Raw genomic sequence first — 45933 nt, forward strand, 5'->3', positions numbered from 1 at the left:
AATTAGAACTTTTATAAGTGGATTCACCAACAACAGTTGACGAAGAGCCAAATAAAGAAGATCATGTTTAAGCAAACTACACTTAAATGTGATCTTCTTCTATCTGAAAAATTTATGCTAAAAGGTATTTGAAAAGTAGATCTCTTAACGACACAAAACAATTTTCCCAATTGAACTATTAGTTTCAATCATAGCATGAGCCGCCTTTAAATTTTCGGCGTTGATTCCTTCAATAATTTGATTTGCTGTACTTTTGAGTCGACCTTGCTCTAATAAGGCGGCTATCTTTTCCAAGCTCGCATGCTGCGTTATCATTTCTGGCAGCTGATAGAAAGACTTGGTGTACACCCACTCCCACATAAACTCCGCACTTTTAGATTTTAAAAGTCCTAAATCAAGCGGGTGTTTATTCTGCGTAATTGATACGATCCGTCCGCCTGGTTTGATCATTGTTGCCATCTCTTCCCAATGACCATCGATATCGCTCAGACCTAAGATGTAATCAACATCTTGATACCCTAAGCCGTACAGTTGTTCACTCATATTTTGGCGGTGATTTATCGTTTGATCAGTACCGTGCTTTTTAGTCCAAGCACTAGTTTCAGGACGTGAAGCTGTTGCAATGACATGCAAGCCGGCTAAATGTGCTAACTGTGTTGCTACAGAGCCTACGCCACCAGCACCATTGATAATCAAAATCGTCTTTTTCTTATTAAGAAGAGGTTGATCAAAATCAATTTCTAACTTTTCAACCAAAGCTTCCCATGCAGTTAGCGAAGTCAATGCCATCGCAGCTATTTCAGGAATATCCATTCCTCTAGGGGCATGACCAACAAGCCTTTCATCAACTAATTGATACTCTGCATTACTCCCTGCACGCTTGAAATCGCCGGCATAGAAAACTAAGTCATGCTCTTTGAACAAGGTAACCTGATCTCCTGTTGCAACAACTGTTCCACAAGCATCCCAACCAAGTATTTTAGGATCGGTATATGTTTCAGAGCCGTTCAATCTAACACTTACGTCAATTGGGTTAACCGCAACTGCTTCAATCTTTACCAGCAGATCATGTCCACTAGCTTTAGGGATCGGCATTTCAAAATCAAAGAGACTCTCACTGTTTTCAAGGGACAAATGTTGCTTAAAACCTACCGCTTTCATTGTTGAAGTCATCTTTATCAGCTCCTCACATTTAAATTAGCTAAGTTAAGCTTACTAATACTTGCTGTTATATTTATTGTCACTCATTTTCTGTTTAAGCGCAACTATTCTCCGAAATATTGTCATGCAATTATTAGCTAAAATAGCCTTTTACTAATAATACCTAGTTTGGGGTTAACTACTGGAAAACGTCTATTAAGATAGAAAGATCTCAGTAGAGGGATATGTGGAATAATTAATACCGCTAATATTGTAAAAAGAAGGCGGTAGCAAATGACTGCACACACAACAAGTATCGGGGTAACGTGTATCATTGTTAATTCATTATAAATAAAACCGCTAATATGCAACAACGTAATATCAATCAAATGAAAACACATGACTATCAACGAAAGTTGCCCATAATTACGAAGTAACGATAATTTCCAATTGAATGAGATCATTGCTTGAGCTAATTTCATTAAGACGAAACTCCCACCAAGCGCACCCAAGATAGCTAAGACTGGTGCGTTTGCAAAAGCCGTATTTAGATAGAAAAACCCGCTGTGGACAGATACGCCCCAAAGAATAAGCCCACCTAGAAAATAAACTGGATTTTTATTCTCCATCAACTTTAAATATCTAATTAAATATCCGCCACAATAAAATATTTGGCTGACCAAAGCAGCATTAAACGACCACGGCAGTGCCAATCGTCGTGCTATAACGAAGCCTAATATAGATTCTAAAAGTGATAATACTAAAACAATAACTACTTGCTTATTAAAATACGTACCGATCTTTAAAGATGCATTAAATAGCATATTGCCACAGTACATGGTTACTAAGAACCAAATTACACCAATTGCAGGAATTTGTATTCCACCAAATAAACTTAGATGCACTGGTGTTCCTAAACCATAAAAGCTTGCAAGAATAGTATTCCGAGTAAGACCCATTGTTCCTAAGAGACGCTGTCTTGGAAAGTGAAATCCAATCTACGATAAAATTATAATAAGTAGGCAGGTCGCCATATAAGGCAGTAATAAATTGAGCTTGCCTTTATGAAATAAAACCTTCCACTTCTTTTGTGTAAATAAATAACCTGAAAGAACAAAAAAAACAGGAACATGTACCGCAAATAAGGTTCTCGCAAATGCTGAAAAAGTATATCCATATAAAGAATGCCCCACTACAATCATTACCATTGCAAGTCCTCTGACTACGTCAATCCACTCTACTCTCTTCAACTAATTATCCCCCTAATTACTTTGAATAATGCACAACATAAAACTTTTATATTCATTGTACATCATCTTACTTTGCTTAGGGACAATAAGCTAGTCTAAATAAAGCTCTCGTTTAGCCGGAACGGTCTTAGCAATAATTTTTCCAGCATGAATATTATATAAAACTTCCGCATGTTTATTTAAAACATTATAAAAATCCTGACCATTCAAAAGAATACAGTTTCCAGGTAAACCAACTGCTACTCCATAATGATCATCAATATGCAACGTCCGTGCTGCATTGTAAGTTACGTAGTTAAACGAATTTTGTAATTGTTTATACCCCATAAGCTGCGCAGCGTATACACCCATTTGCAGTGGATCTAACATATCTCCGTTTCCTAATGGATTCCATGGATCCTTAACGTCATCTTCACCGAAGGAAACGTTGATCCCAGCTTCAGATAATTCTTTGATACGCGTCAAACCTCTTCGTTTAGGGTATGTATCGAAACGACCACCCAAATGCATATTAACTAGTGGATTTGAAACAAAGTTAACCTGTGACAGTTTTAAAAGCCGAAATAGTTTGTAAGTATAAGCATCATTATATGACCCCATTGCCGTCGTATGGCTAGCTGTCACGCGCTCTTTCAAACCAGACTCATATGCTAGAGTAGCTAGCACTTCAAGATTACGTGTCGCTGGATCATCGATCTCATCGCAATGTACATCAACTAAAGTATTATATTTTTCTGCTAAACTGATAATATACTTTAGAGAATCAGCTCCATAAAAATGATTAAATTCATAGTGCGGAATCCCTCCCACTACATCTGCACCTTCTTTTAAGGCCTGTTCCAGTAATTCTTTCCCCTTTGGAAAAGAAAGAACTCCTTCTTGAGGGAAAGCTACCAGTTGTAGTTCAATAACATCTTTTAATTCTTCTTTCAGTTCTAGCAAAGCCTGCAGCGCTATCAATTGTGGATCCGTTGTATCAACATGGCTGCGGACAAATTGGATGCCATATCTTAATTGCTGATAAATTGTTTCTTTAGCTCTTGCTTTTACATCCACAATAGTCAGCTCTTTCTTTCTCTCTGACCAAATACGAATTCCATCAAAGAGCGTACCAGTTTGGTTCCATTCTGGTTGACCAGCTGTCAATGTCGCATCAAGATGAATGTGTGAATCAATAAAGGGGGGAAGTAAGACTTTCCCTGCCCCCTCAATAATTTGTTCATCCTTGAGCGGTTTTAATGTCTTCCCAATTTCACTAAACTTTCCTGCTGTAATTCTGACACTTTGTAAGTCTTCTTGATTATTAATGTGTACGTCTTTAATTAACATCTTTTTTAGAGCCTCCGTAGAATAGCTTCATCAAATAATAATAAACAACCCCGCTAATCAGCATTGTGATAAAAGTCGCACCCATTGTTTTTTCTAAAATAGAACTATGCTGCAAAATAAAGAAAATACCGGCACCACTTACCCAAGTTACGATTGCCACCCAATTAATTCCATTCGTATACCAGTAGCAACCGTTTCTTTTGGTTAATTCACTTAGACGATAAGAACCATGATTACGCAAGTAAAAATCAACAATAATAATACTAATAATCGGTCCTAAAACCATTCCAACGTAATCAAGGAAAACGATGAAAGCATCGAGGAAGCTTCCTAAAATCATCGGGATGAAGGTCACGAAGGTTGCTAAAACAGCAACGATCCACAAGGATGCTTTAAGCTTCAGCCGTGGGAAAATATTTGAGAGTGCCGAACCTGCTGCCATTAGATTTACCGCATTTGCAGTCATACTGGTTAAAATAATAACTAGTAGCGCTAAAACACCCAAACCTAACTTACTTGCGATCGTACTTGGATCAGAATTATTAGGATCATAGCTACCAGAAGCGATCGCGATGCTGATCGTTGCTACTAAACCAATAAAAGCAAACCAGACTACACCCAACAAAGCCCCAGCAAACGGCATAACTGTTGCCGCTGATTTTTTACGGGTAAAGCGTGTAAAATCAGCTCCAGCAGTTACCCATGCCAAGTTAAATGCAGCAACTGTATCAACAGCTGTTCCGGTATTCATTTTAAATTTTGCTGGAACATGCCATGACATAATTTCATGCAGTGAAACTGTCTGGAAAACAACGATCGATTCCCATAAAACAAAAATGAAAACAAGAATAATTCCAATTCTTTCAATAAGCTGAACCGAACGTGAACCACTTGCAATACTAATAATATGCAAGATACTCATTACTAATATGCCACAAATAATTCCTTTACTTCCGCCAGCTTGTCCATAAAGTGGCCACCCTGCAATATCGTGCATCAAGTAGCTGACTGAAGTAGCTGCGATATATGTATTAACAGCTGTCCAACCAATAAATTGAGTAACATTAATTGCTGAAGGAAGAAAGCTTCCTCTTAAACCAAAAGAAGCACGACTGATTCCCATCGTTGAAACACCTGTTTTGAAACCAATAAAACCAATCAGTGACAAAAAAACATAGGATAGTGCCGATGAAAATAATAAAACGCCCATAGCTGCTGCAAATCCACAAGCAGCTAAAACACCACCGATGTACCAAGTCCCGTTATTCGCATTTGCACCAACCCAAGTAGCGAACATATCCCACGAAGAAGTCCTTCGTTGTGCAGGTTTGATGCTTAACTCCTGTCCGTTATTATGACTCATAAAAAATCTTCCTCCCATATGCTTGTAATGCTCTAATCACTAAGATAAGAGTATTGATCGATTCCCTTATTTCTTTTAACAGTTAATATAATTAGCTATGTACAAAAATAATTCATGCAGCAACTACTTTGCCCGCAAGAATTATTTTGTGATCTAAGTTTAATTATCTGTTTATTAAAAAAACAGAACCTAAGCTTTATCTTACCTTATCTCCTCCCTAAAATGCTAGCTTACTTTATATATTCTTTCTTTAACTAAGAAAATGCGTGAGTTTAGTTTCAAAACCCACGCATTTTCTAAAAAGATAAGTCTTTTTTTACTACTTTAAATATTTAATTTCGAATGTTTTTTAGCATAAAAGAAATAAAGCAAGAGTCCGATCGCAAACCAGATAACAAAACGGACCCAAGTTTCCCAGTTTAGTCCAGCAATTAAAACAAGGCAAAAGGCAATTGCAATAAGTGGTGTAAATGGGACACCTGGAGCTTTAAAACCACGATGAATGCCAGGATTAGTTTTACGCATCCAGAGAACCCCAGCTGAAACTAAAATAAACGCGGTCAAAGTTCCAATATTAACAAGCTCTGATAAAATATTCAGGTTGATGAAACCACCAGCCAAGGCAGTAATAATTCCAAAAAACCACGTTCCTTTGAATGGAGTCTTGTATCTTGAACTAACTTCACCAAAGAATTTTGGAAAAAGACCATCACGGGACATTGAATAACAAATACGTGATTGCCCGTAAAGCTGTACGAGAATAACTGTTGTCATACCTAAGATAGCTCCTAAACTAACAATAATTGACAGCCAGGTTTGACCAGTTGCATGTAAAACCGCCAAAATAGGTGCATTTAGATATTTGGAAAATACAGTATATTTAACAACCCCAGTCATAATCAAAGTCATGATAATATACAAAATGGTTGAGATTAATAATGATAAGAGTATTCCTCGAGGTAAGGTTTTACTTGGATTAACGGTTTCCTCGGCACTTGATGCTACCGAATCAAAACCGATAAAAGAAAAGAAAACAATTGATGCAGCTGGAATAATTCCAGCTGTCGTTCCATGGTTAAATGAATAGAGACCATATGGCGAAAAAGGTGTCCAATGATGTGGTTTAATAAACCAGATAGTACATACAATAAATAAAATAATAACTGCTAGCTTAATGAAAACCATCGTGTCATTAACCCGTTTCGTTTGGTTGATCCCAATCGAAATAATCCATGTAATCAAGAGCACGACCAAAAAGGCAGGTAGATTAAATAATGTTGTCACTCCAGGTGTGGTCCCTGCGGCTGCTGTTAAAACTGTTGGAATATGAATGTCAATGTTATCTAATAGATTAACAAAATAGCCCGACCACCCGACAGAAACAGTTGCCGCACCTAAGGCATACTCTAAAATCAAATCCCAGCCAATAATAAATGCAATAATTTCACCGAAGGCCACATATGAGTACGTATAGGCTGATCCTGCTACAGGTGCCATTGAGGCAAATTCTGCATAACATAAACCAGCAAAGCCACAACAAACAGCTGCAATTAAAAAGGAAACTGATAATGCTGGCCCTGCCGTTAAAGCCCCTTTACCCGTTAGAACAAAGATCCCTGTTCCAATAATAGCCCCGATCCCTAAAAAGGTGAGATCCAGGGTATGTAGTGTTCGTCTTAAGGGTGTTGTTTCTTTAAGAAGATCAGCAACACGTTTTTTACGAAAAATATTAGCCATACAAGCATCCCCTTTATTTACTATGCTCATCATTTTATAATCAGTTTTTAATCTAGTCAAATGATTTTGCACAATATTGGTCATCTTTTATCACATAAGCTGTAAAAATAACTATTCTTAGTTTGTTTTACTAAGTCAATCTATTATTTTCAAAACATTTTAAAATACAAACCTTTCAATTGATTTCAAAACAAAGTAATTTCATTCCATAATTAATTATTTTGAAAAGGCATTAGCTCTTTATTAATATTGTGCTACTTAAAATATATTGATAAAAAAAGAACTAGTTCAAAAATAATTTGACTAGTTCTTTTTTAGCTAAGAGATTAATATAATCTAATTTGTTTTAGAAGAAAAAGAAACGTTTCTTTTTCTTCTCTATTCTAGAGTAACCGCGTGCCATAACTGGCAATCCATTCAGGAGATCTTCTGCGGTTTGTTCAAATTCATCAACCTTCTCTTGGCCCATCTTAGACTGAAGTTCTTCAAGAGCTTCATGTAATGCAAATTTCCGTCCTTTAAGTGAATGCGCATCAGAAGCAAATAACTGGACTAGCCCATGTTCAACTAGCTGATCCGAAACCTTTTTAACATTCTCCCCAAAACCACCGACATAACTTGTCGCAGTTAACTGCGATAATGCCCCATCAGAGATAAAGTCATACAAAATATTTAAATCATTTTGAATCTCATGATTACGCTCAGGGTGAACGATCACCGGTGTCGTTCCGGCTTTACGTAATTCAAAAAAGAGACGCTTAGCATACGCGGGGACACTCCCATGCGGGAACTCGATCAACATATACTTTTTTTCTTCGTCAATCCCAAGTAAATCATCATACCGTTCAATCAAATCACCATTAATATGCACTTCTTGACCAGGAAAAATCGTTAAGGGCATTTTCCTAATATCCAGCTCATGTTGAAAGGCTGCGACATGCCGCAGAACATCTGGTTTATGATTAACGTAATCTCCGTCAAGATGATGTGGAGTGGCTAAGATATGCGTTATTCCTTCTTTAATAGCGTCATTTGCCAATTTTAATGAATGTTCAAGATCAGGAGACCCGTCGTCAATTCCAGGTAGAAGGTGGCAATGCAAGTCAACTATCTTTCCACTTTTGGTTATTTTTCCCATATTACTTGTTCCTCCTCAATAATGACACACAGTTAAGCAGCTTTTCTAGTACTTATCTTCTAATACTTGGATAGTTAAAGATACCTAGTAACTTTTGAACCAAGCTTACTTTCTGCATTAATTCATTATCAAAATAATAATACCATGTGTAAGTATAGGCTAAAGATAGTATTATAGCAATTATGCTTAGTATTAAAGCTAAATCATCTAAGAAAAAAACAGTACTCCTGAAATTAATCCTCAGGAATACCGCTTTTTACTACTATTTAGTTTATAAGTTACCTTTTACCCTAAAAATTCTTTTTCTTTAGCCCAAACAACATTCCAATTCCACTGAGACCAGCAAATAACATTCCCCATATACTTAGGGATGAACTTTCAATATTTCCAGTTTGCGGCAAACGTTTCTGGAAGCCGACTGCCTTAACTGGATGGACAGCTTTGGGCTTATCTTTTACATCAACCATGTTCTTTTTAACAGCTGTCCGCACTGCTTGAGGATAGTAGTTAGTTGCACTGGAATCTTGCTGATTAAGCACAGCTAATTTCACGAACTGCTTTGATTTTGAGTGTTTGACTGTTTTGGATAGTTTCAAAGTATTGATGTAACTATCTTTTGACTGCTGCTCATTTACACTTAGAGTGGCATGATCTTGTTGCTCTATTGCTGCGATGGCTGGTTCAATCACTTTAACCTGCGCTACTTGTGAAACTGTCTTTCCTTGCTCATCGGTGTAAGTATAGCTGACATGATATATTCCAGCACGACTTAAATCAACCGCTCCTGTAACCCGTATATCATTGATAGTTAGTCCATATCCCCGCATATCTTTTCCGCTAACAAAATTAGCAGCAGGTGACCACTGAGCATCAGCAGCCGTCATAATCGTCGTATCCTTAGTTATAATTTCTGTTTGATTTTTTTGATACAAATAATCTACTATTTGATCTCGAGCTGTATATAAATTGGCTTGATTTTTATTTTGGGTGTTGTTCTTAACTAAGAAATAACCCTTAATTTTAGGTACAGTCGGTGTTTGATACTTATCACCAATCATACCTGTACATTGTTGTGAAGGTAGCAGTTGGTTTCCTCGATCATCAATATAGTTAAAGGTTACTTTAGCTTTATTCTCCCAAATACTGGTTAGTGGATTTAATTTTAGCCCAGTAATATGTGCTGTCCCAGCTTGTACATAAAGATAAAGTTGGTTAGTCGCCTGCTTTTCCGCCTTCTCCGGTCGCATGAAAAAATTCTGGGTAATTGATTTTTCACCATCATTCGCGAAAGCTTCGACACTTGTTTCATCTACATAGACAGTTAACTTAATCGTTCCATTAGCAGTATCAACAATGGCATTCATCTTATCTCGCGGAGCCTCCATTGCAGCTTCACCCGTGTTTAAACGTTGTACAAAGAATTTCTTCGTTGTTAGATCGTAACCAACAAGAACATAATACTTTCCATCGTCTGAAGCTCTTAGTTTAAAGCCGACTGAGGTAGGAGGATTCTTGGTGTCCCATGAAAAGTCAGCAGTCAACTTATACTGATTACCACTATATTCAATTTTTTGCTCTGTATCACGTGGTGTTATAGAGGAGTCATCAGGCGCGATCCTATCCGCTTGTTCATTATGTGTTATTTCAGAAATAACCGTGTTTTTTAATAAATAGCCATCAGTCGTGTTCGAACTCTTAACTAGCTTTAGTTCTCGCGGTAACGTCATATTACCGTACCAAGGAGATGTTTTAGCATCACCTGTATATGACCAATTGGATTGCCATGCAAGCATCACGTTACGATTATTACTCATATTAGCAAATGGAATTCCCGCATAAAAATCCTCGCCATAATCCATTGTCATCGGGTTAGCCATTGTTTGCGTACTTTCCGGAGTCCATTGACCATTATGATCAATATTGCCAACATAATACTCCATCCCGGATCCAGTTGCATGTGAACCTTGCTGGATACTAATTGCTAAAACCCACTTAGTAGTTTTTGTTCCTTCAACTGTTAATGGTATTAATGCGGGACATTCCCAAACACCTAGCCCAACGTTCTTTTCACGCTGAATACTTGAAGCATACTCCCAATGCAGCAGATCCACCGATTTATAAATCAATGCTTGTTGGTTAGAAACAACTGTTAATAAAAACTGTTTGTTTTGTTGATCATAAACCACATTTGGGTCTCTAAAATTAGCTGCATCTCCCCCTTTTGATGCTATTACAGGTATTAAAGGTTGTGGTTCAGCACTATTTTTATCTGCGGAGTATTGTTTAAAAGTCTTACCTCCATCGAGGCTATAAGCTAAATGCTGTTCTTGAATTTCATTTAAGCCTATCCAAGTCCCCCAACCGTTCTCCTTACCATCATTGATCCTAGTTGCTATTTGGTAGTCCGCTGTATAAAAAGCAAGGATTGCATTCTGACCCAAGCCGCTCACATTGTTTTTATCTACATAAATAGACCCACTGAAAATAGCTTTTTTACCATTAGCATCGCCCCAATTAGTTGTTGGTATACCCACATAGCGAACTTCTCCGTATTTTGCCAAGCTACCAGTGGTATTAGTGTATACAAAGTCTTCCCAGCCTTGATCTGCTAACATAGGAATTGCTAACGGCTCTTGACGCCAATTAATCATATCTTTACTGGTAGCATGACCCCACGACATATTTCCCCATTCATTTCCTTCAGGATTATACTGATAATATAAATGATATAAACCAGTTTGGTCATCATAAAATAAACCATTGGGGTCATTCATCCAATTCTTAGACGGTGAAAAATGAAATTGATTACGATATGGTTCACTATAGCTCTTTTCCGCTTTCGTTGCTGATGCTATTTTATCAGTGTTTGCCGCTACGGTTGTATTCGCTGGTTTACTTTCTTCAGAGCTTATATTGGCTTGTTTTTCATTTGTAGTTATTTTATTTTGCTCAGCATTTTCAGCTACTGCTGGTGACTTGCTCTCCGCTTTTGTAAATAACGCTGAATTTGTCTGTTGCGTAGCTGTCTCTGAACTATTAGTTGTCGAAGAATTTGTTGTTGCTGAACTTGTTGTTGAAGTTATTGTTGAAGAATCTGAAGCATCGGCTGGTAGTTCCTTTATTTTACTAGCTGAGCTTTGGTTAATAGTCGGCTGCTTATCTATTACCGTTTGCTGATCTGTTTTGCTGCTCACTGTTTCTACACTACTAGGCGTTGAAACGCTTTCAGCAGCTGTTGTTAAACTGCTCACATCCTTCTCACTACTACCCGCAGAAGAACTCAAGTTACTAGTTCCTGCCTGTAATCCTTGTTGTCGAGCATTAACAGTGCTATCTGCAGTTGCTACTTCTTTACTAATTGTACTATTTTGAGAATCAACCACAGCACTAGCATGAATTAAACTTGTTTGACTCAAACAAATTACTGCCCCACTAGTAAAGAGTAACGAAAAGACCCAAACTTTGCCTTTTTTGTACATCTTATAATGCTCTTTGACTCTAGCAGCTCCTTGATTTTGCATAAAACGACCCCCTAATGTCTTTCTATAAAGTTCCCACTAAAGTATTAGCAAGTTATGTGCCATATTAGAAAGCGCTTTTCAAAACCCTATTCTATCCAAAAAAAGAGCAATCTTGTTTTGTAAAATAAAACAAGTAGCTCTTTTTTTAAAACAGTCTTTCTTTTTATTAATACACATATCGTTTTTTTAAAACTAATTCGGAGGCCGAAGTTATTATGCTTAGCCCTTAAAAAGTTCTGTTGATAAATAGCGTTCACCGTTATCAGGTGCAACTGTCACTACAGATTTCCCATGACCAAGTTTTTTAGCCACTTGCAACGCGCCATAAATGTTTGCACCTGCAGAAATTCCAGGGAGAAAGCCCTCTTTTTGTCCCACTAGCCGCGCCGTCTTAAGTGCATTATCACTGGTAACTTCAATAATATCATCGATAACTGTTTTATCTAAAACGGCTGGAATAAAGCCTGCACCGATACCCTGGATTTTATGTTTACCACCTGTACCAGTTTTTAAAACAGGTGATTCAGCTGGTTCTAACGCATATATTTTAATTTTCTTATCAATTGCCTTTAAAACATGCCCAACCCCAGTTAGTGTTCCGCCTGTACCCACACCTGCAACAAATGCTGTTGGAAGTTTGGAACCGAATGCAGCAGCAATTTCCTTGCCCGTTGTCGTTTCATGAATCTGTGGATTAGCCGGATTATTAAATTGCATTGGCAAAAAATAATTATGTGCGTGTGCTAGTTCTTTTGCCTTTGCAATAGCTCCCTTCATTCCATCTTCACCAGGTGTCAAGATCAATTCTGCACCGTAAGCTTTCATTAACTTTCGACGTTCAATGCTCATCGTCTCTGGCATCGTAATAATTAAATGGTATCCCTTACTGGCAGCAACAGCAGCCAAACCTATTCCAGTGTTACCCGAAGTCGGTTCAATAATTGTTCCCCCCGCAGTTAATTGACCTTCATTTTCAGCTGCTATAATCATTGCTAAAGCGATCCTATCCTTAATCGAGCCAGCTGGATTAAAAAATTCAAGTTTAACATATACCTCGGCTGCACCTTTTGGAACTAGTTGATTTAACTTAACAATAGGTGTCTTTCCAATTAAATCCGTTATAGAACTGTATATTTTAGTCATTACCCTATAGCCTCTTTTCTTTTAAAAACAAGGTTTTCAATAATATTTAAATTACTGCAAGTATAACTTAATACATTGTTTTAGCCAAAAAAAGCACATCGGTTTGCTGAACTAAGATAAAAAAACACCAAATCAAATAGTTTCCTGATCTGGTATTTTTATCTTTATAATCAAATCTTAGTTAAAATAATTAGTACTACTATCTACTATGGTTAGATAGTCAGTTATCAAGCGTGACCGCAACAAATATTGAACTTGGTATTTTACTGCTAAATGTGCTAGAAAAGGCCCTAATCTATCTTTTTTTAATGATAACTGTGCTAACTCCTCTAGATAAAACTCTTTTTCTGCCATAGTCGCTTTCTTTTTGTAATAACCCCAAACATGCTGATACGTATTTCTAAGCGTAACAATCGTCGGTGTCATTTGCGTTGCCTCGGCAAGTAGGCTGCGGTAAGTTCGCTCTTTTTCATTCTCGGACTGGCCGCTGGTGGCTATTTTCTTGATCTTTTCATAGATGGACTGCGAGCGTGCCATTACCCAGTACTTATTCACAGTCCAAGATCGTTGCCATGGTTCCATACTAAATTCCTCTTATTTCGATATAATATTATTTTTCTTTTTTTTTGAGCTGGATCGCTGCCTTTTGTGCAGCAATATTAATAATATTCCATGGTCTGTCAAACCCTGGTTGGAAGAAGAAATCCGCGTAGGCTAAGTCTGTTACTTTTAGCTTCTGCTGAATTGCCAACGAGATAACATTGATATTAGCAGTCACATCTCGTTTAGATAAAATCTGCGCACCCAAGACACGCCCATCAGATGGTGCGTAAGTTAATTTGAACCAGACCTCAGCATTACCATCTTCTAAAGAAACAAAAGGAGGTTGCACGGTATCTTTGACTAAGACTGATTTTGTTTCAACACCAAGTTTGACACTTGTTCCAGTCTTAACACCCGTTGAAGCAAAATGGTACCGGAAAACAGATAGCGCTGATGAACCAGAAACAGTTGTCATTGGTTGAGCAGCTCCAAAGATATTTTTAGCAGCTATTCGCCCTTGACGGCGTGCATTAGTGGCTAGAGCTATTCGGTTATTTTGAGCAGTTGGTGCAAAAGGAACTAGTGTCGCGTCACCAACAGCGTAGATATCCTTATCAGATGTCTGCAAATAGTCATCGATTTTAATTAGACCGTGATCATCCAATTCGATAACATCTTTCAAAAAAGCCGTATTGGCCTTTATTCCTGCCGCCTGAATTACAAGATCTGCCGGATACTCCCCTTGGTCAGTAACAACGCTTTTAACCTTACCGTTTTGACCTACAAATCGTTTGACTGTTTGACCTGTAGCTGGATAAATATTGTTTTTTATCATCTCACTAGTTAAGAGCTCCGTGAATTCTTTATCTAAATACAAGTCCAATACTCGAGGCAAAACATCGATCAACGTAACTTTTTTACCGGCTTTTGCAAAAACTTCAGCAGCTTCGACCCCAATATAACCTGCACCGATAACGACAACATCCTTAACTTCTGGAGCAACAGTCTTAGCTTTAAGCTTAATTGCCCAGTCACGCCCACGCATTCCATAGACATTCTGTAAATCATGGCCTTCAACTGGTAAAGACGCTGGGAGTGCCCCAACACTCAAAACAAGTTTATCGTAATCTTCATCCCGTTCAGTACCAGCTGCATGATCGATAACATGAACTGTGTGTGCTGCTGGATCAACTTTAGTAATTTCTTGTTTAACGAAAACATGAACCCCGGCTGATCGCATTCCCGCAGGTGTTGCATAACTGACAGAATTAACGTCCTTAACAACGCCCTCCAGGTACAACTGCATTCCGCAAGAAAGAAAAGATAAAAAGTCTCCCTTTTCATACCATTGAATTTCAGTTTCTGGATGTTCAGCTAAAATTCCGCGAACGGTTTCAAAACCTCCGTGAGAAGATCCAACTACAATTACCTTCATATAAATAACCTCCTACCCTTCTATTCATCGTTCAATCTGATGTTAACATTTTAGAATATAGGTTAAAAGAAATTAGAACTGCAAGTAGAATTGGTTACTTTGTACACATCTACTTGCATTCGCAGCAGTTATGTTTTGAACTTATTTTACTGCTTCAAAAAAGCTGGATCAAAAATTAATTTCTGACCCAGCTTTCTTATCAAGCGTCTATATCGTGTTCCATAAACTTAATCATTAGGATCAACTTTATGATCGACTTAGAACACCCTGTATTTACTTAAGAGCAAGTCCCTCTTTGAGAGAAACTCTAAAAAGAGACCTTGCTCTTTTCGTTATGAAGCTGACATCTTCTGCAAATACCATAGATCACAATATCATGAGCTAATGCTTTAAAATCTGTCTGCCCAATAGCGATTGGAATGATTTCTTCAATTACGTGATTGATCGGGAACATTTTAAAGCAGCTGGTACAGATCATGAAATGCTGGTGTTCTTCTTTTTTTACATAGTAGTAAGCCGTATTTTTCATTAATGTCCTTGCTAAGAGCCCTAATTGTGCCAAGCGATCAACATTACGGTAAACAGTTGACAGATTCATCTTACCGTCGCCAATTTGGTTATAAATCATCTCAACGCTGAATGCATGTTCAGGGTTGGCAGCAAAATAATCACTAATTGCTTTTCGTTGTTTAGTTAAACGCATTATTAACCCCTTTTTTATTTATTATAAGTTAATTGCAAACTATTTGCAATTAACGATTGACAATAAACAATACCTCAACTATACTGTATTTATCTTATTGCAAATCATTTGCAATAAATTTAGGGGCTTTAATAAATCTAATACTTGAAATGAGGTTGTTAATATGCAAATTATCTATCCTCCCCTAGTTGAACAGGGTTTTGACTTTTTTAGACAAGAAAATCCTGCACTTACAAAAGCCGAAGTTTATAAAACATTAGTTGAAAATAAAATTCTAGACGAGACTGGTGCACCGACAAGCTTAGCGCTTGATCTCGGTTGGGTAAAGGAATTCACTGAAGATCAGGACTTAGATTTTACAGATTTTCTAGAAATATATCCTATTTTTGAGCATTACGACAGTACCCACTTCAAAAAAATTGAAGGTTTCTGGGAAGTTGACCGTGCTTTACGGCATAAAATAAAAGAACAATTAGATGCTGGCTTTTTCGATAGTGATGAAGAAGAACAACTTGAAGCCTTTTTTAATGCTCGGAAAGAAATTTATTAATTTTTGATCTATTACGTTATTTAAATCATTACTCAATATAAAGACCGTCCCAGTTCAGTTATTAAAAAGTTAAACTAAGAGTATTAACTTTTTAAAGCTCCTCAAAGCCGACGGTCTTTTTTTCTTCAGTTATTTAAATTTATACAAGATTACCTATTTTTTCTGAGCTATGTTGATGAATTAATTTTTCTTTTGAGAAAAGCTCTTTAATTTTACATTGGCTCAACAACTTGTTGGCTTTCAAAATTTCCTTAACTGAAATATTTTTAGCAATAGCCTCCTTAACTAGTCTAGTCGTTTTTTCATATCCTAAGTAAGGTGTCAGAACAGTTGCTGCTGCAATTGAATTTTCAATATCAGCAGCACATTTTTCCTCATTTGCTTTAAGTCCATTTAAACAGTTGCTCGTTAATGTTTTAATAGCTCCTGTTAGATGCTCTTCGCTTTCCAAAAGCCGTTTAAATATTATGGGTTCAAATGCATTGAGCTCTAATTGGCCTGCTTCCGCTGCAAGCGTGACCGTAACATCATTTCCCATCACTTCAAATGCAACCTGATTAACAACCTCTGGAATAACAGGGTTGATCTTACCTGGCATAATTGAAGAACCAGCTTGCTTCTTAGGTAAACTAATTTCATTAAAACCTGCTCTGGGTCCGCTAGCAAGCATCCGTAAATCATTACTTGTTTTTGATAGATCAACCGCGAGACTCTTTAGTGCCCCTGAAAATTCAACAAAGACATCACAGTTTTGTGTCGCATCGATTAGGTCAGGTGCGAGTTGCAGTTGTAGATCTGTTTCACGATTTAATAAGGGAACTATTTTTTGCTGATAAAGTTCACTTGCGTTTATTCCTGTCCCAATAGCTGTTCCACCAAGGTTTACATAGTTAAGTCCCTGGGCTGCGTGCTCTATTCTTTTAAGATCACGTTTAAATAACGCATAATATGCGTGGAAAGAACGACCTAAAGTTGTTGGAACCGCATCTTGTAATTGAGTTCTAGCAACCTTAAGAGTGTTACTAAACTCGAATGCTTTTTTCAACATCACTTCTATCATGTCCGTTAATGCTGACAGAAGCCCTGGAAGTAGCTTCAGCATTGCCATTTTACCAGCCGTTGGAAAAGTATCGTTGGTTGACTGCGCCTGGTTAACATCATCATTGGGATGTATCAGTTGTTTATGTGTCCTTTGATTCGCAAGATGCGCAATTACTTCATTAACACTCATATTAGAAGATGTACCAGCGCCACCTTGAATGGCTGGAACAATAAATGCTTCTGCGTTTTTTCCCTGCAACAATTCATAACAAGCTTCATTGATCGCTCTGGCTTTGACCGCTGATAAGGTTCCTGCAGCATAATTAGCCTGAGATGCAGCTTTCTTTATCTGGAGCAAGCTTTCTATAATTAATGTGTGTACCCTTTCAGCTGAAATAGGAAAGTTACTCACCGCTCTTTTACTGTGAATACCGTACAATACATTATCTTCAAGTTCTAACTTGCCAATACAGTCCTCTTCAATTCTCATTCTTTCAAACTCCCTCTGTGTTAGAATAACTATCATTGCCTTTAACTTATGTCCAAATATAAACTAAATAAAAGGTAAGTCAACGGATGTAGACCAATTAGAAGGAATATATAGTTACTGGGGTCTGGGACTAATGTTATCTAAAGAATAATTATATTATGTTTTCAGAAAAAGAAGTTATATTTTGTGGTTTAACTGCATTTAAGGACTCTATACATTACCTAGTTCCTTTATTTCATATACTATTCAGCTACCTCCAACCTATTTTTTAAAGTAGACCAGTTAAACTATAAAAAGCAAGTAATCTTATAACCTCAGATTACCTGCTTTTTTTATGTTACTTACAATAAACCAGCTATCGTCTTAAAACTAGCATACGCCATAAATAAGACAACGATCCATCCTGAATAGGTTAGCCATTTAGGATGCTTATAACTGCCGATTATTCGTTGGCTTTTACTTGCCAATAACAAAATGGTTAATGAGATCGGTAAGACAAAACCGTTAGCAGCACCCACAAATACTAGTACTTTTGCTGGATTACCCACAAAATAAAAAATCAATGTTGAAATTAAAATAAAACCAATAACAAGGTGTTTACGGTATTTCTCATAGGAATTAACTCCTTTACCCTTAACTGCATAATCCAAAAAAGAAGTTGAGGTAAAGGTGGAACCTAAGATCGAGGTCATCCCAGCTGTAAAAAGAAGAATTCCAAAGAACTTATAGCCGAAGTTTCCTGCCGCATATTTAAAAATAGACGCCGCTGGATTTGCTGGATCCAATTTGTAACCAGCAATAACTACTGACAGACCCGCTAAAAAGAGTAAAACACGTATTATAGAGGCGATTCCAATTCCTGTTAGAGCTCCTTCATTAACATACTTAATGTTTTCTTTTCCACGAACTCCACCTTCAATCAAACGATGACCACCAGAAAATGAGATATAACCACCGACAGTCCCACCAACAATCGTTACGATTGAATAAAAGTCGATCTTTGTTGGTGCAAAGGTGTGTTGAAGAGCTGTTTCATAAGGTACAGACATTACAAAAATAATATACACAAGGATAGCAACTTTAACAAATGCCAAAACCTGAACTGTTCGATCCATCACTACTAAAGCATTCTTGACAATAAAAATAATTAGGGCTAATGCTGCAGCAATAACTGCTCCATTTTCCGGTGAGATACCGAAAAGAACATTGAGCCCTAATCCGGCACCACCAACATTACCGATATTAAAGAAAAGGCCGCCAATTGCGACTAATGCCGATAAAACATAGCCCAATCCTGGGAAAACTTCATTTGCAATTGCTTGTGCTTTACGACCGCTGATGACGATTATACGCCAGACATTCATTTGGACAATAATATCAAAGATAATACAGATTAAGATTGCAAAACCAAAATTAGCGCCCATCTGTCCCGTAAAGGTTGCTGTTTGTGTGAGAAATCCTGGTCCTACAGCAGCCATAGCCATTAAAAAAGCTGCTCCCATAGCGGTACTACGCGGTGATCGACTCTTCTTAATTTTTATTTCTGAAGTGAGAGTGTTTTTCTTAGGCTGTTTAACCATCATTTTTCCTTCTTTCGTTTTAACTTACCATGTTTTAACCTGGATACCTTCTTTATTCAAAGCTGTTCGTAATTCTTTGACAATCGCCAATGCAGCTTGATTATCTCCATGAACACAAACCGAGTCAGGGGTCAGCGCCACTCTTTGACCATTAAGTGCTGTCACTGCCTGTTCTTCAACCATTTTAATAACACGTTGGGCGATCAATGTTGGATCAGTAATAACTGCATACGGCTTTGTCCGTGCTACAAGTGTCCCGTTAGGTTCATAATTACGATCGCCAAAAACCTCTTGCACATAAGGAAGACCAACTTCTTGAGCTGCACTAATCAATTCACTACCCGCTAATCCATACAGGGGTAGCTCCGAGTCAACACTTTTAATGCCGCGACAGATGGCTAATGCTAGGGCGTGATCCTGTGCTGCCGCGTTATAGAGTGCTCCGTGAGGTTTGACGTGATGCAATCTTTTTTCTTTAGTGAATGCTTCAAGTGCACCCACTTGATAAGTAATCATATGCTGCACCTCAGCTAGAGACATGTTCATTCGTCGCCTACCAAATCCTTGCAAGTCAGCATAACCCGGATGAGCTCCAATGCCTATCCCAGCTTTTTCAGCCTTTTGAACTGTTTTTGCCATTACATCAGGATCCCCCGCGTGAAAACCACAGGCAATATTGACGGAGGAGACGAGGTCAATAATTTCTGCGTCATTACCCAAGCTATATTGGCCAAAACTCTCACCTAGATCACTATTCAAATCAACTCTTAACACGATACCCTCTCCATTCATATAAATTAATACTTAAGTTCACTATTCTTGATATCAGTAACAAGCATATGTCCTGGTGCATGTGTAATCACAAAATCTGTTTTAATCTGCATAATGACATTTTGAGGTGTTACCCCACAAGGCCAAAAGACTGGTACTTCACCCGGCTTAATGGCAACCGCCTCACCATAATCTGGCTTTTGTAGATTCTTTATACCAATCCGTTCTGGGTTGCCAATTTGAATTGGAGCACCATGAACCCTAGGCATTGCAGCCGTTACCTTAACAGCTTTAATAACCTGCTCTTCTGGAATAGGACGCATGCTAACAACCATATTTCCATGAAAGATGCCAGCTTCTTTCAGCGGAATGTTTGTATTAAACATTGGGACATTAGTGTGTTGCGTAATATTACGAACCTCGATTCCAGCTGTTATTAACTCTGCCTCAAAGGAAAAACTGCATCCCAGTAAAAAACTAATTAAATCTTTACGCCAAAAATCAGCGATACTCGTCGTCTCCTCTGCAACTTCACCCTTACGATAAATACGATACTTAGGGAAATCATTTGCCAAATCGACATCTGTTCCAAAATCTTTTAACTTACGACTGCCTACATCACTAACTTCCAAAACAGGACATGGCGCTGGATTACGTTGCGTAAACAGCAAAAAGTCATAAGCAAGTTCTCGTGGTATGATGACTAGATTAGCTTGTGTATAACCAGCAGCAAGTCCACTTGTTTGCCCGGAATAATCACCTTTACGGATCAGATGCCTTAGCTCAAGTGGTGTATAATCCTTTAATGCTTTTGGCATTTTCTTCATCCTCTCTTCTTAAATTCCTTTTGTTAGTTTTTCCAACCAGTTAACATCAATTTTATTGGCAAGATAGAGTGGTTCTTCTAATAATTGCGCTAAAAAATCAAGATTAGTTTGAATACCACTGATAACCGTTTCATCCAATGCTGTTTTCATTAACGCGATTGCATTTTGCCGATTATGACCATAGACAATAATTTTAGCAATCATCGCATCATAATTTGGTGGCACTTGATAACCTTGGTATAAGGCAGTATCGACTCGCACACCATAACCACTGGGTAAGTGAAGTGCTGTTATTTTTCCAGCACCTCTTGCATTAACGCGGCATTCTAGCGCAAACCCTCGACTTTGAATATCTATTTGCTGCATCGCTAACTTTTCTCCTAAGGCTATTCTCAGTTGTAGCTCTACGAGATTGGTATCAGTAACCAACTCAGTTATCGGATGTTCTACCTGAATACGTGTATTCATCTCCATAAAATAAAACTTACCTGGGCTATCTAAAAGGAACTCCATCGTCCCTGCACCTTCATAGTTAATTTCTTTAGCGGCTTTAACTGAAACTTCCAACATTTTTTGCTTAGTTGCATCATCAACTATTAGTGCCGGTGCCTCTTCCATTACCTTTTGGTGATTAAGCTGCATTGTACAATCACGTTCTCTCAAACCGATAACATTACCAAACTGGTCAGCCATCAACTGAATCTCAATATGTCGGGGATGCCGTAAATACTTTTCAAGATACATCTCATTATTACTAAAGGCGTGTTGCGCTTCTTGCTGAGCGAGCGTAAATTCCTGCGTGAACTCCTCTTTTTTATTAATAACCCGCATCCCTTTACCACCGCCACCCGCACTTGCTTTTAACATTACTGGAAATCCAATTTTAGCAGCATAGTTTAAGCCATCCTCTACAGTTACAAAACCTTTTGGGCTACCAGGAACAATAGGGACTCCCGCTTCCTTCATTGTCTGACGTGCAGTTGCTTTTTCACCCATGATAGCTATTACTTGAGAACTCGGACCAATAAATTTAAGACCGTTTTGTTCGCACTTATTCGCGAAATCTGCATTTTCAGATAAAAAACCGTATCCTGGATGGACTAGATCGGCTTTTGTCATTTTAGCTGCTTCAATAAGGTTATCCTGGTTTAAATAACTTTTAACTGGTGTAGGTGGACCGATACAAACAGCTTCATCTGCCAGTTGGACATGCAGTGCTTCTCTATCTGCGGTTGAATAAACTGCCACTGTTGCTAGCCCTAAAGTATGACATGCACGAATTATCCGGACTGCGATTTCACCCCTATTAGCAATTAATACTTTGCTCACCGTTATCACCTCATTCTTCCAATTCAAAAAGCGGCTGGTCATATTCAACAACTGTTTCATCTGCGACTAGAACTTTTTTAATAGTTCCAGTAGTCGTTGCTGTTACTTCATTCATCATTTTCATTGCTTCAATAAGTGCAAGTGTCTGCCCCTTTTGGACATGGTCACCCACTTGGACAAATACCGGTTTTCTTGGTTCAGGTGCAAGATACACCGTTCCAACCAACGGAGCATTTATAATTGTTTCAGTTTTAAGAGATACTGTTGTTTGAGAACTAGTCGGTTTAGAAGAAACGGGTTCAACTGGTTTGATCCCTAATGTAGTCGTATCTGACTGTCTTTCTAAAATAATTCGAAGATCTTTTTCTGCTAGTTCTAATTTTCCGAGATTAGATTGACCAAATAATTTAATCAGACTCTCTAATTTTGTAATCTCCATCAGATATACCTCCCGCTATTTTTCCTTATTCAATAAATATTCTATCTTTTGTGCTGTCTTACGTGCTGGTCCTAATGGATACTGATAACGTTTTTGTTTTAAAAACTGTTTGAACTCTTTTAAGCGCGCATACTGACCGCGTACTGCTGTCACCGCTTCATCTAGGGAAATAAGTTTAAAATACATTTCCTTTTTGCTATCAAGTTGTACAAATTTTCCAAGATCAGCCATGATAACCGTTGCTATTACCGGATATCCACCAGTTGTTTGTCTATCAGCCAAAAGTACAATTGGCAGCCCTTCACGTGTAATTTGAATGTTACCTAGAATCGTTCCTTCTGAAAGCATATTATTTCTGGGCACGGGAAGCTTGGGACCTTGCAAGCGGTATCCCATCCGGTCAGCTTGCTGTGAGATAGAAAAATGACCTTCTAGAAACAGTTTCTGGGCATCCGGACTGAAGGCACCCCATTGTGGTCCTTTTAAGACCCTGATCATAACTTGCTCTTGTTTGACCACTTCTTTTTCAGAAGTAAACTCGCGAAAATACAGACTAGGTAACACCAAACATTCATGTACGGGAAGATGATCACCCTCACGTAAGATCCGGCCCGCTAAACCACCTAACTTAAGTCTCGTAGTTGTGGAACGACTTGCTAAAACTGGTGTTGTTAAAAGACCGCCGCCGGCAACTGCTAGATAGCCATATCGACCCGAAATCATCGCTTCAAATGAAAGAGTTTGCCCTTTTTGAACTTTATAAACCTTATTTAACATTAACGGCTGTCCGTCTAATACTGGTTGTGACTTACTTCCTGTAATTGCAATAAAAGTCGTACATAGAAATCTAAGCTTAGGTCCACGAAAGCAAAATTCCAGTGCAGCAGCTTTTTCGTCATTATCAACTAACAGGTTAGCAAGGCAATAAGCCAGCATATCAACTGCCCCTGAGACAGGAACACCTTCTGCTTGGTAATGTGGTCTACCAAGATCTTGAATTGTTGTTGCTAGACCTGCATCTAATATCTCTATTGTCTTCACAAAAATCGTCTCCCTGCCTAATTTAATTCCTTTAACTCATACATTCCCGCAGCAGCAAGTTTTTGAATATAGTAATAATCCGTTTTTGAAATAGCTTTAAACTTGATATACTCTCCAGCATAATATTGCGGTTCAGGATGTTTGGGATCATATAATCTTACAGGCGTTCGACCTAACAACCGCCATCCCCCAGGTGCTTCAATAGGATACATTCCAGTTTGTTTTCCCGCTACAGCAACACTACCCGCAGGAACTTTGGCACGCGGATTCTTTAGCCGCGGCATCGCAATTGGGTCTGCTACAGATCCCATATATGCAAAACCTGGCATAAAACCCATCATGTAAATAAGATAAGGACTGCTTGTATGCATTTGGATCAACTCGTCAAAAGTAATACAGCCATGTTCAATTACTGCCTTTAAATCTAGTCCAAACTCTTCGTCATAACAAACCGGAACCTCGATGATACGCCGTCTTTCTGCACTTGTAAGTAATGAGTGGTTTTTGATGATCTGTGTAATTTTAGTGGTCAACTTCAAAAAATCTGTTTGAAAAATATCAAAGTTAATTGTTAATGTGTGGTAAGCAGGAATAACTGCGATAATACCTAACTCAGTTTTTATTAAAACATCTGCTAACGAATGAATTAAACGATTTTCACGTGCATCAATTACTTCGTCAAAAACAATGTTTAACGACTGTTCACCGACTGGTACAAATTGATAGTTATAACCCAACTTTATTCACCCCTTATCATAGAAAATTAAAACTAGATTAAAATATAATATTCATATTCTACACGTAAAAATAAAGTGTTGTCTACACTGTGAAAAAATTATCTTGTTTTTTGTACTTTCTAGTGAGCGTTTACTTGACGCTACTTTAGCTGTTTATTTTGTTTTGCTTATTTTTAAGACTACTTTTATTTCTTTTCAAATTAAATATCCCCTTTTTGGTTATTTTTAAATAGTTTAAGTTACGCCCATTTATTACTAATCATTTTTTAATAAAAGGTAGTATTATTTCAGGCCTTTTACCTCTGATGAAAAAGCGTTTTATCTTCCAGAGAGAGATAGCATTTAAACTACCGTTTTAGCCATGTTCTCTTTTGATAGCTAAAAAAGGCCAAAAAAAGATCCGAGACTTTTATCCCGAATCTTTTTGATTTAAACAAGTCGATCTCTAAAACAATTATTATCCTTACAATTCGTTGGCAAATAAGTTTCTGGTAAATACTCCATACTTTATTTTATTAGCGGTAGGAATTCAGCATCAATGCAAGCATCTTATAAGTATAAGTGTTCTCAGAATAATAGTTTCCAATTATTTTATTAAGTTTTGAGCCATTATCTGTAATAATTCCATCAATATTCATACTTAAATCACCATACATTGAAGGGCTGCGGTTGACCGTCCAAGTATAAACCTTCTTGTGTTCACGTTGAACCTCGCTAATAAAATCATCATTTAATGTACTGTATTCAACTGAATAAAAATCTGCGGCTGTTTTGGGCACTCCTAGTGCATTAAAAGGCAAAATATAGCCTACCTTCAACTGGGGCTGCTTTTTTTTAAGAACTGCGACTGTTTTATAATCCAGTGAATGAACAACATCTTTATGCTTTAATAATGTTTGTGCATATTTTCTGATAAAAAGAGTACGCATATTCTTTGAATCATACTTGCTTACTTTGATTTCAACAATTAAGCGCTGACCTATGCGGTGTGCGGTGCTTAAATACTTGTTAAAACTGACTAACCTTTCAGCATGTCGACCTTCACGAGCTGTCAATCTTATAGCTTGGGCTAAAGTGAGTTTCTGCACTATCAAGTTTTTCCCAGTTAATTTTTTTAAGTTAGAATCATGACACACGACAAATTGATGGTCTTTCGTCTCTTGAATATCCATCTCTGTATAGTACGGTTGCGCACTTTGATGCGTTTTTTTTAACGCACTCAAAGAATTCTGCAGTGCATTATCACCATCGACTCCTCTATGTGCAACAACAATCGGAACATTATGGACTGGTTGTCGCATAAGCGAATAATTATCTCTTACACGAATAAATAATAAAATAAATAAGCATCCCACTAGCAATCCTAACTCTAAAACAGGATGATGCTTTTCAGAACTTGGGAGTTTCAAGGTCCCCTTCTTCAACCCCTCTTCCTTGAATAAAAAGAATAAAACAATCTGTAATGATCCAACTACTACGACAGCTGCTGTTATCAGCCGTATGAGCCAGGCAATCGTCGCTAATGCCGTTGCCGAATAAAGAGCAGCTGTTCCAATAAAAAGTTCCCAAAGTTGTTGAATTCCTAATAAGAGAAGGTAACTTACTAAATTAAAAAATAACGCGCCGAGTACAAGCCCTAGGAATGCAAGAAATAGTTTTCCAAAATATTTCTTGGTTATTGTCAATGACTTCAACACAGCCGCTCTCAATGTCATCTGTTTTAAAATCATAAATGGTAAAACCATAGCGAACCTAAGACCTAAATATAGTAAAAACAGATATAGTAATGCTAAAACTGAAACGAATATAACACGTTCCTTAAAAATATAGTCTAAAATGAAAATCGGTATCTTAATTTTAGCAAGCAGCTCAGAAGTATAACCTGTTCCACTAAAAGGTAAGATTAAGAGAAAATAAAAGAGAAAGAAAAAGATCTTTTTTGAAAAAACGGCAGCTGCTTCACCTAAACTATGCTGTAGCATACTATAGGTCGAAAAACCTTTGTCACTCATATAACTATAACTACATAGCAGTAAAAATATATATTCAAAATAAGCTGCATACATTAACAAGACTAGAAAAATAAGCCCACCCGCTAATGTCAACGATGAGAAACGTGCCATCATTGATCCTGCTTTGCCAGCATCCAAGAGCCAATTACCACAAACTACTAAAGCTGGGATTACAATAAATAGAATCAACATATTAGCCAAGACGATATTAACCAAGTATTTTCTTTTACTGCCACTGTCTTTACCTAACAAGTTCACCTTGTCACATCCTTTTTAATTTTGATTGACAGTATTAGGTAAGCAGTACTGCTTGATATGGCTGCAAACTGACTTGATGACCATCGATTACCAACTGCGGTTGACTATTTAAAATAACATTCTGGGCTGAACAAGAAACGATTTGTTTGCTATTACTCAAATTAACTAAAATTAGAATCTGTTTCTTACCTAATAAACGTTTATAGGCAATTACATTTGCAGGAACATTCTTGATTTCAGCCAGACTACCAGTAGAAAACACTTGCTGCCAGACAGAATCGCTCCGCAATCGTCCCATCTTACGGTAGTAATTTAAAACTGAATCTGCCTGTTTTTCTTCAGCACTAACATTAATACCTGTTCGATCATTGCCCATTTCTAACCACGGCTTGACTTTCGAAAAGCCACCAAATTCTTCAGCATTCCATTGCATAGGGGTCCGTGCATTATCACGTGACTTAGCATTTACGATCTCTAAAGCTTCTGTTGGTGAGTAGCCTTCTGCCGTAGCCATCTTATAGTTATTAATTGAAGAAACATCATTAAATTCAATAATGCTTTGCCGTTTGAAGTTCTTCATCCCTAGTTCTTGACCTTGGTAGATAAAGGGTGTTCCTGGCAGAAAGTAGTACATTGTTGCTAGAGCTTTAGCTGCGTCAGGTGTTCGTTCAGTCGGATTTTTAATCAGCTTAGATAGCACCCGTGGTTGGTCATGGTTTTCCAATACATTAGCTGACCATCCTTGAGCTTGGCTGATTGCCTTTTGACTCTCAAAAAGTGTTTTCTTTAATTCTGAGATATCCCAATCCGTCTTGCCCCGATACCATTCATCAGCACTTTTTACTTCAATATTCATATAGCTAAAATCAAAAATCATTGAAAAATAACCAGTTGGGCCAATAAATCGTCCTAAGTCTTTTTCTGGAACACCATAAGCTTCCCCAATAGTCAAGGCTTGATACTTATCGAACGTTTCATGTTTTAATTCATCTAAAAAGAGATTTAAACCAGGACGATTCTGTCCCTTCTTTACGACTGCTGCTAAACCATCGATCCCATCAGCTGGAATATTTGCCCAGTCAAGGTCTTTCTTAAGGTGTGTGATCGCATCAATTCGGAAACCAGCTATTCCTTTTTCAAGCCACCAATTAATCATTTTATAGATTTCTTGTCGTAAGGTTGGATTTTCCCAATTCAAATCTGGCTGCTGTGCTGCAAATGTATGGAAATAATACGTTCCTGGTTCACCTTTGACCTCTGTCCAAACTGACCCTCCAAAAATTGACCGCCAATTATTAGGTCTCTTCCCATCTTTTGTAGTCTTGAAAATATAATACTTTCGGTAAGGATTATCCGGCGAAATAAGTGCCTGCTGAAACCAGTCATGTTGATCTGATGTATGGTTGATCACCAAATCCATAATAATTTTAATTTTTCTTGCATGAGCCTTTTCTAGAAGTTCATCAAAATCTTTCATTGTTCCAAATTGCGGATCAATTGCTTGATAATCTGCAATGTCGTACCCCATGTCGACCATTGGTGACTTGTAAATAGGTGAGATCCAAATCATAGTTACCCCTAGCTTCTGCAAGTAAGCAAGATGATTAATAATTCCACGCAAATCACCAATTCCGTCATTGTTTGTATCTTGAAAGGATCTAGGGTATACCTGGTAAATTACCTCTTGATCCCACCAATGTTTATTTCCCTTTTTTTCCATAAAAAGTCCTCCTTTTCCATAAAAGCCTTATATATAGAAGTATAGTTTTTTTTCTTCTTTAAACAAAGTTTTTATTTAATTTTCTCTACTCAGAAATTAGGAGAATCTTCAATTATTGTGTAGAAGCTTACTCTTGCTCGTTTCTTTCTTGATTAGTGAAAAATGAATTACACCAAATACGTTCCTCATCTGTTGATAGTTTTTCACCTTTAAAGGTCAATTTTTCAGCTATTTTTTGTAACTGTTTTGCTTTTCTATGCATAATGTTTTCTTCAAGTATCAAATTAACTTCCATTAACGCATCATCATCATTATTTTTGATAATTGCTATACCAAACCATTTTCTAGCCTGTTGTTCCTGTCCTAATTCACGGTGTAAACATCCTAAATAATAAGCCGCTTTTTTATTTCCTGCTTCATAACCTGCCGTAAAGTACTCTTTTGCATGTGTATACTCACCTGTATTCTTATGTAAAAGCCCCATACCATTATAACCAGTCGTTATTTTATGTTTAATTTGAAACTGATAGATGTTCTCAGCATTTTCATAATGACTACAATAAAGACAAATATCACCAAAGAGTTGCAGCTTCTCAAGACTATCTTCTTTTTCTACTAGCATATTTTCTTGTAGACTGGTTATCATTTTTTTGTTTTCTCTCTGAACATCAGTCATAATTTGAACAAGCTTAATAAAATTAAGCGTTTCTTCTTCAGGTAAACACTTAAGGTATTTGTTACTGATCTCTTCAAAGCTCAGTAATTCACTAAAATAATCCGGCGCTAACTTCGCTGTTATTTCCTTTACATTATCAAAACCAATTTCTCTAAGTAATATTCTTTCTTTAAAACCATATTTAACATGCATCTCTTGGATCAATTGTTGATATAACCGTTCACAATTTTTTCTCTTATTTATACTCATTTTCTTTTCACCATCCAACTTAAATTAAAGTGCTTAGTTTTTAAATACGCTTTTTTAAACTATTTTTTTGTTTTCTTTTAAATAAAGCAGCTATTTTTCAAACTTTAGAATTAATAAGCATATTCTTAAGTTATTTTTTATTTTTGCACGATGAAATTCATGTATAATCAAAACAAAGTAAAATACGAAAGGTGATTTAATGAAGATCTCAAGGTTCATCAAATTAATATTTTTGGGCATGTTACTCGCTTATTTTTTTCAGAATCCTCCTGACATTGAATATAGTAAACAGTGGATTAGCGGCAAGGTTGAGCAAGTTGCTTCGCTCTTAGAGGCCCCTCCTAAAATGACTCCTAAAGATAAGGATTCCCCCGCCTCATCCAATGACAACTCTCATTTACCTGACTCATCAAGTGCATCTACCACTTCTCATGACGCCTCTTCCTCAACTACTGTTTCCGATTCAACGTCTTCTTCTGCGGCCGTCTGGCCTAAGAAAACTGCTCGTGTGTATGTAGATTTACCCGAAAATATTTCTGCTAGTTACCGCAGTGCTTGGGAAGAAGCCTTGGACAACTGGAATAAAGCCGGTATTTTTAAATTGGTTACAATTACTAACAAAGATCAAGCTGACATTGTTTTAACAACTGAAAATAAAAGTAACACCCCACAAGCAGGCGTTGCCGAAACTAAGATGCTTATTAACCCATTAACTGGTAAAAAAGTTATTACACATGCAGTTGCTAAGCTTAACACCTATTACCTTGACGACTATTCAACTGAACGTAAAGTTAATACTGCTGAGCATGAACTTGGCCATACAATGGGCCTAGAACATACAACAGATCATCCGTCCGTAATGCAGCCTCAGGGTTCAAATTACGGTATCCAACAGTACGATGTTCAGCAGCTCAAACAACTGTATCATTAAAAAGCTCCTATCTAGTCTCCTAGCGGGGGCTTATTTAATTATTAATTTTAAAAGCGCTCGCAAATGATTAAAATATGATGCAATATTTAATTGGAAGCGCTATTTACCATTGGCGAAGTTAGTGTTATATTTAAGAAAATAATAACTTTTTAAAATTCTGAAAGGATGACAAATTATGATAAAGGAAATTCATATGCCGCAATTGAGTGCTAAGTCTAGCCAATATTTCTTCGGAAACTGGTCAAAAGAACCTGGCGAACAGGTCAAACGTGGCGATATCTTGTTCGAGGTTGAAACTGATAAAGTTGTCAGCCAAGTTGAAAGTCAAGAAGATGGCATCTTAAAAGAACAAAAAGTTAAGACAGGTGAAACAGTCACTGTAAATGACTTAGTGGCAACAATTGAAGTTTCAGAGAATTGAGGTGCATGATATGAAACAGGAATCTAAGCAACAGGAAAAGCCGGAATGGTTAAAAGTTACTTATTCTCAAAAAAAGGTTGATCAGATGAATACTCTTCTTTCTGGATTAAACCTAAACACAGTTTGTGCAGAAGCTAATTGTCCTAATCTTGGAGAATGCTTCGGTAGCGGGACCGCAGCCTTTATGATACTTGGTCCTAACTGTACACGAGCATGCCGCTTCTGCGATGTCCCACATGGTCATCCCCGTCCAGTTGATTTAGCTGAACCATTGCATGTGGCTCAAGCAGCTAAACGCCTTGGCTTATCTCATATTGTGGTTACCAGTGTTGATCGTGATGATTTACCTGATCTAGGTGCAGATCAATTTGTGCAAACAATTAAAGCACTGCGTCAAATTACCCCTGAGACAACCATTGAAGTCTTAACCCCCGATTTTCAAGGAAAAACTGAACAACTGGATAAAATCATTGCTGCTGAACCTGATGTTTTTAATCATAACATGGAAACAGTTCGCTCAATCACACCTAAAGTCCGTCATCGAGCGACTTACGCTACTTCACTGCGTGTTCTTCAATATGTGAAGGAACATGCTTCTACCAAAACATTCGTTAAAACAGGCATTATGCTGGGACTAGGTGAAAAAGATGCTGAAGTTTATCAGCTTATGGATGATCTACGCGATATCAATATTGATTTTTTAACTATTGGACAATATGTTCAACCTTCTGCTAAGCACTATCAGTTACGTGAATGGGTCCCGCTTGAACGTTATCAAAAATACTACCACGAAGCTAAGATACGTGGCTTTAAATTTATAGCTAGTTCACCACTGGTTCGAAGTTCCTATAAGGCTAAAGAAGAGTTGCTGGCGGTTTACGGAAAATGATCACTATTCCTGTTTCTTCACATGATGCTGCACAGATTTTTGCTCTAGAATATTACTTAATGACTGAAAAAAAGTTTACTGATACTATTTTTATGCTCTGGTCAACTACCCCAACTGTGATGTTGGGTAAATACCAAGATGCTGCTTCAGAAGTAAACTTATCCTATGTTAAAGACCATAAGATTAAAATAGTTCGCCGCCGTTCAGGAGGTGGCACCATCTATACTGATGAAGGAGGTTGCCAATTTACCTTTATCCAGCCAACTACAGAAAAAGTAATTGACTTTTCTACAGGGATGAATCTGATTGTTACTGCACTTGCCCAGCTAGGCATTTCTGTTACGATCGATGGTCGTAATGACCTTCTGGCAAAAGGACGTAAGGTCTCTGGGAATGCGCAATATCTTGAGGGCAACTACCGACTGCATCATGGCAGCCTGTTATTTAATACTGATCAGGCTTCTATGGCTCGTGTTCTACAAGTTGATCCCTTAAAATTAGCTTCTAAAGGAATCGCTTCTGTCCGACAACGGACTGGAAATCTACAGCAGCAACGACCTGACTGGTCAGCCACTATTTTTAGAAGATATTTAAAGCAGACTATTTTAGAGATGATTCCACACAGTATCTATCACTTAACCTCTGCTGATAAAACCTGTGTCTCTAAAATCAAGCAACGTAAGTTTAAAAGCCCTTTTACCAACAAGCCTTTTTCAGACCAGTTTAGCTGCTCAAAGAAAAAGTACCTAAAAGGTGTGGGGCTGCTACAACTTAGCTTTACAGTCAAAGAGCAACGATTGACTGCGATTAAGCTCACTGGTGACTTCTTTAGTACACTTGAGCCAAAATCCTTCTCTACTGCTTTAGTAGGGACAACTTTTAAACCTTATCCTGTATTCCAAGCTCTTAGTCAAGTTCTAACAGCAACACCAATCATGGGGCTTACTGCAGAAACATTAACGGCTTTGATTTTTGAACAGCAGGATAATTAGCACTGCTCTTTTCTTCGTACCCTCTATGAGATTTTAAGTTTAACAGTGAGCTACTTCATGGAGATAACAAGCCATGGGGGAAGCCACTGTTTATTTGTTTGCTGTCTTGCATTGCTAACTTAAATGAGTAAAAACATAGTTTATTTCCTTAATAATCTATGTTATCTTTACGAACAGGGGTAAGTTCAAATCTATTAAGCTTTGCGGTATCTAGGATGTTGACTTGACCTTTCTAAATAACAATTCAAGTGAGGTTTATCAATGAAATTTGATTGGAAGTATGGATTCATAAACAACTTTATCCTTGTTCTTTTATCTGTTATTATCTGGATAACACAGTCCTTTTCCAAAATAACCAACTTCAGACCGTATCCATGGCTGCTTGCCGGTGGTGCAATTATTTTTTTGGCTTTATATTTTCTCCTTTGGGAACGCCCTTTTAAGCGTAAGCACCCTGAATACAAAGCAAATAATCGTCAATTTAGTAGTTGGGGTTGGGTTACTATATTTACGGGCGTACTCTTACTTTTACTGTTAATAGGTACTCTCCATTTGCATGGATTCCCTCTCCTTTGGATAATGCTACTTATCCTATTTCTTAGAGACTCACTATCATCTGTTAGAATTAGAAAATAATATAAAAGAACTGTTGTAAAGCTCTAAAAAAGCACTTTACAACAGTTCTTTTGCTTTGTTAAAGACAATCTTTCAGTCATTTAAACAGAATTATTCGGTTCCCCTTATTTTTTTAGGAGTACCTGAAAAAAATGTGTTATAATGATACTTGAAAGTGTTGACCCTAGAATTAGCTTAGTTTTATAGTTTATTTTTAGGTTTAACTCATACAAGTAATGACATGTTTACTACTATTTGAGGGGGCTGATTAAAATTTCATTGAAGACTAAAAGAGTTATTTCACTATTTCTGCTAGGTATTTCAATTGTAGGACTTTTACTTTTTTCTGAAGCTATTATTGCAAAAATACTTTTTGTTATTGCACTGGCTATCTGTGTTTTAATTGCTCCTGAAACTATTTTTCAAAAGTCTGCAGGTAAGCGTGCTGCTTTACGTAAGACTAAATATCAAAAAGAAAATCGTTAAAACAAAAAAGTATTTTAATAAAACTGCGTTTATCTATCACGTTTAGTTATCATAATATTTATCTATAAAGTAAGGGACTGGATTCAGAAGAGTTAACCTCTGAATCCAGTCCCTTATTGTTTATTTATACTTACTTAAACTTTGCCATTGCTGACATCATTTCTTCTAGTTTCTCTTCCCAATCAGTTGCTTTTACGATTCCACTTGCTCCACCAGTACCTTCCGCACCCCAAGTCAGCATCTTTATAACGTCACCCGCATCATCAACCCCAGCTGCTGCAATTACCGTAATTTCAGGATTAACGGTGTGAACAGCTTTAAGCGCCTGTTTAACATAGTTTTCATCGCTCGTACTGCCTGAACCAACTAGATCAGCTGGCTCACAGATCATTATATCAGGATGCATTTGTGCGATCGCGCGACATTGTTCAAAACTATCCGCACACGCAATGCTTAACATTCCCAATGCACGAGCTTTTTTTACCCCATCATCAAGTTGAGAAACCGTCAGCGGGTCTTCCGAATGATTTAGGATCACTGCGTCAACACCATAGCTATTCAAGGCTTCAGGTAAGACAACTCCTAACTTACCAGGTTTGACTGTATCCATATGTTGCGCTGTAATAATTAAATCTGAGGTTGCTTGTTTAAGTGCAGGAATATCGATTGGCTGACTGGTAAAGAGACAATCAAGGCCATACTTATTAGCGACTTTTTCTGTTAACTGGGCTAACTTAACAACATTATCACCATACAAATATGTCTTGGGATTTACCATAAATAGTGGTTTCTTAAAGATCCTCATCTAGTCACTCCTTAAGGTTTACTTGACTAAAGTAAATAACTTTTTCTATTCAACTGACTATCTTACAGCACTTACACTCTCATTCTAACGACCAATTTTTTGAATTGCAAGCGATCACAACCAAGCTCTATTAGCAATTCGTTTTAAATATATCTTACTTAATATTTTGTTCACTAATTTCTTTTTCAATATCTTTTCTTTCAATAGCGTTTTGTATTTGAACATTAGGAATATCATTTTGTCTGACCTTAAAAGTATTTGGTGACTCCGACTGAGCTGAAAAAAGGTGTTCAAAATAATTGATCTGCAGTTCGCCACTGTCCGCCGCATAATAATATTCATTACCAGTCTGGTCCTTAACCACTCTTCCCTTAACCTGATAACCATTTTGCTCAAAATAAAGTTCTTGTCCATTGATCGTCTGTTTTCCTGTCACGGCTGTCCCTGTAGTGTCTAGGTATACCCAAGTATTAGCGGCAACTCGTTCAAAACGATTAGTTAGCAGTTCACCACTATCTGCATCATAATAATGCAACTGTCCATCTTGGTCACGTAGTGCTTGACCTTTTAGTTGATAACCATTTTGATCAAAATAAAGCTCTTGCCCGTTGATCGTCTGTTTCCCTGTCACGGCTGTCCCTGTAGCGTCTAGGTATACCCAAGTATTAGCGGCAACTCGTTCAAAACGATTAGTTAGCAGTTCACCACTATCTGCATCATAATAATGCAACTGTCCCTCTTGGTCACGCAGTGCTTGACCTTTTAGTTGATAACCATTTTGGTCAAAATAAAGTTCTTGTCCATTAATTGTCTGCTTGCCTGTTACAGCAATACCAGCAGTATCTAAATAAATCCAAACGTTTGGCTTTATTTCGGCAAAAGTACTCGTTAACATATCACCAGAGTCATTAGCAAAGTATCTTAAATGACCTGCTTGATCCCTGATAGCTGCCCCTTTAACCTGGTAACCATCATTACCAAAAAATTGAGTACTTTTCTTTCCTTTAAAAACAACTTTTGTTAGTCCACGCGCCATAGTACCATCCTGTTTAAAATAACGCCATTGTTTGAGATCGTTCATCAAGTAATCATCTGTAAAAGCCTGCCCTTGTGCATCAAAAAAGTAAAGGTTATTTTGTTCATCCTTGAAGAAAGCGTTCTGCAGTTCAATTCCATTAGGAAGGAAATAGTAAAAAGTACCGTTGATCTTCTTGAAGCCATAACACATATGACCAGTTTTATCAAAGTAATACCAGTTAGACTGTTCATCTTCAATAAAAGTCTGTTTAGCCTGGTAACCGCTCATTGAGTAATAAGTTACGCCAGTACTATCTATTGTAAATCCTGTATTGGCTGGAAGATTTAATAATTGTTTAGGCAAAAATGTTTCATTCGGACTGATTTTAAAGTATTTATTTGAACTCCAATCTTTAAGGACATAGAAAGCTCCACGTCCTTGAATGTTACTGCCATTAAAATACTTTGCTGACCATTGTTTTATGCGCTGGTTACTATCAAGTGCAACCCCTGTAGAAAGTTGTTTAACAGTAAATAATTCGGGATAAAGCTTTGCGATTTTTTTAAGAAAAGCCCCACCATACTTGGCCTGATACTTACCGCCACCAACTGTTTTGGCAACATATAATGTTTTGTTGATCACTGCCCCTTTGGTCTGTTCGCCGAAGTTGTTGACCCTTGAAGCCGTAACGACCTCTTCACCTGGAAGATTGTAAATCTGGTCTGGAACCCAATCTGCAATCACTCTCATATCCTGTGCATGTAAAGCCTTGATTGCGGTTACCAGTTGTGCAGCTGTTCCGTATTTGGTAGGAGTTTCAAAACCTAAATCATAACGGTCCGTAAAGGCATAACCATTTTGAATAATTGAATCCAAAAAAGTCTTATCTGTACTAGAACGATACTGTGGCGGCAATTCAAAATATGTAATACCCCAATCTTTAAATTGTGCTGCATTTTGGGCGATTTTTACGTTAGCATATTCACCATTATTAGTTGGAAAAGCTTGAAAATTAGAAAACCCTTCATAAATAACTTGTGAATCTAAAGCAGCATTAGAATGTAACGTTTTGCCATCCTGTGATGGTGTTGCACTACTCTCAGTTCGTGCATCTTGTTTTGGATCTGCTCCCAGTGGAACCCATGCTGCTAGAAAACCTGACACTTGTGGGTTACTTTGACCAACAATTTCAGAAGCATCAAAAATTAACTGTCCTTCATCATTTGTATATTTAAGACAACTTGCAGGTGCAGCTTCATCGGTTTGATAAGTTGCTAAACCAGAAGCTGTTGTTAGAAGTAAAGGTCGATAAGCCTGTCTGCAGTGAGCCTTCCCCATATTAATTACAATCCGATCAGCTGAGTTCAGGCGTAAGTTAGGCTCATTGCTTTCAATTACAGCGATTCCTTGCGTTCGAGCTGCTACATTACCTAAATCGTTAGCATTCAATACTCCCTTGCCATAACGAACAGAAGTTAAAACCCCATGATAAGCATTTTGTGTTTGGGATGTACCTGCAACATACTTAACAGCCATACTTTGACCACCAGCAGCAAATTGCTTACGTGCACGTAAAAGTGTATCAATTGCTGCGTAATATGGTGACTTTTGAGCCATATATTGGCCATCATCTGTATACATATCACCATAATAAACCCTTGGAGTGGTATCCTTATTAGTTAACAGCAAGGCATACGTACTGGGAATGTTATATTGAGTGAATTGCTTTACAGTTTGTAATTGATCCGCGTTATAAATTTCAAAAGCTTTTTTTAATTGATCTAAAGTAAAGGTTAATCCATCCGAATTGGGGTCAATTTTTTCTTTGATAATCTCAGCAATTACTGTTTGAACTTCACTATCATGAGCTCTAACAAAAGAGTAATTAGGAATGGCTTCATTTTCAGTTTGATCATTAGCCCGATTTACCAAACTATTAGAGATCAAAGGTTCTAACCCACTGCGGGCATTGTGGTTTCCATCTCCGTTGGGCATTGTTAAAGCGTACTTTAATGATAAACGAAATTTATTATCCATCGCGGCTTGATTTGAACCATGATCTTGAACATATTGCGCATCATTATCACTCCAATCCTCTAAGATCGAAAGATGTTGATTGGCATTTTGATCATTTTGGTCAACTTTATAAGCATCTTTAAAATAGTCAGCAGCGATTTGCAACAAATCAGCATCTACATTATCAACAGCATCTACTCTAATACTATCAAAGTTTCCAGCAGCATCATGTTTAACGATTGAGCCAAAGTTTAGCAAATAATACATCCAATTCAGCTGTTCAGCCTGCACCACCGGGTTAGAATTATCAACATCATTAGCTAAAAGAAACTCATAACCACCTAGACTGTTATCAGTTGTATAAGCTGGATGACCTTGCTGGTTAGTTGGCGTTCGGTTAAGCAACCGGTAATTTGAGTTGGCTTTTGAAGTAAGTGGACTGTTTCCATAAAGCAACGCCCCTCCTTGCAGATGATCTTTATCGTCCCCAGTTGTTGGTGACTCACTGTTCATATTCCAATTAGGTTGTGTCTTAACAAATTCAGCGATCAAATCTTGTAACCATTGTGTTGTCCCCATCTGCCCAATTTTCTTTTCAAGCTCAACTTGGACCTGTTGAGCTGAAAAGTTTAGCTCAGCTTGGTCGTCCATAACTGTATATGTTTTGTCACACCCAAATTGATGCTGCATAAAATTCAGATAATTTACCTGTGTCTTTTTATCCGGCCACCAATCCATCAGCAGTGGACGGTAGTCAGAGTTTGTTGCTGGGCGCCACTGTGTTCCATTCTGTAGAATTTTTTTAGGCCGGTACCAGCTATTTGCAGTGAGATACCCATCCGTTGTCTTAAAACTTTCAGTAGAAGTATTATATACGGCATTATTTTCAGTATAACTATCATTTAAGTTAGCTAACCCTGTTTGATAAGTGACCGGCGTAGTTGTTAATTCACCTGTATCTTTAGCAAAATACAGCGTTTGTCCGTCAATATCAAGGGCAAAATTTTTTTGGATCTGACCATTATTATCGACATAATATTTTTTACCATTGATCGTTTTGATATTTTTAGAATCTGCTGTGATTTTATCCCGATCAGGCACAGTCGTTGTGGAGGTGGTTATCGTTTTGGGCTCATTAACCGTTGCCGGCGTTGGTGAAGTTTGAAGCGGCTGGTTAGTATTCTGGTTTGATAACGATGGTTGCTGCTGTTTCTCAGAATCCGGTTGTGTTCCTCCCCTATTTGGGTTTGTTGTTTGCTTAGATGAAGGTTGTGGTGATTCTTGAATATGTAGTCTATCTTGGTCTGTCAGCTTCTGTTTTTGCTGGTCCAACTTTGGCTGCTGAGGAGCTGAATGGTCCTTATCCTTTTCAGCTATTTGAGCCTGAACATTATTCTCTGCAGTATTCGTTTTAGCTGACTGATCGTTAGTTGCTGGTTGGCCATTTGACTTTAAGTCCGACTGCGTTATCTCTTTCTCTGGAGCTAACTCCTTTTCTTGGGTAACATCATGGACTGCATTCGTCTTTTTGTCCGTTAAAACTGTATCCGCATGAATCATAGGACTAACCGTTGCAGAGCCCGATAATAGGCAGAAAGAAGTTAATACTGCCCAGATAAATTGCTCTTTTTTCCGCTGTAATTGTGGTCTGTAGTATAACCTGTTATTCACTATCTCTATTCCCCCTAAATTAACTAGTCTAAATAACACTTCAGAATCAGGTCTTTAAGCCTGACAGGTTTACTTTTCCCCAAGGTGTTCTTACCCGCCATCTAAAGTCTATTTTTTTATCATGTTTTATTAACTTCATATCAAAAATATGCTTTTTAAATATAAAGGGATAATAAAATAAACTAACATTTAAGAGGTTACCATATTTTTTACGCTTTATTTTTTAAATTAAAATAAACTAACTTACTGAATTGTGATAGTTTTGCCTTCTTTTTAAAATCTTTTTGTAATTAAACTTAATTATTTTTACCTTTATTCAAACTTTAGTTTATATAATTTTGCCAGCACAGAACTTTTACTTTCTAAAAGGTAACGAAAGAAATTTATTAATATAATTATTAGCTAGGCATGATAGCGTTCTTAATTATTACTAGCTAAAAATAAGTTATTTTAAATTGACGCTGTTAAACTCTAGTTTTTTTGTATATTTTATCGGTCTAAAAAGATTCTTTTTTTAAACATTTATCAATATAAATATGTTACTAAGGACTATTGAATTCTAATTAGTTTATAATTTAGTCCTTTATATATCAAAGAAACAGGACTCCAAAATAATTCGAGTCCTGTTTCTTTAGTATTATATTTATTATCGCGAAACTTACTAAGTGGTGGTACTTTTTTAGCTCAATTAAAGCTAAAGAGCGATTTTAACTTTTTTTAGCATAATAGCTTGTCGAAGACTGTTAGAAAGCTTAGTAATCCCGAGCTTAATTTGCTCTTCACTTACACCAGAAAAGTTTAAGCGAATACCATTCTGCTGATCCTTATGCGCATAGAAAACTTTTCCAGGGACAAAACTAATCTTATCTTCTGGGATACACGTTTCGTTTAACAGCTTCTGTACATTTATTGCATCCGGTAATGTTAACCAGATAAAGAAGCCACCCTCTGGTCGCGTATATTCAACTTCTGCGGGCATTGTCTCATCAAGCACTGCAAGCATTGCCTCTAGTCGGCTACGATACGTTGGCAACATCCCTGCAATATGTTTCTTTAAGTCATTGTGCTCCATATATTGTTCTAATGCTGCTAAAACAAGCCCCGGTGTTTCTAAATCACTGCTAGTTTTTAATTTGCGTAGCCGCTGGATTATTGCTTGGTCAGCTACTACCCAGCCTACTCGTAACCCTGGCATAAGGATCTTGGAAAAACTGCTGACAAACAAAACATGTCCTTGCCGATCAAATGATTTAATTGCAGGTAGCTGTTTTCCCTTATAACGCAAATCACGATAAGGGGTATCCTCAAGAATAAGAAAATCATATTTTTCAGCAAGTGTAACTAACCTTTTCCGTTTGGCAAGCGACATCGTTACACCGGTCGGGTTATGAAAATCAGGCACAGTATATAATAACTTAATTCCTGGATGATGCTGCAGTAAGTGCTCTAACTGCGTTAAATTCAGACCATCCGGTTCAAGTGCAACATCATAATAACGTGGATCATACTGATCAAAAGCTGACAGAGCACCCACATAAGTTGGCGCTTCAACTACGATCTCATCGCCTGCGTTTAACAGAAGTTTTCCAATAAGGTCTAAAGCCTGTTGTCCACCTTGTGTTAATAAAATATTGGCCGGAGTAGTGCTGATCTGCGCTGTTTGTTCAGCCCACGTTGTTAGTTGTCTCCGTAATTGTGAAAATCCACTTACTGTTTGATATTCAAACATCTGATTACCATACGCTTCGATAGCATGGTTGAAAGCTTGCTTCATCTCTGTCACTGGAAAGAACTGTGCGTTAGGGTTACCTGCAGAAAATTTAATTCCCTCATTACCTAAGTCTCCGCCAAACATTTCAGCTAAGCGATCTTCTGAGCCAACTACTACTCGATCTGCGAATATATCTCCCATATCCAACCATCCTCCTTGGTGTGATCCCTTTGTCTTTGATAATGACAGTATATCTTAGTTCTTATGATAAATAAAATTCAACTTTTTCATTGATAGATGAATTATATTCATTATAATTAGAAAAAGAACCTGTTTTATTCTTTTCAAATAAAGTTTTATTTCAGAAACTAAGGTTAACTACTCGTTACTTACTAGCTAATTTGAAGTACGAGAATCAAAAAAAGATCAGACCAAAAGTTTATTTTTGATCTGATCTATTAATTTAATCATACTTATTATAAGTAATACTAGCTAACTGTTACACTTGGTTTTTTTAAAGATTATTACTTTCTGTCTTCATCTATTTGTTGTTTTTCCATTCGATCAGTTAGCGGATAAGTTAATCTAATCAAGCTTGGGATCACTACTGGAATAGCAAATACCAAGATACCCAAACCAATAATCACAACTAACGCCACCTGGATCAGTGTCAATACACCAGATGGAATTAGGGCTGCGAAAGTTCCGCTTAAAATCAATGCTGCTGATAAGACAACAGCACCGATGACGGCTGATGCCCGAATAATCCTTGTACTAGGTGTTGCTGTCGCATTATCAAACTCTCGGTACTTCATCATCAAAAAGATACTGTAATCAACCCCTAAAGCAATCAACATAATGAACCCGAAAAATGGTGTATTCCAAGTAAGCATATCCTGGCCTAAGAAAAGATGACTGATTAAACGCGTAATACTTAAGGACATGACGTATGCCAGCAGTAATGTTCCTAAAATATAGAATGGTTGTAAAATTGAACGTGTAATCACCATTAGGGCTAACAAGATTCCAATCAACATGATTGAGGCTGTCCGCACAAAGTCATTTGAGGCAATTTTCTGGATATCGTTAATAAATGACGTTTCCCCGCCAGCAGCGACCGTTGCATTGGCTAATGGTGTTCCTTGTAACGATTTCTGTGCCTGTGCCTGGATCTCCGTAATCTTCTTCATTGCTTTTTTTGAACTTGGATTTTCATTTAAAATAATGGTAATTGAAGCCGCATGCTTGTCTGCAGACATATAGGCTTTAATTGCCTTATTATAGGTTTTTCCCTTCAATACTTGTTCAGGAACATAGTAAGTATCAGCGGCAGCTGAATTTTTAAGACCCTTTAAATAACCGTTTGCGGTTTTGACCCCACTATTAATCTTCTTCGTCCCCGCACTAGCAGATTGCAACCCATTTTGTAGTGTGGCCATCTGTGGCACAAGTGCTTGGAGTGAATTAGACATTGCCTGCTGACCAGCATTAACTGTTCCTAAGCCTGTCGTCAATTGGCCTTGCTTTTCAGCTAAGGTTTGATTACCTGATGCAAGTTGTGCTGCCCCATTGGTTAGCTGCGAAGAACTAGCTGCCAGTTTATTAGTTCCCGCATTTAAAGCTCCAATTGCACCAGTGAGTTGTGGAATTTGACCTTGTAGTGTTGTCATTCCAGCAGCTAACTGCCCAGAACCTGCATTTAGCTGTCCAATACCGCTAACTAGTGCCGGAGTCTTAGAACTTAACTGGCTGACACCATTGTTTAGGGATGCCGCTCCATTAGTCAGTTTATTTGCTCCAGTTGCTGCACTGGCCACCCCGTTTGTATATTCACCTAATTTATCCTTTAACTCATTCGTTCCGGAACTCAATTGACTAAGCCCAGTCGCTACTTGCTGTGAACCATTCACTAAACCTATTTGATTTGACGTTCCGCCCAGGGCAACTTGAATCTGTTGCATCCCTGTAATAGCTTGGCTAAGCTTGTCCAGCGCCTGAATTGAAGCATTATTGGCCTGAATTGAATTTGATGCCAATGTTCCTAAATCGGATAATTTACTCATTTGGGTGCTCAATGACTGTAATTGACTTAATTCACCCGCTAAAGATGTACCAGTTGCCGAAAGCGAGCTTAAATCATTTTTAAGTTCGTTAGCACTATCATTTGCAGTACTAAGTCCGCTTTGAGCATTCGTTTTTTGTGTAGCGATTTTTTGAGAAACCGCATTAAGAGCAGCAGTCAATGCAGCTGTTTGTTGTGAACTCAAAGCTTGTCCACCATTTTTCTGTGCACCTTGATTAACTGCTGTAATAACACCAGCAATATCGGTAGAACTAAAACCAGCATTGGTTGAAGATGAACTAACTAGCTGACTTAGTGCCTTTTGCAGTGCTTGCGCATCCGCGTTCACCTTATCACTTGAGGCTGTCAAAGCCTGTGTAGTTGTTTGGAGCTTACTGAGATCAGGCAATGATGTTGTACTAGTACTTTGTTCCAAAGCAGTCATTGCCGTGTTTAGTTTCTGTAAATTCGTCTTTAATTCCTCAATTTGACCTGTGTTTCCCGTAGCTGTAGCGGTATTAACTTTACTCTGCAGTTCTTGAAGTCCACTTGAAACCTGAGCTGAACCTTGCTGTAATTTTGCAACACTTGTATTTAAAGTTGCCGTTCCAGCAGCCACCTCATCTTTTTTGCTGTCTAAGGTATTAAGACCATTAGAAAGTGATTGTGTTCCGGTAAACAATGAGCCGGTCCCATTAGCTAACTGTCCGATCCCAGCAGTTAACTGACCTGTTTTGCTATTCAATTGTCCCAAACCATTGTTCAATGAGGTTGCTCCTGTTGCTAGCCGTGAGACTCCATTGGCCAGCGTTCCTGTCTTACTGTTTAATCGATTAAGACCATTGTTGACCGTGAAAACACCGTTAGCATACGTGACCGTTCCTTGTCGCAGTGCACTAGCTCCATTGGCTAGTTGTCCTGCACCATTACCTAATTGCTGACTGCCATTTTGCAATTTGGTTGTTCCAGCAGCCAGTTTCTTAGCACCTTCAACTCCTTGTTGAATATTTGCATTACCGATCTGTCCGCTCGCGCTGTCTAAACCATTGCCGATTTTATTCAACCCGTTTCGAGCAGATCTCATCCCACCTGTAACACTCGTTAACTGCTTGTTAACATACAGTTTCTTTATTGGAGTTCCACCAGGTTGCGTAACCGAGGCAACTGTTTTGACCCCATCGATTTTTTGCAAACGTTTAGTTAAAGCATCGATCTCTCTTAAATCACGCTCATTATTTAAAGGATGACTACTTTTAAGATATAATGTCGATGGTTCTGCTGTCCCTTTTGAAAAATGATTCTGAACAACTTTGAATCCTTGCTTAGCCGGAATTGAATCGTTCAGTTCTGCAAGTGTATCGTAGTTCAACTCATTATTAAAAATGAGTAAAAATGGTAAAGAAACCCCAAGTACAATAGCAAGATATACTAACGGTAAACGAACAGCACGTGTTGCTAAACCATGCCACAGTTTACTACTGCTGCCGCCATTGAAAGTTTTCATTGGCCAAAATAACTTTGGCCCTAAGATAGCCATAAAAAATGGATTTAGTGTCAGCAACACCAGTAATAAAACAGCAACTGCGACCGCAACGCCGACAGCTGACCGGTAAACCGAAAACTTAGCCAATCCTAAGGTCGCAAAACCGATTAGAACTGATGAACCACTATATAGAATAGTTCGTCCTGCTGTTTTTAAAGCGGCCTGCGTAGCAGCAACTTTACTACCGCCACGGCTAAGTTCTTCTTTAAATTGATCAAAAAGTAAAATATTATAATCTGTCCCGATCCCAAACAAAACAACTACCATAAAAACCTGAGTGAAGTTAGATAAGGGAAAATCAAATCGATCAACCAGATTCATTACAATACTTAATGAAATAATAAATGACACACCAACTGATAGTAACGAAACTAACGGTGTGATCGGTGACTTGAAAACAAGCATCAAAACAATAAAGATAAAGATAACCGTGATCAACTCTGTCTTTTTAATTCCGGCCTCTGTTTCTTGGGTGAAATCATCATTTAAGATATCACTTCCCGTAACATAGGTCTTAACACCACTTGTCTTAGCAGCCTTAGTAATACTCTTATTCATCTCAGCAACCGTTTGCTGGCTACCTACCATTAGTTGTAATAGCTGAGTTGAATTATCTTTTGAGATCAGTTGCTTCTTAGTAGCGGCATTATCATTTGCAGATGTCAAACTTTTGACATGATACTTCTGCTTATTCTGCTTAAAATGACTAATTGTTTGTTCAATAGCGTTTTTTTGCTTACTTGTTAATGGCGAGTCTCCGTTATTAAAAACTACGATTACCTGCCGGGCTCCTCCTTGATTTCGTCCCCAATTATCTTGAATAGCTTGGGCTACTTGACTTTTAGCGGTGCTAGGCAGCTTAGTTTGGCCTTTTTCGCGAAGAAGATTGCTGACATTAGGCAGCAAAACAACTGCGGCCAGCATAACAATCAACCATATAACTGCTTGGATAATAAAAACTCTTTTTCTCTCGTGCATGCTTTATCCCTTCCTCATTAATAGTTAAAAACACATAGTGACATTTAATGAATACTGTGTTTAAATAATAACAATATGTTAATTTAGATTAGTGTAAATTTCAATCATCAATTTATAACGAAGTGTTATTAACTGAACAAATTCGCTATTAATATTTATTTAATGAGGTGAAAAAATGGTAGGTATCAAAAATAATCGGCGGGCGCAGATGACAAAACGTATTATTCAAGAAAGTCTGATTCAATTACTGCATGAAAACAATAATTCACTAAACGAGATTACCGTCACTGCTGTCTGTAAAATCGCTGATGTTAATCGGGGGACTTTCTATGCACATTATAAGGATGTTCCTGATTGTATGCGTGCAATGGAGAAGAGTGTCAGTGACGAACTTTTTGAAGAGCTCGCTCTAAATCAACAGTGTGATTCATGGGAGATGGTTTTAACAGGTATCTTAGGTGTAGTTAAGGAGAATCATGCTGTTGCAGCTTACATTCTTGGTAACGACCATGACTTTCTCACTCATTTCCTCTCATCAACTAAAAATAAGCTTCTTGAACAAGACCGTAAAATGAACCCGCAGCTTGGTATTCACGAGAGCCAATACATGTATGAGTTCTACCTCAATGGAATTGTTGGCGTCATCCGTTATTGGTTAAAAAATGGTTTACAGGAATCACCTGAAAAGTTAGCTAGAATTATCAATGAATGTCGCTAAAAGGGTTCTACAATATCTGTTGTTGGTAATAGATTTCTCTATTACTAATGACAGA

General features: G+C 37.6%; 34 protein-coding genes. 7 read left to right on the forward strand and 27 right to left on the reverse strand.

From position 1 onward, the window contains the following. Positions 1–144 precede the first annotated feature (144 nt). From FC81_RS04925 to FC81_RS04980, 12 genes are all read right to left on the reverse strand, one after another. Positions 145–1173 carry a zinc-binding alcohol dehydrogenase family protein gene (locus FC81_RS04925; protein WP_187327408.1) on the reverse strand — a complete coding sequence of 343 codons (1029 nt, stop codon included), beginning with the start codon at positions 1171–1173 and terminating at the stop codon, positions 145–147. Positions 1174–1298: 125 nt separating this feature from the next. Beyond that, positions 1299–2099 carry a hypothetical protein gene (locus FC81_RS04930; RefSeq protein ID WP_057743680.1) on the reverse strand — a complete coding sequence of 267 codons (801 nt, stop codon included), beginning with the start codon at positions 2097–2099 and terminating at the stop codon, positions 1299–1301. Positions 2100–2138: 39 nt separating this feature from the next. Then, positions 2139–2390, reverse strand: coding sequence for an acyltransferase family protein (locus FC81_RS04935; protein WP_057743683.1), 252 nt, complete (start codon positions 2388–2390; stop codon positions 2139–2141). Positions 2391–2480: 90 nt separating this feature from the next. Next, positions 2481–3719 carry a cytosine deaminase gene (gene codA, locus FC81_RS04940; RefSeq protein ID WP_057743686.1) on the reverse strand — a complete coding sequence of 413 codons (1239 nt, stop codon included), beginning with the start codon at positions 3717–3719 and terminating at the stop codon, positions 2481–2483. Continuing rightward, complete coding sequence (locus FC81_RS04945; protein WP_057743689.1) at positions 3709–5082, reverse strand: cytosine permease; 1374 nt, start codon at positions 5080–5082, stop codon at positions 3709–3711. The genes codA and FC81_RS04945 overlap by 11 nt, the downstream gene beginning before the upstream one ends. A 324-nt stretch (positions 5083–5406) precedes the next feature. Then, positions 5407–6819, reverse strand: a complete 1413-nt coding sequence (locus FC81_RS04950) for an amino acid permease (protein WP_057743692.1) — start codon at positions 6817–6819, stop codon at positions 5407–5409. Positions 6820–7165: 346 nt separating this feature from the next. Beyond that, complete coding sequence (locus tag FC81_RS04955; protein WP_057743695.1) at positions 7166–7957, reverse strand: tyrosine-protein phosphatase; 792 nt, start codon at positions 7955–7957, stop codon at positions 7166–7168. A gap of 290 nt (positions 7958–8247) precedes the next feature. Continuing rightward, positions 8248–11478 carry a GH32 C-terminal domain-containing protein gene (locus FC81_RS04960; RefSeq protein ID WP_083478760.1) on the reverse strand — a complete coding sequence of 1077 codons (3231 nt, stop codon included), beginning with the start codon at positions 11476–11478 and terminating at the stop codon, positions 8248–8250. Positions 11479–11697: 219 nt separating this feature from the next. Next, entirely contained in the window at positions 11698–12621 is a 924-nt protein-coding gene (cysK, locus tag FC81_RS04965) for a cysteine synthase A (RefSeq protein ID WP_057743698.1), read from the reverse strand. 177 nt (positions 12622–12798) lie between these two features. Continuing rightward, positions 12799–13203: a YbgA family protein gene (locus FC81_RS04970; protein WP_057743701.1), complete on the reverse strand. Its 405-nt coding sequence runs from the start codon at positions 13201–13203 to the stop codon at positions 12799–12801. 28 nt (positions 13204–13231) lie between these two features. Further along, the gene (locus FC81_RS04975; RefSeq protein WP_057743704.1) at positions 13232–14599 is read right to left on the reverse strand and encodes an FAD-dependent oxidoreductase; all 1368 of its coding nucleotides are present in this window, start codon (positions 14597–14599) and stop codon (positions 13232–13234) included. Between the two features lie 307 nt (positions 14600–14906). Next, the gene (locus FC81_RS04980) at positions 14907–15302 is read right to left on the reverse strand and encodes a Fur family transcriptional regulator (RefSeq protein ID WP_057743707.1); all 396 of its coding nucleotides are present in this window, start codon (positions 15300–15302) and stop codon (positions 14907–14909) included. Positions 15303–15465: 163 nt separating this feature from the next. Here FC81_RS04980 and FC81_RS04985 point away from each other — a divergent pair, with 163 nt between their 5' ends. Further along, positions 15466–15852 (forward strand): hypothetical protein, encoded by a 387-nt coding sequence (locus FC81_RS04985; protein WP_057743709.1) that lies wholly within the window; start codon positions 15466–15468, stop codon positions 15850–15852. Between the two features lie 139 nt (positions 15853–15991). Here the strand turns inward: FC81_RS04985 and FC81_RS04990 are convergent, their stop codons facing one another. From FC81_RS04990 to FC81_RS05040, 11 genes are all read right to left on the reverse strand, one after another. Further along, complete coding sequence (locus FC81_RS04990) at positions 15992–17383, reverse strand: aspartate ammonia-lyase (RefSeq protein WP_057743711.1); 1392 nt, start codon at positions 17381–17383, stop codon at positions 15992–15994. 341 nt (positions 17384–17724) lie between these two features. Further along, positions 17725–18963: an NRAMP family divalent metal transporter gene (locus FC81_RS04995; protein ID WP_057743714.1), complete on the reverse strand. Its 1239-nt coding sequence runs from the start codon at positions 18961–18963 to the stop codon at positions 17725–17727. A 24-nt stretch (positions 18964–18987) separates the two neighbouring features. After that, positions 18988–19737, reverse strand: coding sequence for a LamB/YcsF family protein (locus FC81_RS05000; protein ID WP_057743717.1), 750 nt, complete (start codon positions 19735–19737; stop codon positions 18988–18990). Positions 19738–19760: 23 nt separating this feature from the next. Next, positions 19761–20552, reverse strand: a complete 792-nt coding sequence (locus tag FC81_RS05005; protein WP_057743720.1) for a putative hydro-lyase — start codon at positions 20550–20552, stop codon at positions 19761–19763. Positions 20553–20570: 18 nt separating this feature from the next. After that, entirely contained in the window at positions 20571–21890 is a 1320-nt protein-coding gene (gene accC, locus FC81_RS05010; protein ID WP_057743723.1) for an acetyl-CoA carboxylase biotin carboxylase subunit, read from the reverse strand. A 10-nt stretch (positions 21891–21900) separates the two neighbouring features. Further along, positions 21901–22329 (reverse strand): acetyl-CoA carboxylase biotin carboxyl carrier protein, encoded by a 429-nt coding sequence (locus tag FC81_RS05015; RefSeq protein WP_057743725.1) that lies wholly within the window; start codon positions 22327–22329, stop codon positions 21901–21903. A gap of 15 nt (positions 22330–22344) precedes the next feature. Beyond that, positions 22345–23370 (reverse strand): 5-oxoprolinase subunit C family protein, encoded by a 1026-nt coding sequence (locus tag FC81_RS05020; RefSeq protein WP_057743728.1) that lies wholly within the window; start codon positions 23368–23370, stop codon positions 22345–22347. Positions 23371–23387: 17 nt separating this feature from the next. Then, on the reverse strand, positions 23388–24107 hold the full coding sequence (gene pxpB, locus FC81_RS05025; protein WP_057743731.1) for a 5-oxoprolinase subunit PxpB: 720 nt from the start codon (positions 24105–24107) through the stop codon (positions 23388–23390). Between the two features lie 515 nt (positions 24108–24622). After that, positions 24623–26377 carry a glycerophosphodiester phosphodiesterase gene (locus FC81_RS05030; RefSeq protein WP_057743734.1) on the reverse strand — a complete coding sequence of 585 codons (1755 nt, stop codon included), beginning with the start codon at positions 26375–26377 and terminating at the stop codon, positions 24623–24625. A 34-nt stretch (positions 26378–26411) separates the two neighbouring features. Then, positions 26412–28097 carry an alpha-glucosidase gene (locus FC81_RS05035; RefSeq protein ID WP_057743737.1) on the reverse strand — a complete coding sequence of 562 codons (1686 nt, stop codon included), beginning with the start codon at positions 28095–28097 and terminating at the stop codon, positions 26412–26414. Positions 28098–28224: 127 nt separating this feature from the next. Then, complete coding sequence (locus FC81_RS05040; RefSeq protein WP_057743740.1) at positions 28225–29022, reverse strand: SEL1-like repeat protein; 798 nt, start codon at positions 29020–29022, stop codon at positions 28225–28227. 199 nt (positions 29023–29221) lie between these two features. Between FC81_RS05040 and FC81_RS05045 the strand changes: the two genes are divergently transcribed. The 5 genes from FC81_RS05045 (at position 29222) to FC81_RS05070 (ending at position 33356) form a co-directional block, all read left to right on the forward strand. Next, the gene (locus FC81_RS05045) at positions 29222–29953 is read left to right on the forward strand and encodes a M57 family metalloprotease (RefSeq protein WP_057743743.1); all 732 of its coding nucleotides are present in this window, start codon (positions 29222–29224) and stop codon (positions 29951–29953) included. Between the two features lie 175 nt (positions 29954–30128). Next, positions 30129–30374 carry a biotin/lipoyl-containing protein gene (locus tag FC81_RS05050; RefSeq protein ID WP_057743746.1) on the forward strand — a complete coding sequence of 82 codons (246 nt, stop codon included), beginning with the start codon at positions 30129–30131 and terminating at the stop codon, positions 30372–30374. A gap of 10 nt (positions 30375–30384) precedes the next feature. Then, positions 30385–31263, forward strand: a complete 879-nt coding sequence (gene lipA, locus FC81_RS05055) for a lipoyl synthase (RefSeq protein ID WP_057743750.1) — start codon at positions 30385–30387, stop codon at positions 31261–31263. Continuing rightward, positions 31260–32255: a lipoate--protein ligase gene (locus FC81_RS05060; RefSeq protein WP_057743757.1), complete on the forward strand. Its 996-nt coding sequence runs from the start codon at positions 31260–31262 to the stop codon at positions 32253–32255. Before lipA ends, FC81_RS05060 begins: the two co-directional genes overlap by 4 nt. Positions 32256–33149: 894 nt before the next feature. Then, complete coding sequence (locus FC81_RS05070) at positions 33150–33356, forward strand: hypothetical protein (RefSeq protein WP_057743762.1); 207 nt, start codon at positions 33150–33152, stop codon at positions 33354–33356. Positions 33357–33486: 130 nt separating this feature from the next. Here the strand turns inward: FC81_RS05070 and FC81_RS05075 are convergent, their stop codons facing one another. From FC81_RS05075 to FC81_RS05090, 4 genes are all read right to left on the reverse strand, one after another. Further along, positions 33487–34161 carry a triose-phosphate isomerase gene (locus tag FC81_RS05075; protein ID WP_057743765.1) on the reverse strand — a complete coding sequence of 225 codons (675 nt, stop codon included), beginning with the start codon at positions 34159–34161 and terminating at the stop codon, positions 33487–33489. 154 nt (positions 34162–34315) lie between these two features. Further along, positions 34316–38866, reverse strand: a complete 4551-nt coding sequence (locus tag FC81_RS05080; protein WP_057743768.1) for a glycoside hydrolase family 70 protein — start codon at positions 38864–38866, stop codon at positions 34316–34318. A gap of 694 nt (positions 38867–39560) precedes the next feature. Continuing rightward, positions 39561–40778: an aminotransferase-like domain-containing protein gene (locus tag FC81_RS05085; RefSeq protein WP_057743772.1), complete on the reverse strand. Its 1218-nt coding sequence runs from the start codon at positions 40776–40778 to the stop codon at positions 39561–39563. Between the two features lie 323 nt (positions 40779–41101). Next, complete coding sequence (locus tag FC81_RS05090) at positions 41102–45160, reverse strand: MMPL family transporter (protein WP_057743775.1); 4059 nt, start codon at positions 45158–45160, stop codon at positions 41102–41104. A 175-nt stretch (positions 45161–45335) separates the two neighbouring features. Between FC81_RS05090 and FC81_RS05095 the strand changes: the two genes are divergently transcribed. Next, positions 45336–45878, forward strand: coding sequence for a TetR/AcrR family transcriptional regulator (locus FC81_RS05095; RefSeq protein WP_057743778.1), 543 nt, complete (start codon positions 45336–45338; stop codon positions 45876–45878). Positions 45879–45933: the final 55 nt, after the last annotated feature.

This window comes from Liquorilactobacillus capillatus DSM 19910 (genome assembly GCF_001434915.1).
GTDB classification, from domain to species: domain Bacteria; phylum Bacillota; class Bacilli; order Lactobacillales; family Lactobacillaceae; genus Liquorilactobacillus; species Liquorilactobacillus capillatus.

What these genes read in the sequence shown, in the direction of transcription:
- FC81_RS04925 (WP_187327408.1), bottom strand. Translation starts at nt 1,173, where the DNA reads ATGACTTCAACAATGAAAGCGGTAGGTTTTAAGCAACATTTGTCCCTT.
- FC81_RS04930 (WP_057743680.1), bottom strand. Translation starts at nt 2,099, where the DNA reads ATGGGTCTTACTCGGAATACTATTCTTGCAAGCTTTTATGGTTTAGGA.
- codA (WP_057743686.1), bottom strand. Translation starts at nt 3,719, where the DNA reads ATGTTAATTAAAGACGTACACATTAATAATCAAGAAGACTTACAAAGT.
- FC81_RS04945 (WP_057743689.1), bottom strand. Translation starts at nt 5,082, where the DNA reads ATGAGTCATAATAACGGACAGGAGTTAAGCATCAAACCTGCACAACGA.
- FC81_RS04950 (WP_057743692.1), bottom strand. Translation starts at nt 6,819, where the DNA reads ATGGCTAATATTTTTCGTAAAAAACGTGTTGCTGATCTTCTTAAAGAA.
- FC81_RS04955 (WP_057743695.1), bottom strand. Translation starts at nt 7,957, where the DNA reads ATGGGAAAAATAACCAAAAGTGGAAAGATAGTTGACTTGCATTGCCAC.
- FC81_RS04960 (WP_083478760.1), bottom strand. Translation starts at nt 11,478, where the DNA reads ATGCAAAATCAAGGAGCTGCTAGAGTCAAAGAGCATTATAAGATGTAC.
- cysK (WP_057743698.1), bottom strand. Translation starts at nt 12,621, where the DNA reads ATGACTAAAATATACAGTTCTATAACGGATTTAATTGGAAAGACACCT.
- FC81_RS04970 (WP_057743701.1), bottom strand. Translation starts at nt 13,203, where the DNA reads ATGGAACCATGGCAACGATCTTGGACTGTGAATAAGTACTGGGTAATG.
- FC81_RS04975 (WP_057743704.1), bottom strand. Translation starts at nt 14,599, where the DNA reads ATGAAGGTAATTGTAGTTGGATCTTCTCACGGAGGTTTTGAAACCGTT.
- FC81_RS04980 (WP_057743707.1), bottom strand. Translation starts at nt 15,302, where the DNA reads ATGCGTTTAACTAAACAACGAAAAGCAATTAGTGATTATTTTGCTGCC.
- FC81_RS04985 (WP_057743709.1), top strand. Translation starts at nt 15,466, where the DNA reads ATGCAAATTATCTATCCTCCCCTAGTTGAACAGGGTTTTGACTTTTTT.
- FC81_RS04990 (WP_057743711.1), bottom strand. Translation starts at nt 17,383, where the DNA reads ATGAGAATTGAAGAGGACTGTATTGGCAAGTTAGAACTTGAAGATAAT.
- FC81_RS04995 (WP_057743714.1), bottom strand. Translation starts at nt 18,963, where the DNA reads ATGGTTAAACAGCCTAAGAAAAACACTCTCACTTCAGAAATAAAAATT.
- FC81_RS05005 (WP_057743720.1), bottom strand. Translation starts at nt 20,552, where the DNA reads ATGCCAAAAGCATTAAAGGATTATACACCACTTGAGCTAAGGCATCTG.
- FC81_RS05015 (WP_057743725.1), bottom strand. Translation starts at nt 22,329, where the DNA reads ATGGAGATTACAAAATTAGAGAGTCTGATTAAATTATTTGGTCAATCT.
- FC81_RS05035 (WP_057743737.1), bottom strand. Translation starts at nt 28,097, where the DNA reads ATGGAAAAAAAGGGAAATAAACATTGGTGGGATCAAGAGGTAATTTAC.
- FC81_RS05040 (WP_057743740.1), bottom strand. Translation starts at nt 29,022, where the DNA reads ATGAGTATAAATAAGAGAAAAAATTGTGAACGGTTATATCAACAATTG.
- FC81_RS05045 (WP_057743743.1), top strand. Translation starts at nt 29,222, where the DNA reads ATGAAGATCTCAAGGTTCATCAAATTAATATTTTTGGGCATGTTACTC.
- FC81_RS05050 (WP_057743746.1), top strand. Translation starts at nt 30,129, where the DNA reads ATGATAAAGGAAATTCATATGCCGCAATTGAGTGCTAAGTCTAGCCAA.
- lipA (WP_057743750.1), top strand. Translation starts at nt 30,385, where the DNA reads ATGAAACAGGAATCTAAGCAACAGGAAAAGCCGGAATGGTTAAAAGTT.
- FC81_RS05060 (WP_057743757.1), top strand. Translation starts at nt 31,260, where the DNA reads ATGATCACTATTCCTGTTTCTTCACATGATGCTGCACAGATTTTTGCT.
- FC81_RS05075 (WP_057743765.1), bottom strand. Translation starts at nt 34,161, where the DNA reads ATGAGGATCTTTAAGAAACCACTATTTATGGTAAATCCCAAGACATAT.
- FC81_RS05085 (WP_057743772.1), bottom strand. Translation starts at nt 40,778, where the DNA reads ATGGGAGATATATTCGCAGATCGAGTAGTAGTTGGCTCAGAAGATCGC.
- FC81_RS05090 (WP_057743775.1), bottom strand. Translation starts at nt 45,160, where the DNA reads ATGCACGAGAGAAAAAGAGTTTTTATTATCCAAGCAGTTATATGGTTG.
- FC81_RS05095 (WP_057743778.1), top strand. Translation starts at nt 45,336, where the DNA reads ATGGTAGGTATCAAAAATAATCGGCGGGCGCAGATGACAAAACGTATT.